We start from the raw sequence: 49,858 nt of genomic DNA, 5'->3' as shown, positions 1-49,858 counted from the left end.
GGCACGAGCGTCAGGTCCTTGAGCTTCGTCAGTTCCGCATGCGGAACCGATAGACGCACCAGGTAATACGAAATGCCGTTTTTTTTTCGTCCGTCGCCAGATCGGCTGCGATCCGGCTGACATATCCGTTCAATTCCGGCGTGGTTCTCAGATTGAAGGCTGACATCCGCAGCACGGCCTTGTGACCAAGCTGGATTTGGTCGATGTCCTTCGGGGTGATCCGTACTTCCAGCGCAAGATCGTCGCCTTCCGGCACGATTAGCATGATCGGATCGGCGGGCGTAATCACTCCGCCGAGCGTATGAACTGCGAGTTGTTGAATGGTGCCTGACTGCGGCGCGACGATATCGATCCGTCGCAGTTCCTGTTCAGCCGCCACCTTGCGCTCACCATACTCCCCGACCTGCGCCTCGCTGGACGAGGACAAGTTCCGCTGGCCGCGGGTGGAGAAAGGCGTGATCCGGCTTGCCGCGCCCAACTGATGGCGCTCGTCGAAGGCATGGACTGGCGCGCTTAAGCCGAACGGAGACGGCGTCCGACGTTGGCCGGATAGGCCGTGGCGAAGTGACTCAGGCGCAAAAGGCGGGCCTCTGGCCGTGCAAAATAAGCTTTTGTCGGCGTCATGAAGAGAAGCGCTTTGGCCCGTCTCCACGAAATCGTTCCGCTCAAGGCGATATTCGTCCCCATGGCGGCGGAGAAGGCCGAACTGCAACAACTCCGGAGCGAACACTCAAGGCCGAGATCGTCCGGATGGCGACACTCAACGAGCGTGCCCAGGAGAGGCTCGCCGACCTTCAGGGATCGTCAAGCAGCTGGAGCGCGGCGCTTCGGTCGCAGCTCCGAGAAGCTCGAACGTGCCCAGCAGGCCTTCGCCTTCGAATCCAGACCGGGCTCGGCGCGATTGAGTCCGAACTCGAGGCCGCAAGGCCGCAAGACCGACAGGCGAGCCGCGACGTGCTGCGCGACCGCGCAAGGCGTTCCCGGTGCATCTGGAGCGGGTCGAGATCGTCATCCGGCTCGACCCATGGGGGAACAGCGCTCCCGCAGCCAATCGTCCAGCCCGTCAAACGCCGTCGGCCGCACGGGCTTGCGAAACGGAACAGTCCCGCCCTCGCTTAGATGCCGATGCACGGTGTTGCGCGCGCACCCGAATTCCTTCGCCCGTCGGTTCCCCGCCAACCTCATGCCGCCGCAGCATCGCTGCCACCTCTTCAGGCTGAAGGATCTGCTCTCCCTGCATCGTTCTCGACAATGCAGGAATCGCCCAATCCCAATCGCCATCCATGCCTCCTCTCATAACCGAGGGGTCAGTTTCTCAATTCGGCCGACAACTGAGACGTCCGGTGCTCTTAGGCAGGGCAATCATACGAGATGCCTCCTGCAACATCATTTCCCGCATCCATAGGCTTGCCGGATCATTATTGTGAAGCGCAGGCCATTGGACGGCCTCCGTGAATGCGGCAGGAAGTGGCGGCGGAAGTTCGACAATCCGCAAGGGTGTTAATTTCGCGAAATGCTGCGCCAGCCGCAACGGCATGGTCCCGATGCGGCTGGTGCCTGATAGAAGGGGCGGGATCATGCTAAAGCCGTGTACGACGACCTCGATACGTCTCTCGAAACCGTTCTCGAGCAAATACCATTCCTCGATGGAGGGCTGCCGGGTGTCCCCGAATTTAAGCACAACCTGCCCCATCGACAAGTATCGGTCGAATGTAAGTGGCTCTGACAGCTGCTTGTTCGTGCCGCAGCCTACGCATACGAGCATATCTTCGAACAGGGCTGCGCGAGGATGTTTCGACATGAACACTTCCGGCATAATCAGAAAATCAACGTCGCCGCGCCGGAGAAGCTCCTCGGGGTCGTCGGAAATAGGCAGACATTCGAAGCGGACGGCGGGAGCTTCCCGCGCAGCACGCTTTACGATTTTCTTAAAAAATACGAGTGTGAGGTAATCGGAAAGGATGATGCGGAAGCGACGATCCGATCCGACCGGGTTAAAGGGGTCCCAGGAAATAATCGACAGCTGGATGTGCAGCAATGCCTCCCGGACTGCTGTGGCGAGCCCCTCCGCGCGCGGTGTCAAAATGAGTTCGCGGCCGTTCATCGTAAATAGCTCATCGCTGAAATAGGCGCGTAACCGACCGACGGCGGCGCTCATGGCCGGCTGACTCAGGTTAATACTGCGGGCTGCGGCGGTGACTTTACGCTCCCTGATCAAAGCGTCCAGCACAACGAGGAGATTTAGATCGAGTCCCTTAAAACGCATGCATTGACCTATCCGACGCGTGGATGGGTATCGCCCAAACAATCAATTTCACGAATGGTGAGAGCGTCAACGCATCAGCCGACGACGAAACAGAGCAACCGATAGGAAGAACGGCAAAACCGTGTATATGCAAAGCGCGCCGATATGCAGGCCCATGCTGCCGGCGGGACGGCCAAGCATCGCCGGACGAATGAGGTCAATTGCATGTGCGAGCGGCAACAAGGAGGCGACGTCCTGAAAAGCGCCGGGCAATTGGTTGACCGGAAACATCGCGCCGCAAAGGAACAGCATGGGTGTTATAACAAGCGTATTATAAAATATGAAATATTCATAACTGGGCGCAAGCGCCGTGACGACCATCGCTAGACTCGCGAAGGCGAGGCCACTGAGAGCGATGACTGGCAGCAAGCAGAGGATGGATGGCCACGATGCGTAGCCTAGCGTGGTCGCAACAATAGTGATTGCTGTGCCCGCCATCAGGGCCTTGGTGGCTGCCCACGCCAATTCGCCGAGTAAGATATCGCCGAGCGTCAGCTGAGTGCATAGCATTCCTTCCCAGGTGCGCTGGTCGCCCATGCGGCCGAAACTCCCGTAAACCGTTTCAGCGGTCGCCGATGCCATCGCGCTTGTGGCAACCATGCCAGCCGCGAGAAACGCAATGTACGAAGTGCCCTCAACAGGACCTATCATTGTTCCGATTCCAAAGCCGAGACCGAACAGATAGATCATCGGATCGGCGAGGTTGCCGAGCACCGATGCAAGCCCGATTTTCTTCCATCCAAGATAGTTGCGGCGCCAAACCGCGACCCAATTCCACGCATTGGCGGGCATGCCCGCCGCATAACGTTCGCCCATTGTTCAGTCCTCCATCTCGCGCCCGGTTAGCCGCAAAAACACATCCTCGAGATTGGGAGGACGCTGCAGAAGGCGTAGACCCGCGCGCCCGCGTAGCTGCGCCAGCACCTGCTCCGGATCGGGTGCATAGCAAAAAAGCGTCTCACCGCTCACCTCAATGCGCTGTGCGTACGGCCGGATCAGCGCACCCAGTTCATGCGGATTGCCGCCGTAGACCTCGACCACGTCACAGCCGATCTGCTCGTCAATGAGTGCGGACGGGCGGCCTTCGGCGATCTTGCGCCCCTCCTCCATAACGCACAGCCGATCGCACAGCCGCTCGGCCTCTTCCATGAAATGGGTAGTCAAAAGAATAGTCTTGCCCCGCGCCAGCAGCGATCGCAGCCGTTCCCAGATCAGGTGGCGGGCCTGCGGATCGAGGCCGGTGGTCGGCTCGTCCATCACCAGCAAGTGCGGGTCATTGATCAGCGCACGCGCGAGCGTCAGGCGCCGCTTCATGCCGCCGGACAGTTCGGCGACGCGCGCATCCGCTTTGTTCTCGAGGCGGGCGAACTCAAGCAGCGATGGTATGACCGCATCGATCTGGCGTCTGCTCATCCGGAAGTAGCGCCCGAACACCAACAGGTTCTCGCGTACAGTGAACGCGGTATCAAGATTGTCGAACTGCGGGACCACGCCGATGCGCATACGTGCCAAACGCGCGCGCGCCGGCACTGGAACGCCGAGCACAGTAATCTTCCCCGCATCGGGCGATGTCATGCCGAGGACCATACGCGCAATCGTGCTTTTGCCCGCGCCGTTCGGTCCCAAGAGCCCGAAGCATTCCCCCGCCGCAACGCGGAACGACAGTCTGTCGACAACGAGCTTGTCATAAGTTTTGCTTACGTCAGTAAGATCGATCGCTACCATGGACATGGGTTCATTTTACCGAGAGGGACGCCAAGACTGGCGGTTGCTTGGTTGCCTGCCGGACCTGAAACTGTGACTCGTCTTCGCCATCCCAGCCGTCGATAACGAACTGATCGACATCACAAGGATTTAGCCCCTGTTCCGGTAAAGCGGCGACAATTGCGTCAAGATTATCGATGGCTGGGTAACGCGGATCGTTGTGCCGCTTTTCCTGGTCAACGCAGAAGACGAGCCGTCCATCCTCGACCAGGGCGATCGCCCCATCATGGGTCAGCTTGGTACCACAGATGCGCATAGTGTCTCCAGGTTAACGGCGATAGATTCGATTCATCAGGAAGCGGAAAGCGGGTTCCGGAAACGGACGAGCAAGCAGTCTTCGTTGACCGACTCGCCCCGACACTCAAGACGCTCTACCTCGATCAACGTTTCGTTCAGCATGGCGATGACCGGCTCAGCACCAGCGGCGTGACCCCAGCGACGGCAATTAGCATCCCTTGCCGATCCGAAGATCAGATGCCCGCCTGGCGCAAGCACCCGCACCAGGTTTTTGACGGCCTCGCGCATCTCGGCTATGTCTTCGAGATAGTAGAGGACCTCCGCCACAACGATCAGGTCAAACAACTCGTCGGTCGAAAACTGTTGAACATCGGAGACTATCCAGTTGATGCGCGACGGCTCGTTTATCCGTTGACGTGCTCGAGCAATCGCTTGCGCCACGACATCGATGACGGTGAGCCCTTGGCAGTAGGGGGCTAGTTTTTCCGTGAATGCGCCGGCAGCGCACCCGACTTCGAGGGCATTTGAAATGGAGCCTTGGGCAAGCGCCAGCTGGAGCATTTGCGTGTGGCGCTTCCGCTCGAACGGATTGCCGTCGAGAAGCCACGGATCGTCTGCGGCCAATTCCCGATCAAGCAACTGATGATTCACGTTCTGGGTCAAACTCGTGCGCCTCTCGTCCACTAGGTAATTAGCGATCACTCGTCGCCGCAAATGTTGCCCGACAGCACTAATTCCGAAGAATCCCGCGCAAGATTGAGCCTGCGAAGCGGAGCCGCATGCGGCGAGAATTCTGCCCTGCTGGAACCAGTGATCGGAGTTTGGGTGGGGGCCTGTTTTCCCCCAGTGTTCGATGTAGCGACAGCAGAGCCTCGCGACAGCCAATCGCTATTGCTCAATGTACACAGCGCGTAGGCTTTCAACGGAAGCAAGAGAAAGATGTTGATGAACGTGTGCAGCGAAAAGCCCAGAAATCGAAACTGTCGGGCACGAAATGCTACCACGCTGCATCGGAGCAGGGTCATGGACACAATCATCAGTCCTGTCCACCAAGGCACAGAGCCTGTCAGTGCGAAATGTGCGAGGCCCGTTAATACCGATATGGCGAGGAGTAGCGCGCCGAGATTCTGTCCGACCACGTCCAACGTGAGATAGCTATTCAGGCTGGGCAGCAAGCGCAGCCCAAGCAGCGTGTCCCGGAATGTGCTTCGTGCCCAACGGAGTTGTTGGCGCAGATACGGTCCTAGTCTGTTCGGGACGACTGTGGCCGCGATGGCGCTCGGAACGTACTCGGTTCGAAAGCCTGCTTTCAGCATCAGGATAGTAAGATGGCGATCCTCACCGAAGTCGCTTGGCTTGCCCCGAAAAAACTGCGACTCGTACTGGTCCAGTAACAAAAGGAGCGCAGACCGGCGGTACATGGCACATGGGCCGCAACAGCACATAACGGCACCGAAGCGAGCCTGCGCCGCGCGCTCCTCGTTGCAAGCCAGCCAGTACTCCATGTCTATCAGCCTGGTCAGCCAGCTCTCGGTCCGGTTACTGGCCGTCAACTGACCCATGACTGCGCCGACCGCTGAATCTCGCATCTTCGGTACAAGCTTGGCAATGACGTCGGACGCGAGTAACGTGTCTGAATCAACGTTAAGCACCAGATCCCCTGATGAGCGGCGTATCGCGGCGATCTGCGCCTTGCGCTTTCCAACATTCTCGGGAAGCAAAATGATGTCGAACCTAGGGTCGCGCGCGTAGGTTTCGTGGACAGTTCCTAAGGCTTCGCGATTTCCAGAACCGTCATCAACCACATAGACCCGAATTCTTCCGGCGTATTCTTGGTCGGCAATGGAAGCCAGGCACTCTGAAAGCGTGCGCGGATCCTCGTTGAAGCAGGGGACGATGACATCCACGCTGGGCAGTTGATCGGAGCCGACGAGAACCTCCAACGCCGATGAGTCGTTTGTCGGCAGAGCATAAAGCCCCTGCATGCTCTTATAAGCAGTCGAGAGCAGCGCATAAAGCGATATGGCCACAGTGCTGGTTGTACCAAGAAGAGTCATGGGATCTCGTTTGTTCAGTGATGTTGAGGAAGTGAGCGGATTACAAATCCGCGCTCACGCAATGCTGGAATCAGCCGGGACAGCGCCGTGACCGTCTGGTCGCGCAGACCGGCGTGAGCGCCCCGGCCCAACTCGCCGGGAGGGCATCCGTCGTGCAAGAGTACGATTGCGCCCGGCCGGACAGAGGCGAGCACTTTATCGATAATCGCGTCGACCCCAGGGCGAGACCAATCTCGAGGGTCGACGGACCAATGGAGGGCCGCCAGCCCGGCGATCTGTGACGCTGTGAAGACTTCTTCACTCCAGGCGCCGTAGGGCGCGCGAACATAGCGCACCGAGGCCTGCGGGCACGCTCTCATGATGGCGTCGTTCGCTTCAAAGACCTCACGTTGCACTTCGCCGAAACCGCATTGGTACAGATCCGGATGAGACATCGTGTGGTTGCCTACCTCGTGCCCTTCTGCGATCATCCGTTGGATTAGATCTGGGTGCTCTAAGGCGTAGGCGCCGATGACGAAGAAAGTCGCCGGCACCCGCTGCTCTGCCAGCACATCGAGAATCTCCGGTGTGAAAAGTCGATTGGGACCGTCGTCAAACGTCAGATAAACGCTGCGACGGCCGGTGCCGTCAGAGCACTCACGGCGCACTTCGTACAAGCAATCGGGACGGCTCATAGCTCTGGTCCGTTCCGATCTATCATCGTGCCCGTGGGCCATTCGCTGATCGGCCGTCCAACCGGCAGAACAATGGTGAGTGCGTCATCGATGCGTGTGGGCGGCAGGTCGAGGCGGGCCTCTGGTCGGGTCGAGCGGACGCGAATTCCCGACAAAACGGCCAAAGGCCTGTATCGCCGCCCGAACCTCTCAACATGATTCCGCAGCGCGTCCCGGACCGTTCCGAAAGCGAATGGAACGCCAAGCTCCTGCAGTATTGGAAGCATGACATGGATTGAATGGGCGATTCCGAGACCCTCAAGGTCCGGGCGTACCCCGTACAGGCCCAGCTCAGCCACCAACAGGTCGACCGCGTCAACCTTGATGAAACGGCGCAGTATGCCCATGTGAGCCGCTACACCACTTGAATCATAGGCGATCACGCGGAGTTCAGGCCTGGCTCCGGCCCAGCTTCGACTACCTTCGAACGGTTCTGCGTTGGACGCCCCAGTCGGCCCGTACGTATCACGAAAGAACTCGGCGAGCTCAACGTGATCGGAGAGCTGCAATTCGTTTTCCCAGCACAACTTCCACTGCACCTGATGGCGCATTCAGGACCTCTCTTCATATTAGTTTTTTGCGGCCGCATTACCCGACCAAAGCGGCGCTGTTGGCTGCATTCAGCCGTTGTCGTTGGCGAAGGTGAGCCAGACGCTCTCTCGAAGTTCCGGCCCGTGTCGTCGATTTGAGCTTGACGTCGCTCATTAACGTTCCTCTAATGCATGGCTCGTAAATTCGTAAAATTGATTGTTTGAATGATACGCATCCACGCGTTGGATAGAACATGACATGCGTTTCAAGGGACTCGATCTAAATCTCCTCGTTGTGCTGGACGCTCTGATGAGGGAGCGTAAAGTCACTGCCGCGGCTCGCAGTATCAACCTGAGCCAGCCGGCCATGAGCGCCGCCGTTGCTCGGTTACGCGCCTATTTCAACGATGAGCTATTTACGATGAACGGCCGCGAGCTCATTTTGACACCGCGCGCCGACGGGCTCGCCACAGCAGTCCGGGAGGCATTGCTGCACATCCAGCTATCGATTATTTCCTCCGACGCTTTCAACCCGGCCCAATCGGATCGTCTCTTCCGAATGATGCTTTCCGATTACATCACGCTCGTATTTTTTAAGAAGATCGTAGAGCGTGCTGCGCGGGAAGCACCCGCCGTTCGCTTTGAATGTCTGCCTATTTGCGACGACCCCGAGGAGCTTCTCCGGCGCGGCGACCTTGATTTTCTGATTATGCCGGAAGTGTTCATGTCGAAACATCCTCGCGCAGTCCTGTTCGAAGATATGCTCGTATGCGTAGGCTGCGGCACGAACAAGCAGCTGTCAGAGCCACTTACATTCGAGCGATACTTGTCCATGGGGCATGTCGTGCTCAAATTCAGGCACACCCGGCAGCCCACCATGGAGGAATGGTATTTGCTCGAGCACGGTTTCGAGAGACGTGTCGAGGTCGTCGTACAGGGCTTTAGCCTGATCGCGCCCGTCCTGTCAGGCAGCAACCGCATCGGGACCATGCCCTTACGGCTGGCGCAGCATTTCGCAAAAACAACACCCCTGCGGATTGTCCAACTTCCGCCGCCACTTCCTCCTCCCGCATTCACGGAGGCCGTCCAATGGCCTGAGCTTCACAATACTGATCCGGCAAGCATGTGGATGCGGGAAATGATGTTGCAGGAGGCATCTAGCCTGGCGCCTTTGCCTGAAATCAATGAGCGTCTCGGGCACGCCGATCCGACCTTGCGGTTGTTGGTACCGACTGCCACCTCGATTTCGCGTGCGAAGTCCCGGAAGATGTTAAGCCCCACTTAAATACCGGGCCTTTGCCCAGCAGAGCGGCGCAGTTGATTGTCAAGTACGAGGGCCAGGAACGAGCAGAACACACGCCCGGGGTTGCTACTGAATTGACTGCCGCCTCCGATTTTGCTTGCGGAGTCCCAGAAGATGCTCAGCCCCACTTAAATGCCAACGTCGCAGGCCTTGCCCGGCTTTTCACGCGCGGCCAGGCGAGGAGATGGCGGTCGACGTGGTCGATCATCTGTGCCAGCCTCGCTCGGCTACCGGCGTCGACGACAGTCCCCTGCACCGAGAAAGTCGGGCACTTGGCAATGAAGCCGGTCGAGCTTGACGCTGCGGACCCGGCAATTGACCCCGCGCTTCGTGAACGCGTGGCCGATCCGTTCATCTAATCGGCGCTTCATTCTGCCCGGCTGAGGTCCGTGGGTGCGGCCACCCCGCGGGATGGGATCATCATTCAACTTTCTCTCGTTTATGAAAGGAAACTCCCCGCTCACGATAGAGTCCATGAGTTTCATATATTTTCCGGCAGATGGATGTCGAACGGGAGAAATGTCTGTCCGGGCGTTTCAGCGGTGCCGGTCTCGATAGCCCGCGTCATCAGCGTTATCAGCTCCCGGCAAAGTCGGCGCATTGGCGTGGCGACCGCCATCGTGACGATATTATCTGCGAGCGCCGCCCGAGACTCCGGTGTGATTTCATTCACGATCGCGACGAGATCGCGACTTTTGCCCTCTTCTCGGAGCGCGGAGATGGCGCCCTCCATGCCGCCGCCGGCGACATAGAAGCCGACGAGCTCGGGCTCTCGCTGCATGAGATCAAGCGTTGCCTCGTAGGTGATCTGCCGTTTCTCGAGGTTCATGACAGGATCCAGCACCTCGAACGTGGGCGCGTTCTCACGGCAATAGGAGCGAAAGCCGACGTCACGGAGCTCGTGCCCCTGGAAACGATGGCTGCCGACAAAAACCGCCACTTTGCCGGGCCGTTTTGCGACCTTCGACACCATCCAAGCGGCCGTGCGCCCCACCTTGCGGTTGTTAAGGCCGATATACCCCTGTCGCACGCCGGCGGCGAAGTCGGAAAGCAGCGAGAAAACCGGAATGCCTTTGGCCTTGAGGTCCTCAACCGCTGCTGTAATTTTCGGGTGGTCCGGTGCCACCATCGCGATCGCATGGCAGCGTGCGCCCAAATCCTTGAGCCGCGCGATCAGGTCGCTCGGCATATGTGACGGGGCGAATTCGACGAGCGGAATGCCGTGGAAGGACTGGGCCAAATTGACCGATGCTTCGACCTCGCGTGCAAAATCTTGGTAGAAATGCTGGGCCGGTTTTCTCAAGATGAAGCCCAGACGGTAGTGCGGTAGGTCTCGCCGTAAGCGCTGCTTGATTAGCCCGGCAGCATGATAGCCGATCGCGTGGGCGGCGTCGTGGACCCGCCGCGCGGTCTCCTCGCGCACCGGATGGCGGGCGTTCAGAACCCGATCGATCGTTGCTACGCTGACTCGGGCTTCGCGGGCGAGATCGGCAATTGTGGGGCGCTTGGTCATAGGTCCCTATTCTGATCGGTTTTTGACGCGGGCCGGCTCTCTGTCGCCTAACGCGTTTCGGTTTCGGGTGGCAAAGTGAAAACGTCCCATACGAATGGCCAACAGCGTGTTGGACGAACATCATTCCAGACGTAAACCGGCCGGGTATACTGGAAGGCTCATTCGCTTAAAGGGCGGTGACGGTTTGCACTCACACATTTAGCGCTTCGGCTACATGGTCCGTGAGGAGCCGTTTAGAGGCTGCGGGTCGGTCGTTCAGTTCATGTGACCAGCTAGGCGACTTAACAGGTCGTGGGCCGCCCACCTTATTGGGAGGAGGGTAGCCGGTTTGATGCCTCGGCAAGCTGATGACCGCAGAAGGCGGCTTTCATCTGTGCTCGGTCCAATTCTCCTTCCCAGCGGGCGACGACGAGGGATGCCACTGCGTTGCCGACGCAATTCGTCAGCGCCCGGCATTCGGACATGAAGCGGTCGATGCCGAGTATCAGTGCCATCCCAGCAACGGGAACACTCGGAACTACGGCGAGCGTAGCCGCCAGGGTGATGAAGCCCGCGCCTGTGACACCTGCAGCGCCCTTGGAGGAAAGCATTGCTACGAGCAGCAGCAGCACCTGATCGCCGATGGACAGATCCGTGTTCGTCGCCTGCGCGATGAAGAGGGCCGCCAGCGTCATGTAGATATTCGTGCCGTCCAGATTGAATGAGTATCCGGCCGGGATGACGAGACCCACAACCGAACGCCTGGCGCCCGCCTTCTCCATTTTCTGCATCAGCGAAGGGAGCGCCGCCTCCGAGGAGGACGTTGCGAGGACAAGCAGCAGCTCTTCCTTGATGTAGCGAATGAGAGAACAGATCGAGAAGCCGTTGTAGCGACAGACCGCGCCGAGAACCCCGAACACGAAGAGGAAGGCGGTGAAATAGAACGTCGCGACCAGCATCGCGAGGTTGACCACCGAACCGATGCCATATCTGCCGATGGTGAAGGCCATTGCGCCAAAAGCGCCGATCGGCGCGGCCTTCATCAGAATTCCAACGAGCTTGAAGACAGGCGCGATGAGCGCCTGAAGGAAGCAAACGACAGGCTTGCCCGGCTCTCCGGCCATCGCAAGCGCCATGCCGAACAGAACCGAGAAGAACAGCACCTGCAGGATGTCGCCTTCCGCGAAGGCACCGACGATCGTTGGCGGGATGATGTTCATCAGAAAGCCGGTGACCGACTGCTCGCTGGCTTTTGCGGCATAGGTATTCACGGCCTGGACATCGAGCGAGGCCGGATCAATGTTGAGGCCGGCGCCAGGCTGGACGACATTGGCGACGATGAGGCCGACGATCAGCGCGAGCGTCGAGAAGGTGAGGAAATAGACCATTGCTTTACCGGCGACCCGGCCGACCTTATGAAGATCGTTCATGCCGGCAATGCCGGTGGCAATTGTCAGGAAGATGACAGGCGCGATGATCATCTTGACCAGCTTGATGAAGGCATCACCCAGCGGCTTCAGGCTCTCGCCGGTCTCCGGATAAAAATAGCCAATTGCGACGCCGAGCGCGATGGCGGCAAGCACCTGGGCGTAGAGCTTGGTGTAGAAGGGTTTGCGGGGCGCGGGACTCGCGCCGCGAACTTGTGCAGCTGACACTGTTTCTCTCTCCCTGACCGGATCGAGGTGGCGTGACTTCTCCCGGGCTTCTCCCTATCGCGGCGCTCCGGTCGAACGCTGCACCAACGCCGCCGCAATACCCATGCCAGATGAATCCGCATGACCTGAACTGACGTGGGCTCGCCAATGCTGGAGGAATGCGGTGTCAGACCAGCGGGATAGGCCGCGGTCCGGCACGCCCTTGATGGTCTCTGGCAGAGTGCTGCCGGTCGATCCCTCTGGCTAGCGGTTTTGCTGCACAGAGCGTGCTGGGTTCCTCGTTTTAGCCGGCTTTGGACCGCGCCGCATCGCTGGCGCCAGCGCGTACCAAATAGGTCGCCTGTTCATAAGCCCTTCCAGATGACAGGCTAACTTACCCCTGGAAGCGCTCGTTTCTTGACAGCCTACGACTATGCAGCCACTGCAATGCACAGAATAATTTGGATGGGCCTTTGGACGACCCATTTTGGCAAATCAACGCCCGCAGCAGGGGCAGCCGCTTCCAAGCGGTCCCATCGTAATCTGTTCAGACTTTTCGATACGCTCATTGAGTGTGCCGATTTCGGCGCCAGGCCGGGTGATCCGTGTTACAAACTCTTTCCGATCACCCAGAGACAACTTCGTATATCCCCGGATAACCTTGCGCAGTTCATCGTTCATCATCTTCTCCTTATTTAGTTTCCGCCGCAAACGGCGCATTTCTTTTTTGGCCACCAACGCAAACGTCGAGAAATGGGGATTTCGCTACACACCGCACATAACCTTCGATACTCGATCAGCCCGTTTCGCATGCCTAGGTTCTTTTCTTCGGACGTTATGTCCTTCTCGATGTCATGGGAATCTATGATTTTTTGTTGATCGGTCCGCATCCTGAATTCGAGAGCGATATCGTCGACTCGACTTTCGCCGATTGCACGCCAGGCCTCCTCCATTTCATATGAATCGCGCATGGCACGTGAGCTATAGGCCAGATCGTCGTCCCATCGGCTGAAGACTGCCCAAAGAGCGAAAAGCAGTTGGATTACCGCGGCCACCGCGAGACCAATCTTAAGCACCGTCAGGTAAGTCGCTGGCAGTCCGAATGCGTCTGAGCCCGCAATAGCGCCAAGAATGATGGGAATTGCGAACGCCCAGAAATCGCGCAGCCTCGTAAGAAGCTTAAGTCGCCTCAGACGGCGCGAAAAAACGGTATATGTGCCATGGCAGTTCAGCGCAGAATTCCACGCTTTTGTGCGCATCTCAGCTTCAGTGATCATGTCGGCTCGATGACAAAACATTAACTCAGTGGGAACTGCCGGTCGGCCGCCTCGAATAACATGTGGAAGTGAAGCACGGTAGGTTGTGAATGGAAAAAATATCCGTACTTTACTGCTATTCACAGAGGATAAATCTTCATGACAAAGAAGCCTGACAGAACGGTTTATCAGCGCCCTGCCGACAAAAAGTGGGTAGACAGACGAAATGACGCCGATCGCGGCTTCGTGCATGATACGCAGAAGGACGCAATCCAATCCGCCAAGGAAAAGATCACCAATCAGGGCGGTGGCGAACTGACGGTGAAGGGCCGCGACGGAAAAATTCGTAGCAAGGACTCGGTCGGCGGCGGTAACGATCCCAATCCTCCGAAAGACAAAGAACATTGATGCCTTCCACGCTGCGACGCCGCAGGCCTAATATGGTTGCTTTTCCAGGTCGCCTGCCTGCACGGCAGGTGAGCATCATATTTGCCTGAATTGGCACTACGCCAATTCGCTTGGCGGGTATAGGTTTTCAGCATCGACGCATCCTGCTCTTGCGTGTTCCTCAGGCACTTCCGTTCCGGCCATTCCGCCGCGGTTGTGACCACGGCTCTAGGGAACCCCTGACGGGCTTCCGGACATCGTGTGACAATCCCTTTTGTAAGAGGCGAGTTCCTCTCGCCGGAACGCCTGCGCCACATGGCGCAAATCCGTTGGTCTAGAGGAGGCCGAGAGCTTCGCTTTCCCTGACTAGCCGTGGCACCCATGATGGGATGAATGCGCTGGGACAAGGCGGGAATGACGAGGGTCCAGCACGACCCGTTGATGTTCACTGACAGAGTGCTGCCGGTCGATCCCTCTGGCTCGCGGTTTCATCGGTGGCATCAGAGCGGAGAATTGCTGTGCTCTTTGCAGCGCTCCCGCTGCATGAAAGCGACGTCGAGACGTAGAGCTTGACGCCGCTGGTGATGACCACGACGATGTGATTCAGAAATTGCGAGCACCGCCTACGAAGCCGTACTCGACGCCAGCTTCGCGCCTTCACACGCGACACCGCCGCCGCATGATCAACTCGAGAAAAATGGCGGTTGCCGCAACCGACCAGTGTCGTTGGCGGTTATTGTCGCTCCAGCCCCTCCTTCGCAGGCGCTGGTGAATGCACGGCCCGGCATTTACACTCCGCGCGGTCAGCCGCTCGGGCACCGCATCGCCGGCGCAAGTATTTCCGTCGTTCAACGGCAAAAACAGAATTGATGTATTCTATCATATGCCGCGAGGTTTCCTTTCACGAATGAAAGAAAGCTCGATTGACTATCCCGCCTCGCTCCAGTCTGTTGAAAACAACGTGTGGTTGCCTTGGTGCAAGCCGAGACCATGGCCAAGCTTCGTGGAGGGGAGAGCCAAGCGATGCATCAGGGTTCGATCCGCTTCGCACTCGACCAAACGGCGGCACGAGTTCACGTCGGAGTATTTTCGGGCCTGCTCGCGACGCCGCGGGCGCACATGCCGCCGGCTTACGTTTGATGGCGCGAGATCGAGGATCACATGCACCACAACATTCGCAAATCAGAACAAAATGCCAGCGAGTGCGGCATATCGCTGCCGGATGCGATAAGAGGTTGTCCAACGTCCGAGACGAATCCTGCGAATGGGGTATTGCACGAGCGCGCCCTCATCGGAATCTTCGAAATATCGAAAATACTCACCGGTCCCGCCCGGCTCGAACTCACGTTGGCCAAGGTCGTTGATCTCCTGCACTCGTTAGTGCAGATGCGGCACGGCATCATCACTCTCTGCGATGCCGAGGCCGGACTGGACATCACCGTGGCCAGCGACTGCGACACGAACAGCAATGAGCCCTCCCGGTCGCGCGTGCCGCGCAACGCCATCGATCAGATTGTGACGACGGACACGCCGCTCATCGCCGAGGACATAGCGATGCATCCGGCCTTCACTGCCGCTGACATCGAGGTGCTTGGGGCCTCCGATACCGTGTCCTTCATCGGCGTTCCCATTCGTGTTGATGGGAACGCCGTAGGCGCGCTGACTATGGACAGGGCTTTGGAAAGCAGGTCAAGCTATCGGCTCGATTACGATGTCCGACTGCTCACCATGATTGCCAACATGGTGGGACAGACAGTCAAGTTGCACCGCTTCTCCGCGGGGGACCGCGAGCGACCGCCGGAGTTGGAAGACCGGCTGCAAACGAAATTTTCAGATGTTAAGCACCCTGCACCCCGGCGCAAAAAAGTTCATGTCGAGGGGATGATTGGTGACAGTCCGGCGATAAGCGCGCTGCTGGAGAAGATCGCGGTCGTAGCCAAGGCAAAAACCACGGTTCTGTTGCGAGGCGAGTCCGGTACCGGGAAGGAGCTGGCTGCCAAGGCAATTCACGAGTTGTCGCCGCGCGCCAAGCGGCCCTTCGTTAAACTCAATTGTGCAGCGCTCCCAGAGACAGTCCTGGAATCCGAATTGTTCGGTCATGAGAAGGGTGCCTTCACAAGCGCGTTCAATTCCCGCAAGGGGCGCTTTGAGCTCGCTGACAAGGGGACGTTGTTTCTGGATGAGATTGGCGAGATCTCGGCCTCGTTCCAGGCAAAGCTACTGCGCGTGCTGCAGGAGCAGGAGTTTGAGCGCGTCGGCAGCAATCAGACCATTAAGGTCGATGTTCGCGTGATTGCCGCCACGAACAGGAACCTGGAAGAGGCGGTTGCAAGGAATGAGTTCCGCGCCGACCTATACTACCGCATCAACGTGGTTCCCTTGCTGGTACCAGCATTGCGCCAGAGGCGCAGCGATATTCCGCTGCTCGCAGCTGAGTTTCTCAAGAAGTTCAACGACGAGAACGGCTGTACGCTTACCTTCGATCCATGTGCGATTGAAGTGCTGATGAAATGTGAGTTTCCCGGCAACATTCGCGAGCTTGAAAATTGCGTGCACCGGACAGCGATCCTGGCCGAGGGACTATCAATCGGGAGAAACGACTTTGCCTGCTCGCAAGGCCAATGCTTTGCCGAGGCGCTGTGGAAGTGCAGATCGGGCAAGGCCGCGCTGCAACCAGCGCCGATCCTGCCGGAGTCAGTGAATCCGGCCACGCCGCCGGATGCGGCAGCCTGTTCGGCCGCGACCACAGTCCCGCGTGCCGGCGCAACACACCCAATTGGCGCGAGGACCCCCGACATAGAGCGCGTCATTGCTGCCATGGAAAGATGTGGCTGGGTGCAGGCAAAGGCAGCGCGCCTCCTTGGACTGACCCCGCGCCAGATTGGCTACGTGCTGAGGAAATATGGCGTCGAGATCAAGCGTATCTGAAACCGAGGAGATGAGCTGAGCTGCATAGCGCCTTGCGGCAGCGATGCAGATCCGCGTCCGCGTCCACTCGATTCACCGAGGACAGCCTGGCCGAATTCCCGTGTCTGCGTTGCGACCATCGTGTGAGTGGCAACGCTTCCATCGTCAATCCTGTCCGCCATGTTGCTTTCGTTGCGAGCTCATACGGATGCCCCCTGTTGACTGAAACGGAGTTAAAATATGTCCGATGCAAAACTGCAAACTGTGCTTTCGGCTCTTCCGCCAGTGACGCGACAGTTAGATCCTCTGCCGTCCAACGGACCAGCGCCGGACGGAAATTTTGTCAAGCTGAATACGAATGAAAACCCGTTTCCGTTGCCGCCAATCATAATGCAAAGTGCAGTGGCGGCTCTCAAGTGCCAGTATCTATATCCGGATAACGATAACATCAGCTTGAGGGAAGCGGCGTCCAGCACCTATGGCGTTTCCAGGGATCAGGTCATCGCAGGCAACGGGTCGTCTGAACTGCTCGGACTCATCTACAGAGCTTTCCTCGCGCCTGGCGATAAGGTTGCGATGATGTCGCCAGGGTTTTCGTTCAACCGCAAACTTGCCATGATTCAGGGCGCCGAGTTTCTCGAAGTCGGATGTCAAGCTCATTCCCTGCCAATGGAGCAATTGCTTTCCGGTCCGGCAAAAGACGCCAAGTTCATTATGTTGGCCAATCCAAACAATCCGACCGGAACATTCCTCCCGATAAGCGATATCGAACGCCTCGTAGCACAATCGGACCGCTTGGTTGTCCTTGATGAAGCCTACGTCGACTTTGCACCCGATCATGGCCTGCGCCTCATCAACCAGTATCCGAACGTTCTGATCTTGAGGTCATTCTCGAAAAGCTATGCCGCCGCCGGCATTCGCGTCGGTTTCGGTTTCGGTCACCCTGAAATTATTGGCAGGCTGCGAAACATCCAGAACGTCTTCAACATGAACGTCATCGGGCATGCCGTTGGTATCAGCGTGCTTGCGCATCGCGGCGCCTACGCAGAGAACCACAAGCACATCAAGGATGAACGAGAGCGAGTGACAGTCGCGCTGTCGCAACTCGGATTTTCCGTAACGCCCTCCCGCGCAAATTTCTTGCTGGCCCGTGTGCCCGCGGGACAGGACGGCTCATGGTGGCAAGCAGCATTGGAAAGGCAAAAGATACTTGTCGCGTTTTTTCCGGACAAAGGCTTGGAACACTGCATCCGCGTCAGCATCGGCACAAAAGAGCAGATGGATGCATTTCTTGCTGCCGCTGGCGACATTGCTGGAAGCTTAATGGTGCCAAGCTCCAAGGGCAGGGAAGCGTCAGGCTCTGCTTCTTCGTTACGCTGACGCAAATCGGCGATCACACACATCTCTTCCGACTTGCTTGGTCATCCCAGCAAGAGAACAGCCTGCTTTTTAAAATCGGGGACTTATCGAGTGACAAACGTCTTTCCTTCAAACCTAGCGTTCGGCATCTTCGATCATCTGGACGAGGATGGCCGCGACATCGGTCGGCAATACGAAGATCGCCTGATATTAGCAGAGGCGTGCGATCAGCTAGGGTTCTATGCCTATCATCTCGCAGAACATCACTGTACTCCCCATGGGAGAGGTCCATCGCCGAATCTGTTCTTATCGAGCGTCGCCCAGCGCACCCGGCGCTTGCGTCTCGGACCCTTGGTGATGCTGCTTGCGCTTTATCATCCGCTGCGTGCGTTCGAAGAGATCTGTATGCTGGACCAGTTGAGCGGTGGCAGGCTCGAACTGGGCATAGGGCGCGGTGCTCTCCCGATCGAATTGGGCTACTTCGGGATTGGTGCGGACGCGGTGCCGGGCCGTTATGCCGAAGCCAGCGAAATCCTCATGGAAATACTTGTTAATCCGATGAAGGTCGGCACGCTATGCTATCAAGGCCGCCATTTTGATCTCAATGACATTCCTTTGACGTTAAGACCTCATCAGCGTCCACATCCGCCGACATGGGTTGCTGCCAATCGACCCGAGTCCGCAGCTTGGGCGGCTGCGAATGGAACCAATATCGCGTGTGTAGGACCTTCCTCTTCTGTTCGCAAAACTACTGATGCGTTCCGCGCCTATCGAGAGGACAACGCTGGCGCGGGGGATCAGGCGCAATTTATCGGATTGCTCCGCATGGTCGTGGTTGGGCGTTGTGACACACATGCCTATTCGCTCGCGGCACCTGCTTACGAACGCTGGCTCAAGAGCTTCCAATTCCTTTACGAGCTTAACGCTATCCCCACTCCACCAAACCTGCCGCTGACCTTCGATGCGGCAGTCGAGAGTGAATTGTGCGTGGTAGGATCAGCAGAATCTGTGCGAAAAGCTCTGTTAGGTCAGTTGGAAGTGGCAGGTGCCAACTACCTGCTTTGTCAACTGGCATTTGGAAATCTGCCGCTAGATGCTTCCCTGTACACCGCGACGACCATTCAATCCGAAATCATGGCTCGATTTGGCTGACCATGAAATTCGCGGTCTGAGGTTGAATCGTTGTACAGCGCTCCCTCACATCCACGTGCTCGAGCGTGCACGTGATGGGGACGGGCAATCGGGAGGGAGGCCAAACTGACGACGAGCCGGCGGCACAGAATACCAGCTTTGTGCGTTGGCTGGCGTCCGGGCCATCGTGTGAACCTGCATGATCCTAAGGAGATGATGGCCGAGCGCGTCACGATGCAGGCACGCGTCTGCTCGTCGCGCTCGCGCTACCCGTTGCCCATAGCCCGCCGCAGAGGTTCTTCTCGCCCGGGGCGGCGTCGGTGCGGCGCCTCCAGCTTCATCAGCGGCCGGCGGTAGCAAAGCCGCCACTCGCTACGGCGCTGTTGAGGGCGCGCTCGCGAGCGGCTTTGCTACGCCCAGCCACCAACGGGAGCGAGCTCGCCCGATGATGGGGTGCACCGCGGTCGGGATACGATGCTGAAGGAAATCGTTCGCAGCCGGTCTTCACGAACTGCGAGGAGTGCTTGTCCTTGAATGCTGCCTGCTGGCCGTCTGCGGTGGCCTGAGTGGTCCGCCGACACGCCCGAAAGTCAACGCCACTACCACAAGGCCGCCAAAAACTCAGGTCTGGGAGCCAGCTTGGACGGTGGTCTCGTGTTCGGGGATGTCGTCGAAGGAGGCGTAGTTGAGATAGTAGAGTTTGGAATACAGGCCGCCCATAGCTATTAGCTCATCGTGGTTGCCAGTCGCAACAACTTGGCCATTCTGAAGCACGATGATGCGGTCGGCCCCCCGGATCGTGGCGAGACGGTGGGCGATGACGAGGCCAGTCCGCCCTTCAAGCAGCTTGATCAGAGCCTTCTGAATCTGCAATTCCGTATAGCTGTCGATGTTGGCGGTCGCTTCGTCGAGCACGAGGATCTTGGCGTCAGCGACGAGGGCGCGGGCGAAACTGATAAGCTGGCGCTGGCCGAGAGATAAGTTGTCGCCGCGTTCGCCAAGTTGGGTCTCATACCCGTCGGCGAGGCTCATGACGAAGTCATGCGCGCCGACCGCCTTCGCCGCCTCGATCACCTTGTCGCGCGTGGCTTCCGTCTTCTGGTATCGAATGTTCTCGAAGACCGTCCCGGTGAACAGGAATGGCTCCTGCAGCACCATGGCGACCTGGCGGCCGAGCGATTCCTGGGTGAGGTCGCGCACATCATGCCCGCCGACCAGCACCTGACCCTGCTGAACATCATAGAAGCGGTGGACCAGGGCCATCGCACTCGATTTGCCAGAACCGCTCGGTCCGACCAGTGCGACCGTCTCGCCGGGATTGACCCTGAAGGAGACATTTTTCAGAACCGAACGGTTCGGATCGTAGCCGAATGTGACGTCCCTAAACTCAACCGAGCCGTCCATTTCGGGCGAAAGCACCTCGGCATTGGGTTTGTCCTGAACATCGATCTTGACATCGAGCACATCGGTCAGGCGCTTGCCTGAGGCCATGGCGCGCTGCATGATCGAATATTGCAGGGTGAGTGAGCGGATCGGGTCAAAGAAGCGCTGGATGTAAAACAGGTAGGCTACCAACACGCCCACATCTATACGGCTATTCACGACCATCGAGCCGCCGACCACAATAACGGCGGCCAAGGCGAGGCCCGTGAGGCCATCGACGATAGGCACCATGACCAGTGCATATCTGGCAGCGATCAGTTGGGTCCTGAGGTTGGCATGGGCCCGGTCGTCGAAAAGAATGAAATTCACCTGCTGGCGATCCATCGACTGTATGGTCCGCACGCCGTGAATGGCTTCGGCCAGCGCGCCATTGACGACGGAATTGGTTTCGTGTGCAGCCATGAAGGCGTCGCGGGCACGCGGCAGCCAGACAATGCGGACGATCACCAGGATCGGCAGAACCGACAGCGTCAGGAGGCCGAGGCGAAAGTCGAGCCACAGCATTACGAAAACGATGCCGAAGAGAAGTGCAACATCGCCTAGGGAATATACCGAGGTTTCCAGGAACTCCTGTATGGAGTTAACGTCGCCTTGCAGGCGCGACATCAGGCGTCCGACCTCAGTCTTGTCCATGAAAGAGAGCGAAACCTTTTGCAGATGGCCAAACATGGCGCGGCGGATGTCGAACAGGACAGTTTCGGCAATTTTCCCATCCAAGGTTTCCTGCATGTAACCGGCGGCGAAATTGACCAAAATCGCCGAAAGGAACGCGCCGACGGCCGCAAGCTGGGCTGAGCGATCACTCGCTGCCGGGTTCATGCCCTGGTCGATCGCGTAGCGGATGATCAAGGGGATGAGAAGCTGCGTCCCGGTGAAGATCAACATCGCGACAATCGTGACAACTACCTTTGCCCGATAGGGATGGACGAAGCCCCAGATCCGGCGGAGGATGCTCTTGTCGAAAGCCCGGCCGAACATCTCCTCCTCGATCCGGTGCGAGCCGACGACCGCGCGCGGAGGGCGTCTGCCGTCGTCACGTTCGGCTTCGAGTTCGCCGGGGCCCTGGTCCATCAGCGGGCGCCCCCATACTGGGTCATATGCTATCACCTGGGCGCGTCTGGAGATCGTAAAGGGCCCTGTAGCGTCCCCGCTTCGCCAGAAGCTCTTCATGCGTGCCGCGTTCTACGATTTCGCCGTTATCGACAAAAAGGATCTGATCGGCATGCATAAGCGCACTCAGCCGGTGCGCGATGATGATCGTCACCCGATCCTTGGCGAAGCGCCGCGTCGCCGCGCGAATGCGCTGCTCGGTGCCGGCATCGATCGCGGCCATCGAGTCGTCGAAAACGACGACAGAGGGGCGCAGCATCATGGTGCGAGCAATCGTGAGACGCTGGCGCTGGCCGCCAGAGAGAGAGACGCCGCGTTCGCCCACGACCGTCTCATACCCTGCTGGGAGCCCGAGGATGTAGTTGTGGAGCTGGGCGAATTCGCCAGCGCGTTCAATTCGCTGTCTCTTCGCCCAGGGGTCGCCATAAGCGATGTTGTTCTCAATCGTGGTGGTGAACAGGAACGCATCCTGCTGTACAACGGCAACCGCCTTGCGAAGGCTCTCGAGGGTGACATTGCGTATGTCCTGGCCGTCCAACGTGATGGCGCCACCGGTCACGTCGTAAAAGCGGGGGATCAGATGAGCCATCGTCGATTTGCCGGAACCCTGCGGACCGACGATCGCGATCGTCTCGCCTCTCCGGGCCTCAAAGCTGAGGTTCTTCAGAACGGCGCGGTTTTCGACATTGGGGTACGCAAATGAGACATTGTGGAAGCGCAGAGTGCCGTCGCTTATCTCAAGCGGTCTGGCCTCGAGAGCATCCCTGATCGTGATCTCCTGATCGAGGAGACCGAAAAGCCGCGAACCGCAGCTGGAAGCGCGGGCAAAGGCATTGACCATGAGGCCGATCTGGCGGACTGGCATTTGCAGGATGGTCATGAAGGTCAGGAAGGTCGCCATCGTTCCGACGCTGATCTCGCCAGCGATGAGCTTGTTGCCACCGATCCAAAGCACCAATCCCATTGCGAAAAAGAAGGACAAGGTCATCGCCGACGTGCTGGGTACGTAGATGTCAACGAGATCGTTGGCGAGGCCGAGCGCGGTCTTGGAAGCGCGGTCGAACTTCAGCATCTCATAGGATTGAGCCGCAAAAGCGCGGACCACGCGGATGCCTGCGAGATTTTCCTTCATCACGCGGCTTAGTACCGAAAGGCGCTCATAGAGGTCGAGCCAGGTGGCGCGCAGCCTAAGCTGTGTGGTCGATGAGCGCCAGGCGACAAAAGGCACGAAGCTCAGCGCGACCAGGCCGAGCATGAGATCGATCGAGATCATCATGTGGGCGCCGATCCCGATCAGCATGGTGAGCAGGACCACGCGAACGAGCGCGGTGGAAAAATACATCCGCACCCCTTGGAGATCGAGCATTCCGATGGTGATCAGATCGCCTGAATGGACCCGATCGTGAAAGGAAAAGCTGAGACGCTGGATCTTGTCGTAGTAGGCGAGCCGCAGTTCGTACGCGACATGATGCCCGACGGCTTCGGCAAAATAGTTCTGCGCCATCGTGAAAAGGCCGCGTAGCGCGCTGACGGCGAGCAGCAGGAGAGCCGGGGTCCAGAGCGCTTGCCCTGCCGCGCTCCCGCCGCCCCCGATGGCTGTCTGGGCCTGGTCGACAGCCCGGCCGAGAAGCTGGGGAATGAGCAACTGGAGGATTGCCGCCATGATCGTCGAGCCCATAGCGAAGGCGACCTGCCAGGGATGCCGAAAATTCATACGCGTAATGCGCAACAGCGTACTCAAATCCCGGCCCCAGCGCGCCGCTTCAACATGGGTCAACGAATTCAGAGCGTTCGTTGCGCTGCCGACAGCATCACTGTTCACGGGTGTATTCCCGACTGCATTTTGCGCCTTCGTGGAAAGCCGAAGGACGCATCATCAAAGGCATCCGCCATTGTTAATCCCGTCCTCAACCTGCAGCCGTGCCCGTTCCCAGAAGCCGAGCCGCCGCTTCACCTACTGGCATGTCGATCACAGTGATTCCGCTCGCCGCAAGGAAACGCGCTTCGTTTCTGGTCAGGGTTTCCGCGTCCATTACGGTGCAATAGGGACCGCGGGAGCGCTTCATGATCTGTCTGGCGTAGGTGCGCAGCATCTGATCGTTGAAGCGGCAGCCAACGAAGAAAAATCCACGGGTGATGCGCCGTTCCTTCACCACGTCTGGGATCGGTGTCTGGATATCAATTTCGGTCAGGACTTCGACATAGTCGGAATCTGCGACGAGAAAGTTTTGCGCGGGCCTACTACTCCCGTGAGGTGCATAGAGGACCGTCTTTGCCCCCGATCGGGCGTCGAGCTCCCTCCCGGACAAATCGTAGGTTTTTGTCCAAATGTTGCCGATTTCGTTCGCCCGCGTGACGCCTTGTATCTCAACGACGTCCGTTCGGCCGGTCTCCACGAGAGCCGTGCGCATCGCGCTGTCATACCAGCTGTCGATGATGAGGGAGAGCGGCAGCCTTGCGAGCCAGGCGTGGAGGAGGGTTGGCCTCACCGGCGCTGCGAATATCTCCGTCATCCAAGCTTGAAGCGTCCGGCGATGCCGGCGCTGTTCGATGAACTGCGCAACCGACCACATATTGGTGCGGATCCTGGAAGGGGCGGGCGCCCGTGCATTGAGTGCCGCGGCAACGACCTCCGGAGTATGCGGCACAGGCGGTTCCGCACAGTTCAACCCAAGAAGACCCGGACCGAGATAGGGGATCACCTCATCGGCGGCGAGCGCTTCCTTCGCCAAGTCAAGCAGCTTATCGGCAAAACTGTCCCGCACTATGACGAGGTGGCCCGATGTCAGGATCGTATTCATGCTCGTTTCCTCGCGACGCACTTAGCGGCAGCATCAGTCCTCTGCGGAAACCTTCCTTGCCTCGACAGTGATCGGCAGACGCGTATCCCGTGGGAGATCGGGTAAGACGAGCCGCCACCCGTTCCGGAGCGTGATAGTTCCGCCCCACAACTCTTCCTTCTCGAGCTTGATGATCGGCTCTTCGAGGTCTTTTTTGGGGACATACGCCGACAAGCCAGCATCGGTCCTGCGGATCATGACTTTCATCTGGCCGTCCCTTCATTGGAATTGCTTTCAGCACTGCAGGACTCGGCTTTCTCGAGGCTCATCAGTTCACGCGCTCGCATGCCGACGACGGTGCCACGGTCGATCCACTCGACCGCATAGATGAAAAACTGCTGGAGAAAGGTGCCGATGTCGCGCACATATCCCTCGTCGCCCTTGCGCACGAGATTTTCGCCGATTTCCCTGCCAGGATAGGTGCCGTCATTCTTTATGTGGCGAGTGGCACGTACCCGCTCTCCCGGCATGAATCGTGGGGGCCTGCGGATTTCGATCTCCTCTTCGCGTCCGAGCGACATGTCCGTTCCCTGATTTCTCTTGGGGCTGCAGATTGTGAACAAGGCGCTCCAGGCGTCCTGCGTAGGCAGCCCCAACCATGTCGGCAGCCCATGGGGTCACGCAGGAACGCAGGTCTTCGGCACCGGGCATACCGAGGCACATTGCTGCGCATCGAAGACCCCCTCGCATTCGGTGCACTTCTGTGACTCGATCACGTAGCTCTCGCCTTTGAACTTGATCGCGCCGGAAGGACATTCGAATTCGCAGGCGCCGCATTGGGTGCATTGGGATGCGATGATCTTGAAAGCCATTTTAACTCCTGGTCCGAATGGATGAGACAGCTCAGGCCGTCGCCGCGAGTGCGGGGGCCCCTGACGCGGCGGTGTAAATCGCGCTGATTGCCGTCGCGATATAGTCATGGGCGCAAGCGTCGGTGGCTCTGATTCCAGCGTCCGCGAGCTGATCCTGCGGGCAAGTTCCAATCCTGGCGCACAGCACGATATCTATGCCTTGAAGGGCTGCGATGATGCCATCGAGGGCGGCTTCCTTGCCCAAGCCGCCGAGGCAATACTTCTCCACCTTGCGATGCCCGACAAAGCTGATCCCTCTCGGCGAGGCTTCGTAAACCTGGAATTCCTTCGCATGGCCGAAATGTTCGTTGACGCGGCCGCCGCCCTTGGTCGCCACCGCGAAGAGGACGGATTTGCCGGGCCTCACTGCCTTGACCAATCCGATCGCTTCACTTCTGGCCGCCACGTGATCACGGCGCTCCTGCGCGACCAGCTCCCGATAGGCGTTACGCTTGCTGGCATCGTAGGTGACCTCGCCGGGAATCCGGTCGGCCGTGAATTCCTGGCCACGATCCTCGCCAAGCATGCCGACGGCATCTGCCCGGCACTGCCGGCAGTGGCGCATCAACTGGGCGCCGCCTTCGAGACGATCCTGAAGAGCCTTCAGCTCCATTGCGTTTGGGCCGCGCTGCCCACTCAGTCCGTAGTGCGTGCCGTGCGCCGGGTCCGAAATCAGCGGCATGAGGTTGTGCAGGAACGCGCCTCGCTCCTTGACCCATCTATTCACCTCGATCAGATGCTCATCGTTCACGCCAGGAATCATCACCGAATTGATTTTGGTGAGGATGCCGCGCGCGGTCAGCATCTCCAGGCCCAACATCTGCCGCTCGTGCAGCATCCGGGCGGCTTCGAGGCCGACGTAGCGGCGATGGTCGTAAAAGATCCAAGGATATATCTTTGTACCGACCTCAGGGTCGACCATGTTGATGGTGATCGTCACGTGATCGACATTCATGTCGGCAAGCTCATCGACATGGTCCGGTAGCGCGAGCCCATTCGTGGAGATGCAAAACTTGATGTCTGGGATTTCCCTGGCGACCCTGGCGAAGGTCGCCTTCGTCTTCTTCCAGTCGTAACAGGCATCGCCCGGTCCGGCGATGCCGAGCACGGAAAGCTGCGGCACCTCGCTGGCGACCGCGATCACCTTGCGTAGCGCCTGGTCGGGCGTCAGCTTTTCAGAGGCCACCCCAGGCCGGCTTTCGTTGGCGCAGTCATATTTGCGATTGCAGTAGTTGCACTGGATGTTGCAGCCCGGCGCGACCGCGACGTGCATGCGCGCGAAATAGTGATGCGCCTCTTCTGAAAAGCAGGGGTGATCCTTGATCTTCTCCCAGACAGCCGGATCCGTGTCGTCGGGCTTTGTCGACGAGCCGCAGGATGACGCGCAGCCACCGGGTTTCATGGTGCCAAGCAACTGGTCACCGAATGTCGTGCTGAGGCTCTCAAGCGAAATTGCCGGTGCAGACATGAACGGCTCCGTTGCTGCGTGATGTCGCAGTCCAAAGCGCAAGAGCTATGCCAGCTCAAAGAGCTGTTTCGGTTCACGAATAGGCTTGTCGTGTCAGATTCCTTCGGATTGCTCCGACAAACCTTTGTCGGGCTTACGACAGTGGACACGCAAATAGGGTCGCGAGGCTAGCAGCCTCGGGCGCGCAGAGTGTGAGCGAGACCACTCCGGGCTGCTTACGGTTGACGTCATCACGACGTCTAGAATTTCTTCACCACGATACCATGCCGGCGCAGGGCGTAGCCGACTTGCCGCGGCGTGAGGCCGAGGATACGAGCCGCCCTGGCCTGAACCCAACCGGCCTTGTCCATCGCGTCGATCACCCGGTCGCGTTCCGCCAGACGCGGGGGACAAGTGGGATCGTTCGGATCGCCGGCCGTAAGGGGAGATATCTTGCCTGCGGAGGCACCGATGCAACTGGCCGGCAGCCGCAATCCGACCGGCACTGCGTTGACCCGTGCGAGATCGTCGATGGCATTGCCGCCATTCGAGCGGTCGGCTCGCTTCCAGAGGAGCCAGGAAAGGCACTGGCCCTTCTTACAGGCGAAATCGGATGGAGTGATCGTCCTTGAGCGCGCAAGTGTGGCCGTCCTTTGGACGCAGTTCTCCAGCTCACGGACGTTACCAGGGAAGTAACATTGCGAGATCAGGTCAAGCGCCGGCGCCGCGAAGGCTAGTGCGCGATCGTTCTCCTTGTTGAACCGGTTGAGGAAGGCGTTCGCAAGGCGTGGAATATCGCCGGTTCGCTCTCTGAGCGGAGGCAGGATAATTGGCACGACATTGATGCGGTAATAAAGGTCGGCCCTGAACTCCCCTTTTATGACGGCCGTCTCGAGGTCCTTGTTGGTGGCGCATATGAGGCGCACGTCGACCTGTAGCGTTTTGGTGCCGCCGACTCGCTCCAACTCGCCTTCCTGCAAGACACGCAACAGCTTGGCTTGAAAGGCCGGCGAAATCTCGCCGATTTCATCAAGTAGCAGCGTTCCCTCATTTGCCAATTCAAAACGACCGGCGCGCTGGGAGATAGCACCCGTGAAAGCGCCCTTTTCATGCCCAAACAGTTCTGACTCCAGAACGCTTTCAGACAGTGCGGCGCAGTTCAATTTGACGAAAGACTTCTTCCTCCGACGTGAGAGCTTATGGATGGCCTGCGCAAAGAATTCCTTGCCGGTGCCGCTTTCACCCCGAAGAAGCACGGTGGAATTGGTCCCTGCTACGACCGAGACGGTTTCGAGCACCTGCTTGAGTGCGGGGCTTTCCCCGATGATCCCGTCGATTTTGGCATCCGCATGCCGGGCAGGGTCGTAGGTCCTCCCCTCGTTGGGCGATTTCTCCGGTCCCGATTGCTCATGGCCACACCGCTGACGATCTGTACTCAGGGCGCGATGGAGGCGGATGGTCCGGCCGACAAGGTTGGCGACCATCGTCAGGAAATAAATGTCCTCGTCGTCGCGAAAGTCGGTGGCGCCGTCTCCGGCGCGGTCGATCGACAATGTCCCAAGGATATCATGATCAGCCTTTAGCGGGATACCGATAAAGGCAATTGGGATGATTCCGATGCTCGAAGACGTTTGAAGGTCAGCCTGAAATAGTTGGGACTTGCGCACGTCCGGTATGAAGAGCGGCGTCCCCGCAGCGACGATTTGATCTGTTACGGCCTGTGGTATGACGCGGCGAGTGCCTGATTGATGTACGTGGGTATTGCCGGCAGTCGCGGCAATCTCCAGCTCTCCTTCAGCGTCCAGGACGACGATTGCTCCGTGACGCATCTGCAGAAATGAAGGCAGGACGTTCACGACATTGGCGAGCGTAATCTCCAGCTCGCTGGGGGCGGTCAGCACCTTCGATATCTCGTAGAGTCCTCTGAGCGCGATATCTGATTGGGGCATGCTTTTGATGGGCGGTTCAGGGCGGGTCTCCCGAGGTCCAACCTCGTCGACCCGATCTTGCGGTCCGTGGGTCATGGAAACACCTCAGGGGTTGTCGTCCAGAGTGCTCCTCCTTTTTTATCTGAATTCTGAAACCACAGTATTCACGAGCTTCTCTTCGTCAAAGCGACGATCGAAGCAAAGAAAATAGACTTGGCGTTGGGCGAGACCTAAATTGTATCAAGATCAACCCTCTTAATACGTGCGTGCGTCGGTCATCCGAATTTGAAGAGGACTCCGAAACCGCCGCGTGGATAGTTCCACTCGATCTCGCCACTGGTCTCACACAAAATCCGGCAGGTGCCGCACTCCATGCAGCCGTCAGCAGTGATCTCCACTTGACCTTTGTCGTTCAACTCATAACATTTCGCCGGGCAGACGTGGGTAAGCGCGAGCAAGTTCGCGCTTGGCCTCTCGTGCGGTCGCACTTTGATATGCGGGCGGCCGGAATCCACCAAGTAGCGGTTCTGGTAAAGCTTGTCCTCGACACGTGACTTTGTCACTGCGATCGTCATTTCGTCTCCCTTCAGCGCCACGCCAATGCAAGGCGGACCGCGTCGCTGACCAGCCCCCAACGCGAGCGCGCCTTGATGAAGGCCGCCGTGGTCGCCTTTTCCTTCTCGATCTTCGGCGTGCCGTCGACACGCATGAAGTTCTGCGCGGCTTGCGACATCAACCGCGGATAAGTTGTGAAGTAATTGCAGGAATTGGTGTGGAGCAAGGCCGGCATATCTTTGTATTTCTTTAGGTCCTTGACCACGAAGGACTTGTCCAGCATGGCTTTGTAAAGAGCGAGATTTCGTTTGGTCATAGGAGCGTTGCGGCTGTTGACCTCGATGATTGCCTCAGCCGCGATGCGGCCGGAGGTCATGGCGAGGTTCGAACCCTCGCGGTGAATGGCGTTGTTCAGTTGCGCGGCATCGCCGACCACGACCCAACCATCGCCAAACAGCTGCGGAATAGCCTTGTAGCCGCCTTCGGGAATGAGGTGTGCGGAATATTCTTTCACTTCCGAGCCGGCGATCAGCGGCCGGATCGAAGGATGGCTCTTTAAGGCATCAAGGAGAACGTAGGGGCTCTCGACCATCGCGGCAAAATCGGAGACGAGGCAGCCAATGCCCAGTGAGATCGACTCCTTGTTGGTGTAGAGGAAGCCGAGCCCGGCCATGCTGCGGGAGGTCGTGCCCACCGCCTCGATCACGCAGCCTTCATCGCCCTTGACGCCGAACCGCTGCTCAATGACCTCTTCGGGCAGGAAATGCATTTCCTTAACGGCGAGCGCCACGGTTTGTGGCTTCGGCATCTGGCGCAGGCCGGCTCGCGTGCCAAGCAGTCCGCAGACACCTTCTGCGAGAACGACCACGTCCGCGTAGATGGCTCCGCCGGCCCGATCTGTGCGGACGCCGACCACCCTGTCCTTGGCGTCACGGATGAGCTCCGTCACGGTCGTCTCGCACAGAACCGTCGCGCCGGCCTCGCGCACCTTACGCGAAAACCATTTGTCGAACTGGGCACGGATGATTGTGTATCGGTTGGGCTTGGCCTCATTGAAGTCGTCCGACCGATAGTGAATCCCGGTATGGGATGTGTCGTCCATCACCCAAAGCCGCTGTTCAACCAAATGCCGCTCGAGAGGCGCATCGTCCCTGAAATCCGGGATGATCTTCTCCAGCATGTTCGCGTACATGATGGCACCTTGGACATTCTTGGAGCCCGGATATTCACCGCGCTCCAACTGCAGCACCTTTAGGCCATGGCTGGCCATGGTGTAAGCAGCTGCGTTTCCGGACATGCCTGCCCCAACAACAATGGCGTCGAAGTTTTCCTCGATCATGTCCGTCCCTTAGCTCGCAAGCTTATCGCGACTGTGGGGCGACAGCCGCCGCGTGAAGGCTTCCGTCAGTGCGGGCAGGAAGCGGATCGCGTCGGTGACGATTCCGAGGTGAGCGAAATCGAAAATCGGCGCGTTCGGGTCGGTGTTGATGGCCACGATGAGATCCGCCCCCTCGACGCCAACCCGATGCTGGACGGCGCCGGAAATCCCGGCCGCTATGTAAAGCTTCGGCCGGATGGTCTTGCCAGTTTGGCCGATCTGCCGATCAGCTGGCATCCAGCTCTTCTGGACTAACGGGCGCGAACAGCCATGCTCGGCGCCGATTGCTCGCGCGAGGTTCTTCACAAGCTGCAGGTTCTCCGCCGCGCCAAGACCAAGGCCTCCCGCAACCACGACGTCGGCATAGGCAAGGTTTGCCTTTGCCGACTGATTGTCCGGCAGGAAGCCGAGGACTTTGGTAGCGATCTCGTCCTCGGCAAGCGAGAGCTTGTGCCGGATGACACGCCCGACCGGTTTATCCGTCCGCTGCGGCATGGGCATGACCCTTGGCCGCACTGTCGCCATCTGAGGGCGGAAATTGAGCGTATAGATCGTGCACAACAAGGAACCGCCGAAAGTCGGACGCGTGGCGGCGAGCGAACTGTCGGTATCCACATCGAGTTCGGTGCAGTCGGCCGTGAGCCCTGTCTGCAAGGTCGTCGCCACGGAGCCGGCAAGATCCCTGCCGAGGGTGGTGGCACCGAGAAGAAGGATTTCGGGTTTGTGGGTATCGACCAGATCCGTCATCGCCTTGGTGAAAGGCTCGTTCCGATAATCGGCGAGCAGGGGCGCCTCGGCGATGTAGACAAGGTCAGCACCATAAGCGAATGCTTCGGCAACGGCGTTCCCGACGGCCTCTCCCGGCGGTCCGAGCACGACGCCTGCAAGCTGGACCTGAAGCTTGTCTGCTAATTTGCGGCCTTCGCCGAGCAGCTCGAATGATACGGGATGGACCTGGCCGCGTTCGAGCTCGATGAAGACCCAGACGTGGCGGTAGTCCTTGAAATGGGCGGGCAGCTCCTTCTTTATGCCGGCGCGGCCGGCGGCAGGGCGAGGGGTTTCTCGGTTCGCGGTCGACATCGTTTTGCTCCTTGCCGTCACGCGCCGCCGTTAAAGGCGAGCTCATGTTCCAGCGCCGGCTGGCGGGTGAAGATTGCGGTGATGAGTTCGTCAGCGACATCGCGCAAGGCCTTCTCGGCGGTGTCGATTAGTGCCGCCTTTTCAGCTCGAGCAGGAGGGGCGAAAACACGCTTGACGACGGTCGGTGAGCCACGCAGGCCGCATTTGGTGAGATCCTCGATGCCGGCGTCGGCCGCACTCCATTTCAAGACCTGGTTGCGCGCGGCGCACAAGGCGTCGTGGATCGAGCCCCGGCGGATCTCGTTTGTGCCTTCCAGCATGGTGATGAGGCAAGGCAGCCTGCTCTTCAGCATCTGTGTGCCGCCTTCGGAGCGGCGCTCGACCTTGATCTCGCCTGCAGCAAGGTCAATAGAGGGGATCTTCGCGACATAGGTCAGTTGCAGGAGTCCGAGGCGCTTGGCGATGCCGGGCCCGACCTGGGCGGTGTCGCCATCGATCGTCTGCTTGCCGGTGAAGACGAGGTCTGGCGTGCCGAACGTCTCGCCGACCTTCGCGATTGCCTGGGAAAGGGCGAACGAGGTCGCCAGCGTGTCGGAGCCGGCAAAATAGCGGTCGGTCAAGAGCACCGCTCGGTCGGCGCCGTAGCCGAGCGCCTTGCGCAGCGCGTCCTCTGCCATGGGCGGACCCATGGTGAGCACAGTGACTTCGCCGCCATAGGCATCCCGCAGTCTGAGCGCTTCTTCGAGGGCGAACAGGTCGTAAGGGTTGATGATGGTCGGAACACCCTGGCGCATGATTGTGTTCGTCACCGGATGGACCCTTATCTGTGCCGAGTCCGGCACCTGCTTGATGCAGATTACGATGTGCATTGGCGGTTTCTCTAGGCTCCTGTCCGGTTGCGGGCATTGCGGTTATCTCCTTGATCCGCATAATTCGTGCCAAGTCTCTTGCGCTGCCCCCTTTCCTACAACTTCGGCTGGTTGCTTCTGACGGCGCTGTGGTGATGACCGGATTTGTCGGCTGCTCGACATTGTCGCGTCGCAACCCTTGTCGCCGCTCATTCTCGTCCGAACCGCTTCAGTACCGAGTCGAACGGGACAAAGGTGTGACCCGGCGCGGCAGGTTTGTTCGGATCGTGGTCTTTGAGCACCTTGAAGACCCGATGCGTGAGCGGCGAGGAAATCGCAAAGTCCTCGTAAGCGCGTTCGAGCGTCGCGCGCACCCTCGCGGCAATCACCTGGTCGGGCAGACCGGAGAAATCTTCTTCGGCAAGGTATTGGCCCACGCGCTTCATTATATGGAGCCGCGAGACATTCAGCACCTTCGGGTCATAGGAGACGCGCAGGACTGAGAAGAACTCCTCCGCGGCCGACAGGCGCTTCAGTCGTGCGAGGATGTCTGTGACATCGATGGGGCGGCTGTCAGCGGAACAATTCATTGCATTCTCCCTGGTCGCAAAACTGTGGCCTCTGCACGCGCGCGCGCGGCTGACCTGGACCCGCACAGCTCGAACAGGGACGCCTCGCTGCACATTTTATCGTAGAGCTCGACCAGTTGAGTTGCAGTGACCGTCGATTTGGTCTCGGCCGCCTCGCGCCGGACGCGGGCCACCATCGCGGCTGCCAGATCCGGGTCGAGATCGCGACCGCTTTCGCTCAGCACATGTGCAATCGCAGAGGCGCCGGAATGCTTGCCGATGACGATCCGCCGGCAACGGCCCACGAGAGCCGGATCAAGCCCCTGATAAGTACGCGAGTCCTTCAGCAGCCCTGCGACGTGAATGCCGGATTCGTGGGTGAAAACATCGGCGCCGACGACCGGCTTAGTGGCCGCGGTCTGCCGGCGGGCGGCCCAGGCCACCTGGGCGGCGAGGCTGGGCAATGCGGTCAGCTCGATGCCGGTATCTGCGCCGCCGAAGACCGCCATCGCGGCGGCCACCTCTTCCAGCGCGGCATTGCCCGCACGCTCGCCGAGCCCCAGGACGGTGACGGAGGCATGGCGCGCGCCTGCGCGGATCGCGGCTAGCGTGTTGGCGCCAGCAAGTCCGAGATCGTTGTGCGCATGAAATTCAAGGTCGATTGGAGACTGCGCCACGAGCTGGGCGACAAGTTCAAAGGTCGAAAACGGGTCGAGAACACCGACTGTGTCGGCTAGCCTGACGCGGCTTGCGCCGGCGCGTGCGGCCGTATCGATGACGCGGGCGAGATGATCCCGATTGGCCCGCGAGGCATCCTCGCACCCCACCGCGACGAAGAAGCCGGCGGCGGCGGCGCGCCTGACCATATCATCGATGACCTGGAGCGCTCCCGCCTTGTCGAGGCCGAGCTTGGCGGCAAGTTGGATGTCCGACGCAGGCAGCGACAAATTGACCGCTTGGACCCCGCTCTTGATCGCTGCATCGAGATCCAACGACGTCATCCGGCACCAGGCCATGAGCCGAACCGGAAGACGCCGCGCGACCACGGCGCGAATTGTTTCGATCTCGTCGACCCCCATGACCGGCGTGCCGATCTCGATCTCTGTCACGCCGGCCGCCGCAAGAGACTCAGCGATCTCCAGCTTTTCCGTCGTGGTAAAGGCGACGCCCGGCGCCTGCTCGCCATCGCGCAAGGTCGTATCGTTGAGGGAGACATGACGGGTCATGACCGGTAGCCTGTTCTTCTGCCGCTCACGCATAGACCGGATTACCCGGCCCAGAACCGGAAAAGCTGCGCAGCTTCCCCACAATTCCCGGCATGACCTCGAGCACCCGGTCGATATCCTCTTCGCTGTTGTCCCGCGCCAAGGAGAAGCGGACTGCCGCGTGCGGCGTTTTCATCGCGCTTAGGACATGGCTTGGTTCCAGAGAGCCGGAGGTGCAGGCCGAGCCAGAGGAACACGCGATGCCAATGCGGCTGAGGAGAAGTGGAATTCCATCACTGTCCACATGTTCGAAGGAGATGTTTGCGGTGTTGGGCAATCGTTGCAGGGGATCACCAGTGACACAGGTGCTTGGGATGCGCTGGAGGATCCCGCCCTCCAGGCGATCGCGGAGCGACTTTACCCGTGTGGTCTCGTCGTCCATGAATTTCAAGGCGAGTTCGGCCGCCGTGCCGAGCCCGGCTATGCCGGGCGTATTCTCGGTGCCAGCACGCCGGTTGTGTTCTTGGTGACCCCCCTTGATCAGCGAATGGAAGTTGACGCCGCGTTTTACGAAAAGGGCACCGATCCCTTTCGGCCCGTGCAGCTTGTGGCCGGAGAGCGACAGCATGTCGATTGCGGTCGACTTCAGGTCCATCGGAAGCTTGCCGACCGCCTGCACAGCATCGGTATGGAATAGGGCGCCCACTTCCTTGGCCAACTCGGAAAGCCTGGCCACGGGGAAGATCACACCAGTCTCGTTGTTCGCCCACATTATTGATACGATTGCCACCTGTGGGGTGAGGGCGGCCATATAGGCGTCGAGGTCGAGCCGACCACGGCAATCCACCGGGATCCTGTGCACCTTGACGCGGCGGGTCTTCTCAAGATGCGCGCAGAGCGTCAGCACGGCGGGGTGCTCGACCGCGGACGTCACGATCTCGGTTCGGTTGGGCGCCGCCTCGAGCGCTGAAAGAAGCGCTGCATTGTCGCTTTCTGTCCCACCCGAGGTGAAGGTGATCTCATCCTCGAACTCCGCGCCGATCAGCGCTTGCAATTGCCTCCGCGCCTTTCTCACCGCCGCACTGACTGAGGCGCCAAGAGCGTGTGCCGACGAAGGGTTGCCGAATTGATCCCTAAAGAACGGCAACATCGCTTGCACGACCGCAGGATCGACCCGTGTGGTTGCGTTGTTGTCGAGGTAGACAGGCTTCATAGGTGCGATCCTCAGTTAGACAGAATGACGCGAGCGCTAGACCGACTCGTTGAGCCTCTGGCTCATGCCGTTGATGATAATGGGCCTGAACTGGCAGCGCGCGCAGACGCCCGGAGTGTTTGCGTAAATCGGATCTCCGTCGATATGGACATGTTCGCAGTGGCCGCAGGTCAGCCCGCAGGTAAGGACGCCCGAACGCGATAACGCTACCGATGAGCCGAATTTGGCGCAGCGGCGCGATTTGTCCGCAAGCAGCTCGGGTGCCACCAGGAACCGAGCTGCTTCGGGAGGCGACTTTCTTTGAATCCTGCTGGGAGCGAATGGCGGTCCCGGGATCGGCTTTGACCTTGTCTTGCTTTTTAGGACGCGGACATCTGTTGTGCCGGCCATATAAGTCTCCTCTGCCGCAAAATCAGTCTGTCGGCCGCACAGGCGCTTCGGGCGTTTAACTGAAGGACTTGCCGCAGCCGCACTTTTCGCGCGCATTGGGGTTATCGAAGACAAAACCGGAAGATTCGAGCCCGGTGAGGAAGTCGACGGTCATGCCGGCTACATGGGGTTGGGAGCCCGTGTCCACGAACAGCTTGATCCCATCGGTGTCAGTGATCGCGTCGCCCTCGCGCGACACGCTCTCCAGGCCCATTAAGTATTTGAAGCCGGCGCAGCCGCCGGCCTCGACCATGATGCGAAAGCCTTCCGCCGGCTCGCTGGCGCGGGAAAGAGCAGTCTTGAAGGCGGCAACGGCGTTGTCGGTGAGCGTAATCATGGCTCCATTCTCCTCAGTCCAGGACCGGCTTGCGCATCACGCCGCATGCACCGTGCCAAAGCGAAAAAACGTTTCAACACAGCGCGGCATCTCTGACACTGCCGTGCTTCTTGTGAGTGCATTGCAGCGAAGGTGTCGGCCAACCGACACGTACTGTCGGGTTTGTCCGGTCCCGCGACCAGGGATGTTGGGCCTGAGTTCCCGGTTGAACTCACATCACCAAATACAGACCTTCTTCTGAGCCTTGCTTCGGCGCAGTTGGCACGGTTTTTGAAGCTCCGTTTGGCGAGACGGCAAGAGCATGCCGAACCACAACCATGCCGTGGGTGCCCGCGCGATGGATGGGGCGAAGCCAAGGGAGCAACATGTCAGGACCGGGTCAGACACGCGTTGTTTGGCAAAGCAGCGCCGCCCGTGGCATCCGAATGCCCGCTTGGCCGATTGCGACAACACCCACACTCGCTCACCGTCGACCGGCTCGATGGGATGCCATTGGCATGTGCCTGCTCGCCGGTTTTCGCACGGGTGCGACGCCGTGCGCACGCTGTCCAGCGACACCTTGTTCATGGGCCAGCAGCAGATCAGGATCGAGCATTTCGGCGCGCCTTATCGGCTGAAGATTCCCGGGCAGGGCAGATGATCCTCACACGTCGTAGAAACAGGGGTAAGCATGGACCAACGCGAGAAACCGTCGCCCGACGAAATCCGGCGGGCGTGCAAAGACAATCCGAAAATCCGGGAGCATGATCTCGCCGCTCGATTGGGCATTTCGGAAGTCGAGTTGGTCGCGGCGCATTGTGGTCATGGCGCGGTGCGCATCGAGCCGCGCGTCGATGATCTGCTGACCGGCCTCGAAGCGGTCGGCGAGGTGATGGCAGTCACCAGCAACGAAAGTGCCGTGCACCAAAAGATCGGCGTCTACGGCAAAGTGGTCACCGGCAACCAGCATGCGATATTGCTCGGCGACGGGATCGACCTGCGCATCTTCCCGAAAGCGTGGGCGTATGGCTTCGCCGTCGAGAAGCGCGAGGGAGCCGAGATCCGCCGCAGCCTGCAATTTTTTGATGCCACCGGCGAGGCGATGCACAAAGCTCATCTCAGGCCCGCCTCGAACCTGCAGGCCTATCAGGATCTGACGGCAGAGCTTGTATCCTCCGATCAGGAGCCGATCATATCGCTCGAGCCGAGCGGGGCGCGCGATAACGCAGTGAGTCCAGACCACGCCGCCACGGTCGACGACCTACGCGAGCACTGGGGCCGGCTAAGCGACGTGCATCAGTTCTATCATATGTTGAAGACACTGAAGCTCAGCCGCTGCCAGGCTATGCGTATGGCCGACGAGGATAACGCCTGGCTGCTCGACAATGATGCCGTTGGCGCCCTGTTCCAACAGGCGGCCGAAGACGAGATGCCGATCATGTGCTTTGTCGGCAATCGTGGTTGCATCCAGATCCATTCCGGCCCGATCAAGTCGGTCAAGCAGATCGGGCCGCGGATCAATGTGCTCGACGAGACCTTCCATCTGCATCTTAGGACCCATCGCATCCGCGAGGTCTGGGCCGTGCGCAAGCCGACGAGGGACGGTCACGTCACGTCCATTGAAGCCTATGGCGCGGACGGCAAGATGATCATCCAGTTCTTCGGCAGGCGCAAGGAAGGCGAACGCGAGGGCAGCGACTGGCGGTTTCTGGCCGAGAGTCTGCCATGTGTTCCCGGTCCGGATGTGGAGAGTGCCGACAGGCCCTCGGATTGAACCGGCCGCCATAGGACTCGGCAGCACGTTCCGACAGCAGCTCGCGAGGTATTTAGGTCCATGTGCGGAAAGGCTTGCCGTCATAAGCGCATACGGACGGTTGGGTGTGCACGCCGGAAATTGACCGCATCGATACAGTCAAGCTCGTCGCGGCCGGACTGCTGCGCACGAGTGCATCGCCGTCTGACCGAAAATCGTTGCAGCGCCTGCGAGCGATAAATACGCCATCAGCGCCGAACCGAAGCGCGGCTCGACCTTGCTGATATTTCCGATCAAACGCCGTCGGGTCTTGTCGGATCGCACCCGATCCTTGCGCTGGATCGCATCGTTGCTCAATGCGGGCCGTGCGAGGCGATCTCCTCGTTCGTCGACCGGAGGGCTGTGCAGCAGCAGCCAAGCCGAACAGCCCGATGTCGCGGGCTCGACAAAACCGACCACGGATGTCGATTGTCGGACGTTGTCATAAGAATGATGGACAGGTGATCATCAGCGGCGGGCCCAGCGCAGGCTGGCATTGCTTGGTGCAGCGCCATGGGTACCCCTATCCGGCACGCGACTTGCTTCGACAATTTGGCCAGCGGGGTGTCAGCAGTGCGTCACGGAGCTCAACGGTGATTGATCGCCTCTCAACCATAACGGGATAAGCGGCGGCTTTGCTTCTGACCGCAGCGCGGCGGAGATGCCCTTCGGATTGACTTCGCAACCGATCTCATCGCGCTGGCAGTGGGCTGATCGGGCGACAGATCTCGAACGCGCCCGACAAGAGACGTGCTCATGCTGGAAATCGACTTTATGAACAGCGGTGCAATCTCAATCGAGCCATGAACGCCAATGTAGAGAAAACAAAATGGCGACTAACCCCGTTCCAGATCATGTCCCGCCCGAAATGGTGAGGGACTTCAGCCTGTTTACATCGCCAGGGATGCCACCAACGCCCAACGGGGATCCACACGCAGCTGTCGCTTGCGTACATGACGGGCCTCCGATCTTTTACTCCCGCTACAACACTCAAGATGGCCGGGGTACCTGGGTCATCACCCGTGCCGCGGACCAGCGTAGGGTGCTGCAGGACTCAGAGACTTTTTCCAGCCATCGCAGCATCTTCTCCTCCATACTGGGTGAAAACTGGCCGACGATCCCGCTTGAGCTCGATCCACCGGCCCATGGCGTCTTTCGCTCACTGCTCAATCCGCTGCTTTCGCCAAAGCGGGTGTTGGCTTTGGAACCGGCTGTCCGCGAACGGGCGGTCGAGCTGATCGAAAGGATCGCCGCGTCGGGCACAAGCTGCGACGTGATGAAGGATTTTGCCTTTCCTTTCGCGGTGAGCACCTTTCTTCGCTTTCTGGGGTTGCCTGATGACCGACTCGATACATTCGTCGGCTGGGGGAAAGATCTGCTCCACGGCGACGATAAGGAACGACCTGTGGCTGCCCGGACGATCGTTGCATTCATCGACGAACTTGCAGCGATGCGCCGCGACGAGGCGGTTGACGATTTCATGACCTTTATCGTGCAGGCACAGGTCGAGGGCCGCCGGCTGACGGACACCCAAGTCCGCGGTATCGGCGTGCTTGTCTTCGTCGCTGGGCTCGACACGGTCGCAGCAGCTATAGGCTTTGACTTGGCGTACCTCGCACGCAACCTCAAAGATCAGCAATTGCTGCGGAGCGAACCGGACCGCATCCCGCTCGCAACCGAAGAATTGCTGCGGGCCTATCCGCCCATTCAGTTGATCCGCGTGGCCACGAAAGATATCGACTTCGAAGGCGCGCCGATCCGGAAGGGGGACTATGTTTCCTGCGCCACGATGATTGCCAATCGTGACCCGGCGGAATTCGCATGCCCCAACACGATCGATTTGGAGCGGGAGGACAACCGCCACGCAGCGTTTGGCTATGGTCCCCACCGTTGCCTTGGCTCACACCTTGCCCGGCGGGAGATTGTCATTGGCCTGGAGGAGTGGCTGGCGCGCGTCCCGGCTTTCAGGATCAAGCAGGGTACGGCGCCGATAACTTCTGGCGGCCATGTGTTCGGGATCGAAAATTTGATCCTGGACTGGTCTTAGGCCCGCCCCGAGCCGGGCACAAACAATGGAGGCAGTGCCATGCGCATCATCGTCCAAAAGGCCAAATGCCAGGGCCACGCGCGATGCGCGGCGCAAGCGCCTGACATCTTCAAACTCGATGATGACGGTTACATCCTGCCTGGTGACATTGAAGTTGCGGAAGGGGAGGAACTGCCTGCGTCACGAGGCGTGCGATCCTGTCCTGAACGTGCGCTGGAACTCACTCTCTGACGCTCTGAATCAGACGTCATTCAACCGTGAGTCTGGCGGGCTTGAATGGGGCCGACCATGTGGCCGCACTCAGCAGGCGGCGTTTGTCCTGCACGGTCCACGTCCAACTCTGCGGGGGGCATTTCCGGCAGTGTTCCCCAAGAGGCGCAAACGGCAGGGCCGGGGCTCGCGAAACGCCTCTGCCAATCACAGAATTTGCGACAGAGCCGATGGAACAGACGAAAATTGCCGAACTACTCGACCGCGAGGCGATCCGCGACTGCGTATACCCAAGAACTGCCCGACCCATGTTGCGGCAGGCCGGGTCTCTGCATGAGAACAAACCAGGAGAACGCACCATATTTGCCCAACATTATGCCCGGCTCAGCACCGGCCAATGGCCACAGATCGAGCTGGAGAGGAGGTTCGACCAGCATGTGCTTGCCTGTGTGCTTTCACGTGCGCTCGAGGAGATCGAGGCCGGCGAGGCGACGGCGACGGAGGCAACCGGACTTTCGCGCGCCGAGCTGCGCGATGTCCTGGCCCGCTGTTTCCCTGCTATTCCTATCAACGCGTTTGCCTTGAAAGAGGTGAGCGAGCCCGAGCCGGATCTGGAGGAAGAACTTCTGCATGGACTGCTGCTGGCGCATGCCCGACCGGGCGACAAGGCGAGCGCCCGCTTCGCCAGGATCATCGCCCGGCGTGCCATGCGCAATGACCACCTCTGGCAGGACCTTGGCCTTGTTAATCGAACCGACCTCGGCCGCCTGCTCGCCTCGCATTTTCCGACGCTGGCGGCCGGCAACACCCCAAACATGAAATGGAAGAAATACTTTTACCGCAAGCTCTGCGAGGCCGAAGGTTTTTCGCTGTGCAGCGCGCCCAGTTGCCGGGAATGCAATGATTTCGAAAGCTGCTTCGGCCCGGAGGAAGGCGAAAGCCGCCTCACACGGATCAAGAACGGCGTCGCCTCGGATTGAGAGCCGCTTTCGTCAATTGTACAGCGCCAGCGCTCGCGCCGCGCCATATGTCTCTTGTCGAATGTCGACTGCCCCTTCGGGGATTGAATGCTGTGCATGCTGTCCGATTACTCGCCATGCTTCGGCGGGCCGCCGTCATGATGGCGGTGCAGGATGCGACCCGCACTATCGCCGCCGAGCAACTGGTGTTCTCCGGGCCGTTGCTGCTCGCCTGCCTGGCGGTTGCGGCGGTTACACGGCCGCGGTTCACCGCCGTCATTGTTCGCGCTGGTGCACAGTTTCGCCTCAATCACCCATTGGGGCGGCCAGATTGTCTCCGGCGTCGCCATCAATTTCGTTGCTGCCGGCTCCGCCATCATTCTCGGCCAGGTTCCGGCGGCGCGCGCGCTAGGGTTCCTGGAAGCTTTTCGAACTTTCTGCCTGGCGCCACCAGCTGAATTTCGCGCGCTCATGAAGGAAGTTGACGGCCCTGGACATACAGTGATGCAAGCATGATCGAACCGCTTATTCGGGGGTTCGAGTCGGGAGAGGGCTACCGCCAATACAGCGCTGTTGTTGAAATAGTCTGCTAACGGACCATTCGCGGTGAGTTAATGCGATTAGATCTCGTTTTGCTTCAACCGAGTTGATGCGCTGATATCAAGGGGTTCAGATAGCCGCATCGGCAGAATTGCCTCTGTCCGCGCACCGTTCAGCTCGTTGCTATCTCATTCGGATGTGTAACGAGCGCCTACTCATCAAGGTTGGCCATGGAGCCTATCGCGTAACGGATCAGGAGGCGACATGACCAAGGTTCGGGGTGACGCGCAAGCAGCCAACGTGACGGCGACAGGCCCTAGTGATCGGAGCGAGCCGTGGGGATGAGATCCAGAGGCATCAGAAATTCGAACTCGTCCAGACAGCTATCGAAATCGCCATTGAAGGTTCGAACTGCTCTATCTTTGCCCACCAAGACGATCTGATATGCGTTCTCTGCCGGGTCAAGCGCCCACCAATAGCCCTCGCGAACTGTCGATGGATCGACGGCGCCCTCCGTTGGCCAGAGGCTGGCATCAAGCCATTGCAGTAGCTCGAATTCTATCAAGTCGAATGGATCGGCATCCCCAACACGATTGACCATTTGGCCAAAGGAATAAGAACCTACGTCGATGATCTCGGGCCGATCATCCTCCTGCCGAATGCTAATCGCCCACCAATAGCCACTCTGTATCCGCATGACTCCATCTCCAAACGTGTTCGTTCGGCCGCCGACTGCGTGAGCAGGTCAGCGGGCCAATTGATGTGTTCAAGGAGTTTTGTTGGGCAGCCGTGCTGCTCGTTGTCTACGACGTAAGGGCTCCCCCATCGTCGGTTATCACGCGGCTTAGCCAAGATGCCCAGGGCCGCTTCTCTCAAGGCACGGCATGGAATTTATCCGGCGCGGTCAGGCAGTCAAGAGCGCTACAAACCTAGGCTATGAAGCCAGGGTTAGCTGTCGCTTCGTTCCACAGCTTTCATCCACCGGCACACCTGACCAGTCCTGCCCACCCCACCCGAATCCATGATCACTGGAATGTAGCCAAAGTTAGACTCGCACTTCTGGACGTCGCTCAATATCTGTTGGCAGATCTCGACCGGTACGGGGGTAAAATCGAATGTTGGTCGCTCTAAGACGATGTACCCAAGTGCATTCTCATCTAACCAGTTTTGGAAGCTGAAGCCCTTTTTGTCGAACGAGTAGAACGACCATTCACTCATATGACCTTTGGGCTTTGTGCCAAGCACCGAAATAATGACCCGGCATGCTAGAGGCAAGCCGTGAAGCCAATCGATAATCTGCTGATCGGACACTTTTGCCGAGGCCGACGCCTCGTTCCCTGTTCGACCTGGTCGGGCAGCCGTACAAAACCTGGCGCCGCCGTGGGTCTGCGGGAGTTGCCAGTGCCGAAGCCGAAATGGTCTCCTCATGCTTTGGCAAACGATCCGTTTAGTGGACTTGCCGATGGTCGTTCACCATACACAGCCTCGATGCCCGTCTTCCGGATAGCAGGACCGACGGCTTTCTCTATCTCCCAAACCACCAGCCGCAATCGCTCCATGGTTCGCGCAGTCCTACGCGGCCCGTCCTTGTCAAGCTTGTAGTCGTATCGGATCTGCGTGTATTCGTTCGCGACCGTGCGCGAGCGGATGAAGTCTTCTACCTCGCTCGGCATCTCCAACCCGAGGTGTCTTCCTTCGTCCAGCATGTCCAAGAAATGATGCTGATAGCCCCGGATGTCAGCCGGTGTTTTTCCTTGGAGAAGGAGGAAGCTTCGCAGGTAGTGCTCTAACGCTTGAAAGTAGAGGAATCTGCGAGGATGATCGGAAATGCTCGGCCGAATTTGGGGGGAGACCAAGGCAAGAGCATCAGCGTTCGCCCGATACGTTTGGGCGAAAAGAAAGACGCCGAACGGCGTCATTCCCGATCCATATACCTTCGGCTTTTTGGCTGCACCGTCTCCCATGGTCAGCGAAGATGCCGCCTTCGGTCGCGGAGGGCAAGTCTCTCTCGAGTAAGCACAATCTAAAGGCGCGCTCGCGGGGCAGAGCTACTGGGCGACGCCCGGTGGAGGCTTGCAGCATGGGGGAGACGTTCGAACAGGCCGCAATCCGCGAACTGCGCGAGGAAACCGGAATCCTTGTGGATCGCGTCGCGCCCCAGGTGTGAGAGCGAGAATTTGTGCTTCATTTGCCCGACGGCGAACATGTCATCGCCGAGGAGCGATTCTTCCTGATACGGGCCGATAGTTCCACAGCCGAGCGGGAGTTCATTTGCGAGAGCAGCTAAGACAGCTTTGAGTCTCTTGGTGCTCGGTGCCGTGGCGCCGCCAACAGGATTGGCGTAATCCGCATTGCGACGTGGGAACGATATGCCTGCTATTATCAGAGCCGCCACTATTGCCGACTTGCCGCGCATGGTCGATCTCTTGTTGGAGGATGCTAGGCAAAGACACGCTCTCAACCCGACACTCTGGGCGATTGCAGATGATGCACATGAGAGGGTGGAGGAGGCGGTGAGATTCGCTTTGGAGGCGGACAAGCAGCCATTCCGGCAGAAATGGCTCGTTGCCGAGGGGGATGACGCGCTCGCCGGTCTCCTTCTTTGACGGCATCGAAAGGTCAGGGGAGCTAGAAGGCGCTATTTTGAAGTTTGTAGTAGGGTCGACATTTCCCGACCGGCTTTGCACTGCCTAAGCGTAACTGCGAATCGGAACCTTGTTGAACCACGCGGCGCTGGCGGTCGACGGGTGGCATCGTTAGGGTTTGGCGAGACTCACTTTCTTTCCAATATGATCGCGCCATAAGCCGAGCCGCTTTATTCGATATTCAACAAGTTCCGGTGAGGTCCCGAAGAAGGATGCGATCTCGGGGGCACTTTTGCCATCCGAGACCATACGCTTGATCGCGTCTCGTGGAAGCAAAGTTGCCGATGCCAAGAAATAAGCGTCGTGCTCTTCAGCGCTATCATATGTTCGACCGAAGCAGCCAGCAATCTTAGCTATCTTGGTTAGCTTGTGCCCGGCAAGAATATGCCAATACTCCTCAAGTAGCGTCACTCTTTGTCTCTCAACGGTATGGTAGTCGTTTAAAAAGACAACCCAGCTATCCTGATCGGAATTCAAGGGAACGCTCATAGCGGACCACTCGCCGCGCGACGGTCCAGCAAGCGTGTTTTTTGCCTTTCCGGAAATACAGGTGGATTCCCGCAATCGTTCTACCGTAACAGAATCAACAACCAAATAAAATGGATCCAGCGGATCGCTTTTCTTCAACCCTAACTCTTTTCGGAAATCTTCGGCCGTCTGCTCTAGCTCCTCCTTAGACATGGCGATAACTTCAGCATCTATCGGCGCGCTGCTCGGTTCTGATATATCACCCTTAGTGTAGTGCTGACGAAGACACACGGCTGCGTGCAGTAGGGTTTGCACAGTCCCGGAGGACGCGTTTTTGCCAGCGCGGAAGTGGACGAATGCCACCCGATCAAAGCCAAGCTCGTGTTCATCGGCATCAGGGCCGAGCCACTCCAGCAGCCTAATTTTGGAATTGTTGTCGGGCGATCCGTCGCCCCGCTCGATGCGGGCCAGCGTGGAGAAGCTGATCCCCACAATCCCCGATAATGCCCTTATACTAAGACCTTCGCGTTCCCGCTTCTCGCGGACCGCCCCGACGAGCTTTTCTTCGAATTCGTTCATGTTCACCATTGTGCGATCAGCACACCTTGACACACTCCGCTCCAGAATGCATCCTGTGCTGGTGACACAGACTCGCACATCGGCAAGCAAAATGGAAGTGTTGTTGACCAAGGATGCGCGGGCTGAGTTGCAGCGGATTGGCGACGGTTTGGACGCGCGCCAGCCCGTGGGGGTAAGGGACCGGGGAATCGTAATTCTCGGCCCACAGCCCACATCACCGACTGTCCAGGAGAAAAGTAATGAGCAACAGCAAGGAGCGGGAGGACCCGCAGCCCGATCACGGCAAGGGTCCACCAGACGGCAAAGGTCGTCCGATCGATCACGGGCGCCCCGTGCCGGATCACGGATCGTCGGCCTCGCCGGCAACTACGCCGGGCAGCTAGAGAATGTGCAACGGGCATACCCCGGAGCAACTCTCCTCCCCGATGACCATGGAGTATGGCTTCTCGCTCGCAGCCAAGTCATAGATGGTTTAGCGCGAGAAGCCATATTCCTTATTGCCTTACCAGAAACACCAGCGGTCGAGCCGCGTGGATGGGCGTTCTGGGAGCAAGATGGGCAGGTCGAATGGATCGGCCCGCGACATACCAATTTCCCTGACGGCTCGGTCTGCGCTTATCACCCCATGCTCGACAAAGCTTGGTCGCCAGGTGGTGATTTGTGCACGTTGCTCGACCTTTATAGCGTATGGGCGCTTCGTCACCTTCATTTGGTGGTGTTTGATCGGTGGCCGGGACGCCAGTATGCGATGCCTGATGAACTGGGCCAATCTGATCCCTATTATCGGCTAACTCAGTTTAAGGAGGCCGAGCTTTGCAGCTGCGGATCAAATCGGCGCTATGGCGAATGCTGCCGGCCGCATGACCTGAAACTGCCCTTTCTGTCAATTCTGCACGCCTTCAAAAGGCGTAATCTCGGTCTCGGCATCCTTGGTCGAGCGCCCCCCGCCGAAATTCCAGCGTTGATCGCCCAAGGAGGACAAAAACCTCCACCTTCCATGTTAGAGGTTCACTCTGCTCTGCGGGCGCATGTCGCGGACGTCAGCCGGAATCCGTAGCTCTACATCCCGTAAGAGATGCACGATCGGGTCAGAGGGGGAAGCATGCCGCTCCTGACGAATCCCCAATGCCAGGTGCCGACGACTTCCGAGCCCTCGAACCAAGTCGAAAAGTTCAGCTTCGGAAAATGCAGCACGCGGGCCGCCCATCATATTTTCTCAATATCGTGGTCGCCTGGACCCTTTGCCCATGGGGTCTAGCCCTTGCATAGCCGTTGCGCCAATTCGCTGTTTCGCATCTTCATTCCTACGGAATGATGGATAAAATAACGGGGTATATCCGTCGGAATAGGGAAGTCTACGAACTGCCAGTAGGTGGAATTTGGCAGAATTTACCAGATTTGTTCATCACTCTTGCACCAAATTCAACTTTAGGAGATGCTAACTCGGCCTTGGGAGGGCTGGGGGATGAGAATAAAAGCATTTGTGGCACTTGGTGCCACGGCAGCGCTGGGCGGCTGCCAAACAAGCAATCAAGCTGACTACATGCAAATAGGCTACGGGCCTAGTTTCGACGTCGCCCACGCTCAATGCGAAATGCATAAGGGGTCGGTTGACCAAGGCTATATTGCTATCGGGTCCCCGGGCTTTGTTGCGGGGGCCGGAATCGGCAATGCCCTCGGCAACTTGGCTGCCGAAGACCAGTATATGAAGAACTGCCTCATCCTAAGCGGGTGGAAGCGTGCCCCGCATGGCCAGAGTGCCACGGCAGCTCCAGCCGTTGCTGGTGGCGCGCCACCGACACCCTATGGGATCCAGCGCGCACCTGGCAGCTGGATCAATACGGCGCTGCTGGACTGGTCAGACGCGAATAACAAGTGCGTCGCCGGCGACAAGGCCGCGTGTGGGACTCGAGCGAAGCTTGGTGCGCAACTGAGAGCCGCCGGCATAAACCCGGCGCCGGTCTAGGGGCCATGCAGTGGAACCTGGCGATCTGCCTTGGCATCGTTCTGGCATTGAGCGGCTGCGCAGCGGATTATCTCAATCACTACGACAGCGTGACGCTCTCTGCCGGCGACGCCAATCGCGCCAATAGCCTCGCCCAGACAGTCGACCCGTTCAACCCGAACAGTCAGAACACGCATATCGAGGGCGACGGCCAGCGAACAGCTGGAGTCATCCAGGCCTTTCGCGGAATCCCGCTGACACCGCCAGGCCAAGGTGCGCGCCAAGGTGGCGGCGGGGACTCTGGCAATCATCCATGCGATCTGCGCAATGGGGTTGACAGCCTAGGCCGGGCTTGCGGTGAACGTGCCGCCGAAGCGAAACCGGGCGGCCGCACCGGACATGAGGCGAACTAGCAATGCTGCGTAGAATGCGATCGCCTCGCCGGAGGCCACTTGGCGTGGTGCAAAGGCGCCTGATCTTGGTGACGGTGGCCGCGGCTGGCGCTCTGGCTGCGCAAACGGCCATGCAACACAGCGACCGCATACCTGAGTTCCATCTGCCGAACTGGACCAGCGCGGGCTTGGCGACGATTGCCGGCGTGGCATCCGTCATCGACGGCGACACGATCGAAATCCACGGACAGCGCATCCGCTTCAACGGCATCGACGCGCCGGAGAGCCAGCAGCTTTGTAAAAATGCGAGCGGGGCCGACTATCCCTGCGGCCGGCGATCGGCACAGGCGCTTGACACCTTCCTGGCCGCGTCGAAGCCAGTGCAATGCACATTCGTGACCTGGGATCGCTATCACCGCTTTGTCGGCGACTGCCAGCGTGCCGATGGCGCCAGCGTGAGCGCTTGGATGGTCGAGCACGGCCAAGCGATCGACTGGCCCCGCTACAGCCATGGTGCCTATGCAGCGCAGCAGGGGAAGGCGGAAGCGGCGAAGGTCGGGCTGTGGGTCGGAAAGTTCCAAGCGCCGTGGGAATGGCGCGCCGGGCATGGAGACAATGCCCAACCGGCGGTGAGCCAACCGCTCGGCACCATCAGCCGTCAACAGGTAGCGCAAAGCTACTCATGCCAGCCGCGGCGGAAATGCTCGCAAATCAGCTCGTGCGACGAGGCTCAATGGTATCTCAGTAATTGTCCGTGGGGCGGCAAGCTCGACCGGGATGGCGACGGGCAGGCGTGCGAAACCTTATGCTAGGAATGGCGACGATGACAGCGAGACTAATTGGACTGGCTGTGGCTTTGTGCCTGCCCTTTCAGATGGTTGCGCTTGCGGCGGGAGAACCGACTGTGGTCTCCTGCAAGTTTGAGCACCTGCCTCCGATGCTGCTAACGTTCCGTGGCGGGATGGGAGCTAACGACAATACTCTGCAAGTCGGACAAACCCCGCCCGTTTCGTTAAGCGTCGGATCAAGTTTGATGGTTGCCGAAATAGGGGCACAGGAGCTGACGTTTTCCCTTCGAATGCCCACCTCTGTTTCAATAGCCGCGCCTGGGGATGACGTCATCACATACTACGGAGACTGCATTAGCTCCCTACAACCGCGAGGATAACCGGTGCGGCTACTTCTAAGGGCTGATGGAGCCGAGCGGCGCAACTGGCTGGATTTATTCTCGGCTCCGTTCGACCCTTCCGTTGAGGTGCTTAGTCAGGACGGGCAAGAGCATCTTGTTTTGAATGTGGCGCGGTTGGGCGCTAGTTCCACGCCCCGAGAAGCCTATGACGCTGGTAAGTTGGCCGTCAGGGAAATGAATGCCATCGTGGCCGGAATCGTTGGCAAATCAAATGTGACGTTGACCGGAACGGTTCGCTCATTCGGGGACCGATTATTGGTAGATTTCATCATGGAGACCGAGACCGCGCATTTTAGATTTGGCGCCGGGGCGGCCAGGTTTCAGATCCTTGACCAGCATGGTGAGCCGATCGTCGAGGAAGCGGCACCACCGATCGCGCAAGAGAGATACAAAGCCGCTGCCTCCCAACCCATTCTTGCTGAAGCGTTGGCCTATTCAGCCGGAGCCCCTGACTGGTTTGATCTCTACAAAGCGTGCGAATGTCTCCTGGCCGGAGGCGTCAGACTCGATAGCGGAATGAAGGAGGTCAAACAGACCGCTAACGCCTTTCGCCATAGAGCCAACGGCAGTTCCCGGTTGCCCCCAAATCCGCAAAGCCTCCTCGACGCCGTGAGACGAACGAGAGCCTGCATAAACCGGGAGTTGGACCGTAGGGAAGACCTGTCAGCGAATGACGACAGCGCCCCTTAGAAGATTGACCTATGGACGCCGCCGTCGACGCGCAAAGCAGCGCGACTTGTCGCCGAAGCCTGCTCCGAGCAGACATAGACGACCAAACCACGCCGAGCTTACCGCCAGCCAACTG

At 59.1% G+C, this 49,858-nt stretch carries 46 protein-coding genes and 5 pseudogenes; 15 read left to right on the top strand and 36 right to left on the bottom strand.

Going from position 1 to position 49,858, the window contains the following annotated elements; all coding sequences use genetic code 11:
- From NKH06_RS17760 to NKH06_RS17715, 10 genes and pseudogenes are all read right to left on the bottom strand, one after another.
- Positions 1-412 (bottom strand): annotated as a pseudogene (locus NKH06_RS17760) (beta-barrel domain-containing protein); the annotation flags it as partial.
- Between the two features lie 623 nt (positions 413-1,035).
- Positions 1,036-1,285, bottom strand: a pseudogene (locus NKH06_RS17755) (hypothetical protein); the annotation flags it as partial.
- Between the two features lie 30 nt (positions 1,286-1,315).
- Positions 1,316-2,266: a LysR family transcriptional regulator gene (locus NKH06_RS17750; RefSeq protein ID WP_023736274.1), complete on the bottom strand. Its 951-nt coding sequence runs from the start codon at positions 2,264-2,266 to the stop codon at positions 1,316-1,318.
- A 66-nt stretch (positions 2,267-2,332) separates the two neighbouring features.
- The gene (locus tag NKH06_RS17745) at positions 2,333-3,121 is read right to left on the bottom strand and encodes an ABC transporter permease (RefSeq protein ID WP_023736275.1); all 789 of its coding nucleotides are present in this window, start codon (positions 3,119-3,121) and stop codon (positions 2,333-2,335) included.
- Between the two features lie 3 nt (positions 3,122-3,124).
- Complete coding sequence (gene nodI, locus NKH06_RS17740) at positions 3,125-4,036, bottom strand: nodulation factor ABC transporter ATP-binding protein NodI (protein ID WP_023736276.1); 912 nt, start codon at positions 4,034-4,036, stop codon at positions 3,125-3,127.
- A gap of 43 nt (positions 4,037-4,079) precedes the next feature.
- Positions 4,080-4,325: pseudogene (locus NKH06_RS17735) on the bottom strand (carbamoyltransferase N-terminal domain-containing protein); the annotation flags it as partial.
- A 35-nt stretch (positions 4,326-4,360) separates the two neighbouring features.
- Positions 4,361-4,969 (bottom strand): nodulation methyltransferase NodS, encoded by a 609-nt coding sequence (gene nodS / locus NKH06_RS17730; RefSeq protein WP_023736278.1) that lies wholly within the window; start codon positions 4,967-4,969, stop codon positions 4,361-4,363.
- Between the two features lie 35 nt (positions 4,970-5,004).
- Positions 5,005-6,363, bottom strand: coding sequence for a chitooligosaccharide synthase NodC (nodC, locus tag NKH06_RS17725; protein ID WP_023736279.1), 1,359 nt, complete (start codon positions 6,361-6,363; stop codon positions 5,005-5,007).
- 14 nt (positions 6,364-6,377) lie between these two features.
- Positions 6,378-7,037 carry a chitooligosaccharide deacetylase NodB gene (gene nodB / locus NKH06_RS17720; RefSeq protein ID WP_023766912.1) on the bottom strand — a complete coding sequence of 220 codons (660 nt, stop codon included), beginning with the start codon at positions 7,035-7,037 and terminating at the stop codon, positions 6,378-6,380.
- On the bottom strand, positions 7,034-7,627 hold the full coding sequence (locus tag NKH06_RS17715; protein ID WP_023736281.1) for a NodA family N-acyltransferase: 594 nt from the start codon (positions 7,625-7,627) through the stop codon (positions 7,034-7,036). Before NKH06_RS17715 ends, nodB begins: the two co-directional genes overlap by 4 nt.
- 238 nt (positions 7,628-7,865) lie before the next feature.
- On the opposite strand from NKH06_RS17715, the gene NKH06_RS17710 reads away from it, so the two are divergent.
- The gene (locus tag NKH06_RS17710; RefSeq protein ID WP_023736282.1) at positions 7,866-8,891 is read left to right on the top strand and encodes a LysR family transcriptional regulator; all 1,026 of its coding nucleotides are present in this window, start codon (positions 7,866-7,868) and stop codon (positions 8,889-8,891) included.
- Between the two features lie 499 nt (positions 8,892-9,390).
- Here NKH06_RS17710 and NKH06_RS17705 read toward each other — a convergent pair whose 3' ends face one another.
- The 4 genes from NKH06_RS17705 to NKH06_RS17690 form a co-directional block, all read right to left on the bottom strand.
- Positions 9,391-10,422: a LacI family DNA-binding transcriptional regulator gene (locus NKH06_RS17705; protein ID WP_023736284.1), complete on the bottom strand. Its 1,032-nt coding sequence runs from the start codon at positions 10,420-10,422 to the stop codon at positions 9,391-9,393.
- A 305-nt stretch (positions 10,423-10,727) separates the two neighbouring features.
- On the bottom strand, positions 10,728-12,056 hold the full coding sequence (locus tag NKH06_RS17700) for a dicarboxylate/amino acid:cation symporter (RefSeq protein ID WP_023770900.1): 1,329 nt from the start codon (positions 12,054-12,056) through the stop codon (positions 10,728-10,730).
- Positions 12,057-12,530: 474 nt separating this feature from the next.
- A complete protein-coding gene (locus tag NKH06_RS17695; RefSeq protein ID WP_196815355.1) occupies positions 12,531-12,716 on the bottom strand; it encodes a hypothetical protein in 186 nt (61 codons plus the stop codon).
- Positions 12,717-12,730: 14 nt separating this feature from the next.
- Entirely contained in the window at positions 12,731-13,312 is a 582-nt protein-coding gene (locus tag NKH06_RS17690) for a mobilome CxxCx(11)CxxC protein (RefSeq protein WP_352893554.1), read from the bottom strand.
- Between the two features lie 138 nt (positions 13,313-13,450).
- Here NKH06_RS17690 and NKH06_RS17685 point away from each other — a divergent pair, with 138 nt between their 5' ends.
- From NKH06_RS17685 to NKH06_RS17670, 4 genes are all read left to right on the top strand, one after another.
- On the top strand, positions 13,451-13,699 hold the full coding sequence (locus NKH06_RS17685; RefSeq protein ID WP_023813721.1) for a DUF2188 domain-containing protein: 249 nt from the start codon (positions 13,451-13,453) through the stop codon (positions 13,697-13,699).
- 1,140 nt (positions 13,700-14,839) lie between these two features.
- Entirely contained in the window at positions 14,840-16,606 is a 1,767-nt protein-coding gene (nifA, locus tag NKH06_RS17680) for a nif-specific transcriptional activator NifA (RefSeq protein ID WP_352612159.1), read from the top strand.
- A 219-nt stretch (positions 16,607-16,825) separates the two neighbouring features.
- The gene (gene hisC / locus NKH06_RS17675) at positions 16,826-17,965 is read left to right on the top strand and encodes a histidinol-phosphate transaminase (protein ID WP_352893552.1); all 1,140 of its coding nucleotides are present in this window, start codon (positions 16,826-16,828) and stop codon (positions 17,963-17,965) included.
- A gap of 90 nt (positions 17,966-18,055) precedes the next feature.
- Positions 18,056-19,096 (top strand): LLM class flavin-dependent oxidoreductase, encoded by a 1,041-nt coding sequence (locus tag NKH06_RS17670; RefSeq protein ID WP_352893550.1) that lies wholly within the window; start codon positions 18,056-18,058, stop codon positions 19,094-19,096.
- 600 nt (positions 19,097-19,696) lie between these two features.
- On the opposite strand, the gene NKH06_RS17665 is transcribed toward NKH06_RS17670, so the two are convergent.
- From NKH06_RS17665 to NKH06_RS17590, 16 genes are all read right to left on the bottom strand, one after another.
- On the bottom strand, positions 19,697-21,589 hold the full coding sequence (locus NKH06_RS17665; RefSeq protein ID WP_023736290.1) for an ABC transporter ATP-binding protein: 1,893 nt from the start codon (positions 21,587-21,589) through the stop codon (positions 19,697-19,699).
- Between the two features lie 22 nt (positions 21,590-21,611).
- Positions 21,612-23,450 (bottom strand): ABC transporter ATP-binding protein, encoded by a 1,839-nt coding sequence (locus tag NKH06_RS17660; protein ID WP_352893549.1) that lies wholly within the window; start codon positions 23,448-23,450, stop codon positions 21,612-21,614.
- Positions 23,451-23,535: 85 nt separating this feature from the next.
- Positions 23,536-24,429, bottom strand: a complete 894-nt coding sequence (locus tag NKH06_RS17655) for an SIR2 family NAD-dependent protein deacylase (protein WP_023736292.1) — start codon at positions 24,427-24,429, stop codon at positions 23,536-23,538.
- A gap of 33 nt (positions 24,430-24,462) precedes the next feature.
- Positions 24,463-24,675 carry a putative nitrogen fixation protein NifT gene (gene nifT, locus NKH06_RS17650; protein WP_023736293.1) on the bottom strand — a complete coding sequence of 71 codons (213 nt, stop codon included), beginning with the start codon at positions 24,673-24,675 and terminating at the stop codon, positions 24,463-24,465.
- Positions 24,672-24,989 (bottom strand): nitrogen fixation protein NifZ, encoded by a 318-nt coding sequence (locus tag NKH06_RS17645; RefSeq protein WP_023736294.1) that lies wholly within the window; start codon positions 24,987-24,989, stop codon positions 24,672-24,674. The genes nifT and NKH06_RS17645 overlap by 4 nt, the downstream gene beginning before the upstream one ends.
- Before the next feature lie 96 nt (positions 24,990-25,085).
- On the bottom strand, positions 25,086-25,280 hold the full coding sequence (locus tag NKH06_RS17640) for a 4Fe-4S dicluster domain-containing protein (RefSeq protein WP_023672218.1): 195 nt from the start codon (positions 25,278-25,280) through the stop codon (positions 25,086-25,088).
- A 31-nt stretch (positions 25,281-25,311) separates the two neighbouring features.
- A complete protein-coding gene (gene nifB, locus NKH06_RS17635; protein ID WP_352893547.1) occupies positions 25,312-26,787 on the bottom strand; it encodes a nitrogenase cofactor biosynthesis protein NifB in 1,476 nt (491 codons plus the stop codon).
- A 239-nt stretch (positions 26,788-27,026) separates the two neighbouring features.
- Complete coding sequence (nifA, locus tag NKH06_RS17630; protein ID WP_502914496.1) at positions 27,027-28,790, bottom strand: nif-specific transcriptional activator NifA; 1,764 nt, start codon at positions 28,788-28,790, stop codon at positions 27,027-27,029.
- A 179-nt stretch (positions 28,791-28,969) separates the two neighbouring features.
- Entirely contained in the window at positions 28,970-29,269 is a 300-nt protein-coding gene (locus NKH06_RS17625; protein WP_023678245.1) for a ferredoxin family protein, read from the bottom strand.
- Positions 29,270-29,280: 11 nt separating this feature from the next.
- Positions 29,281-30,588, bottom strand: coding sequence for an FAD-binding protein (locus NKH06_RS17620; protein ID WP_023784677.1), 1,308 nt, complete (start codon positions 30,586-30,588; stop codon positions 29,281-29,283).
- Positions 30,589-30,597: 9 nt separating this feature from the next.
- A complete protein-coding gene (locus NKH06_RS17615; RefSeq protein WP_023766900.1) occupies positions 30,598-31,707 on the bottom strand; it encodes an electron transfer flavoprotein subunit alpha/FixB family protein in 1,110 nt (369 codons plus the stop codon).
- A gap of 17 nt (positions 31,708-31,724) precedes the next feature.
- Positions 31,725-32,576 carry an electron transfer flavoprotein subunit beta/FixA family protein gene (locus tag NKH06_RS17610; RefSeq protein ID WP_352664361.1) on the bottom strand — a complete coding sequence of 284 codons (852 nt, stop codon included), beginning with the start codon at positions 32,574-32,576 and terminating at the stop codon, positions 31,725-31,727.
- Positions 32,577-32,764: 188 nt separating this feature from the next.
- The gene (gene nifW, locus NKH06_RS17605; RefSeq protein WP_352664360.1) at positions 32,765-33,145 is read right to left on the bottom strand and encodes a nitrogenase stabilizing/protective protein NifW; all 381 of its coding nucleotides are present in this window, start codon (positions 33,143-33,145) and stop codon (positions 32,765-32,767) included.
- On the bottom strand, positions 33,142-34,350 hold the full coding sequence (gene nifV / locus NKH06_RS17600; protein ID WP_352893546.1) for a homocitrate synthase: 1,209 nt from the start codon (positions 34,348-34,350) through the stop codon (positions 33,142-33,144). Before nifV ends, nifW begins: the two co-directional genes overlap by 4 nt.
- 25 nt (positions 34,351-34,375) lie before the next feature.
- A complete protein-coding gene (gene nifS / locus NKH06_RS17595; protein ID WP_352893544.1) occupies positions 34,376-35,542 on the bottom strand; it encodes a cysteine desulfurase NifS in 1,167 nt (388 codons plus the stop codon).
- 445 nt (positions 35,543-35,987) lie between these two features.
- A complete protein-coding gene (locus NKH06_RS17590; protein ID WP_352601193.1) occupies positions 35,988-36,308 on the bottom strand; it encodes an iron-sulfur cluster assembly accessory protein in 321 nt (106 codons plus the stop codon).
- A 535-nt stretch (positions 36,309-36,843) separates the two neighbouring features.
- Between NKH06_RS17590 and hemP the strand changes: the two genes are divergently transcribed.
- Positions 36,844-36,948: a hemin uptake protein HemP gene (gene hemP / locus NKH06_RS17585; protein WP_023685012.1), complete on the top strand. Its 105-nt coding sequence runs from the start codon at positions 36,844-36,846 to the stop codon at positions 36,946-36,948.
- 30 nt (positions 36,949-36,978) lie between these two features.
- A complete protein-coding gene (locus tag NKH06_RS17580; protein WP_352892200.1) occupies positions 36,979-38,061 on the top strand; it encodes a hemin-degrading factor in 1,083 nt (360 codons plus the stop codon).
- A 138-nt stretch (positions 38,062-38,199) separates the two neighbouring features.
- On the opposite strand, the gene NKH06_RS17575 is transcribed toward NKH06_RS17580, so the two are convergent.
- Positions 38,200-38,499 (bottom strand): hypothetical protein, encoded by a 300-nt coding sequence (locus NKH06_RS17575; protein WP_352892201.1) that lies wholly within the window; start codon positions 38,497-38,499, stop codon positions 38,200-38,202.
- Between the two features lie 409 nt (positions 38,500-38,908).
- On the opposite strand from NKH06_RS17575, the gene NKH06_RS17570 reads away from it, so the two are divergent.
- From NKH06_RS17570 to NKH06_RS32055, 4 genes and pseudogenes are all read left to right on the top strand, one after another.
- A complete protein-coding gene (locus tag NKH06_RS17570) occupies positions 38,909-40,126 on the top strand; it encodes a cytochrome P450 (RefSeq protein ID WP_352893542.1) in 1,218 nt (405 codons plus the stop codon).
- 39 nt (positions 40,127-40,165) lie between these two features.
- Positions 40,166-40,357, top strand: coding sequence for a ferredoxin (locus NKH06_RS17565; RefSeq protein ID WP_352892205.1), 192 nt, complete (start codon positions 40,166-40,168; stop codon positions 40,355-40,357).
- A gap of 287 nt (positions 40,358-40,644) precedes the next feature.
- Positions 40,645-41,316: a nitrogen fixation protein NifQ gene (locus tag NKH06_RS17560; protein WP_502914498.1), complete on the top strand. Its 672-nt coding sequence runs from the start codon at positions 40,645-40,647 to the stop codon at positions 41,314-41,316.
- A 261-nt stretch (positions 41,317-41,577) separates the two neighbouring features.
- Positions 41,578-41,766: pseudogene (locus NKH06_RS32055) on the top strand (ABC transporter permease); the annotation flags it as partial.
- A 385-nt stretch (positions 41,767-42,151) separates the two neighbouring features.
- Here the strand turns inward: NKH06_RS32055 and NKH06_RS17550 are convergent.
- From NKH06_RS17550 to NKH06_RS17540, 3 genes are all read right to left on the bottom strand, one after another.
- Positions 42,152-42,532 carry a hypothetical protein gene (locus tag NKH06_RS17550; RefSeq protein WP_352892208.1) on the bottom strand — a complete coding sequence of 127 codons (381 nt, stop codon included), beginning with the start codon at positions 42,530-42,532 and terminating at the stop codon, positions 42,152-42,154.
- A gap of 251 nt (positions 42,533-42,783) precedes the next feature.
- On the bottom strand, positions 42,784-43,146 hold the full coding sequence (locus tag NKH06_RS17545) for a hypothetical protein (RefSeq protein ID WP_352892210.1): 363 nt from the start codon (positions 43,144-43,146) through the stop codon (positions 42,784-42,786).
- A 113-nt stretch (positions 43,147-43,259) separates the two neighbouring features.
- On the bottom strand, positions 43,260-43,754 hold the full coding sequence (locus NKH06_RS17540) for a hypothetical protein (protein ID WP_352892213.1): 495 nt from the start codon (positions 43,752-43,754) through the stop codon (positions 43,260-43,262).
- Positions 43,755-43,810: 56 nt separating this feature from the next.
- Here NKH06_RS17540 and NKH06_RS17535 point away from each other — a divergent pair, with 56 nt between their 5' ends.
- The gene (locus NKH06_RS17535) at positions 43,811-44,002 is read left to right on the top strand and encodes an NUDIX domain-containing protein (protein WP_224660785.1); all 192 of its coding nucleotides are present in this window, start codon (positions 43,811-43,813) and stop codon (positions 44,000-44,002) included.
- 589 nt (positions 44,003-44,591) lie between these two features.
- Here NKH06_RS17535 and NKH06_RS17530 read toward each other — a convergent pair.
- Entirely contained in the window at positions 44,592-45,527 is a 936-nt protein-coding gene (locus NKH06_RS17530; RefSeq protein ID WP_352486900.1) for an ImmA/IrrE family metallo-endopeptidase, read from the bottom strand.
- Positions 45,528-47,498: 1,971 nt separating this feature from the next.
- Here NKH06_RS17530 and NKH06_RS17525 point away from each other — a divergent pair.
- From NKH06_RS17525 to NKH06_RS17515, 3 genes are all read left to right on the top strand, one after another.
- The gene (locus NKH06_RS17525; protein ID WP_031260607.1) at positions 47,499-47,885 is read left to right on the top strand and encodes a hypothetical protein; all 387 of its coding nucleotides are present in this window, start codon (positions 47,499-47,501) and stop codon (positions 47,883-47,885) included.
- Positions 47,886-47,953: 68 nt separating this feature from the next.
- On the top strand, positions 47,954-48,676 hold the full coding sequence (locus NKH06_RS17520) for a thermonuclease family protein (protein ID WP_352893562.1): 723 nt from the start codon (positions 47,954-47,956) through the stop codon (positions 48,674-48,676).
- Positions 48,677-49,035: 359 nt separating this feature from the next.
- Positions 49,036-49,743: a hypothetical protein gene (locus NKH06_RS17515; protein WP_352892217.1), complete on the top strand. Its 708-nt coding sequence runs from the start codon at positions 49,036-49,038 to the stop codon at positions 49,741-49,743.
- Here the strand turns inward: NKH06_RS17515 and NKH06_RS17510 are convergent.
- Positions 49,740-49,829 (bottom strand): annotated as a pseudogene (locus NKH06_RS17510) (oxidoreductase); the annotation flags it as partial. The gene NKH06_RS17515 and the pseudogene NKH06_RS17510 overlap by 4 nt on opposite strands.
- Between the last annotated feature and the right edge of the window lie 29 nt (positions 49,830-49,858).

It is taken from the genome of Mesorhizobium sp. M1342 (assembly GCF_040317955.1).
Classification (GTDB): domain Bacteria; phylum Pseudomonadota; class Alphaproteobacteria; order Rhizobiales; family Rhizobiaceae; genus Mesorhizobium.
This window is presented reverse-complemented; position numbering and strand designations above follow the sequence as displayed.

Bases quoted from the DNA above. Each gene is read 5' to 3' on its own strand.
- nifS (WP_352893544.1), bottom strand. From the start codon at position 35,542: ATGAAGCCTGTCTACCTCGACAACAACGCAACCACACGGGTCGATCCT.
- NKH06_RS17570 (WP_352893542.1), top strand. From the start codon at position 38,909: ATGGCGACTAACCCCGTTCCAGATCATGTCCCGCCCGAAATGGTGAGG.
- nifW (WP_352664360.1), bottom strand. From the start codon at position 33,145: ATGAATTGTTCCGCTGACAGCCGCCCCATCGATGTCACAGACATCCTC.
- nifA (WP_502914496.1), bottom strand. From the start codon at position 28,790: ATGACCCACGGACCGCAAGATCGGGTCGACGAGGTTGGACCTCGGGAG.
- NKH06_RS17590 (WP_352601193.1), bottom strand. From the start codon at position 36,308: ATGATTACGCTCACCGACAACGCCGTTGCCGCCTTCAAGACTGCTCTT.
- NKH06_RS17745 (WP_023736275.1), bottom strand. From the start codon at position 3,121: ATGGGCGAACGTTATGCGGCGGGCATGCCCGCCAATGCGTGGAATTGG.
- NKH06_RS17620 (WP_023784677.1), bottom strand. From the start codon at position 30,588: ATGATCGAGGAAAACTTCGACGCCATTGTTGTTGGGGCAGGCATGTCC.
- NKH06_RS17535 (WP_224660785.1), top strand. From the start codon at position 43,811: ATGCCGCCTTCGGTCGCGGAGGGCAAGTCTCTCTCGAGTAAGCACAAT.
- NKH06_RS17625 (WP_023678245.1), bottom strand. From the start codon at position 29,269: ATGACGATCGCAGTGACAAAGTCACGTGTCGAGGACAAGCTTTACCAG.
- nifA (WP_352612159.1), top strand. From the start codon at position 14,840: ATGCACCACAACATTCGCAAATCAGAACAAAATGCCAGCGAGTGCGGC.
- NKH06_RS17710 (WP_023736282.1), top strand. From the start codon at position 7,866: ATGCGTTTCAAGGGACTCGATCTAAATCTCCTCGTTGTGCTGGACGCT.
- NKH06_RS17690 (WP_352893554.1), bottom strand. From the start codon at position 13,312: ATGATCACTGAAGCTGAGATGCGCACAAAAGCGTGGAATTCTGCGCTG.
- NKH06_RS17560 (WP_502914498.1), top strand. From the start codon at position 40,645: ATGTTGCGGCAGGCCGGGTCTCTGCATGAGAACAAACCAGGAGAACGC.
- NKH06_RS17540 (WP_352892213.1), bottom strand. From the start codon at position 43,754: ATGACGCCGTTCGGCGTCTTTCTTTTCGCCCAAACGTATCGGGCGAAC.
- NKH06_RS17705 (WP_023736284.1), bottom strand. From the start codon at position 10,422: ATGACCAAGCGCCCCACAATTGCCGATCTCGCCCGCGAAGCCCGAGTC.
- nodB (WP_023766912.1), bottom strand. From the start codon at position 7,037: ATGAGCCGTCCCGATTGCTTGTACGAAGTGCGCCGTGAGTGCTCTGAC.
- nifV (WP_352893546.1), bottom strand. From the start codon at position 34,350: ATGACCCGTCATGTCTCCCTCAACGATACGACCTTGCGCGATGGCGAG.
- NKH06_RS17530 (WP_352486900.1), bottom strand. From the start codon at position 45,527: ATGAACGAATTCGAAGAAAAGCTCGTCGGGGCGGTCCGCGAGAAGCGG.
- NKH06_RS17550 (WP_352892208.1), bottom strand. From the start codon at position 42,532: ATGCGGATACAGAGTGGCTATTGGTGGGCGATTAGCATTCGGCAGGAG.
- NKH06_RS17615 (WP_023766900.1), bottom strand. From the start codon at position 31,707: ATGTCGACCGCGAACCGAGAAACCCCTCGCCCTGCCGCCGGCCGCGCC.
- NKH06_RS17665 (WP_023736290.1), bottom strand. From the start codon at position 21,589: ATGGACCAGGGCCCCGGCGAACTCGAAGCCGAACGTGACGACGGCAGA.
- NKH06_RS17685 (WP_023813721.1), top strand. From the start codon at position 13,451: ATGACAAAGAAGCCTGACAGAACGGTTTATCAGCGCCCTGCCGACAAA.
- nifT (WP_023736293.1), bottom strand. From the start codon at position 24,675: ATGAAAGTCATGATCCGCAGGACCGATGCTGGCTTGTCGGCGTATGTC.
- NKH06_RS17695 (WP_196815355.1), bottom strand. From the start codon at position 12,716: ATGAACGATGAACTGCGCAAGGTTATCCGGGGATATACGAAGTTGTCT.
- NKH06_RS17640 (WP_023672218.1), bottom strand. From the start codon at position 25,280: ATGGCTTTCAAGATCATCGCATCCCAATGCACCCAATGCGGCGCCTGC.
- NKH06_RS17610 (WP_352664361.1), bottom strand. From the start codon at position 32,576: ATGCACATCGTAATCTGCATCAAGCAGGTGCCGGACTCGGCACAGATA.
- NKH06_RS17565 (WP_352892205.1), top strand. From the start codon at position 40,166: ATGCGCATCATCGTCCAAAAGGCCAAATGCCAGGGCCACGCGCGATGC.
- nifB (WP_352893547.1), bottom strand. From the start codon at position 26,787: ATGTCTGCACCGGCAATTTCGCTTGAGAGCCTCAGCACGACATTCGGT.
- NKH06_RS17525 (WP_031260607.1), top strand. From the start codon at position 47,499: ATGCAGTGGAACCTGGCGATCTGCCTTGGCATCGTTCTGGCATTGAGC.
- nodC (WP_023736279.1), bottom strand. From the start codon at position 6,363: ATGACTCTTCTTGGTACAACCAGCACTGTGGCCATATCGCTTTATGCG.
- hisC (WP_352893552.1), top strand. From the start codon at position 16,826: ATGTCCGATGCAAAACTGCAAACTGTGCTTTCGGCTCTTCCGCCAGTG.
- NKH06_RS17715 (WP_023736281.1), bottom strand. From the start codon at position 7,627: ATGCGCCATCAGGTGCAGTGGAAGTTGTGCTGGGAAAACGAATTGCAG.
- NKH06_RS17750 (WP_023736274.1), bottom strand. From the start codon at position 2,266: ATGCGTTTTAAGGGACTCGATCTAAATCTCCTCGTTGTGCTGGACGCT.
- NKH06_RS17655 (WP_023736292.1), bottom strand. From the start codon at position 24,429: ATGAATACGATCCTGACATCGGGCCACCTCGTCATAGTGCGGGACAGT.
- NKH06_RS17645 (WP_023736294.1), bottom strand. From the start codon at position 24,989: ATGTCGCTCGGACGCGAAGAGGAGATCGAAATCCGCAGGCCCCCACGA.
- NKH06_RS17580 (WP_352892200.1), top strand. From the start codon at position 36,979: ATGGACCAACGCGAGAAACCGTCGCCCGACGAAATCCGGCGGGCGTGC.
- nodI (WP_023736276.1), bottom strand. From the start codon at position 4,036: ATGTCCATGGTAGCGATCGATCTTACTGACGTAAGCAAAACTTATGAC.